General features: G+C 72.8%; 51 protein-coding genes (1 of these 51 only partly in view). 27 read left to right on the top strand and 24 right to left on the bottom strand.

Annotation, left to right across the window (positions count from 1 at the left end; translation table 11 throughout):
- The first annotated feature begins 151 nt into the window (after positions 1-151).
- Positions 152-1,072, top strand: a complete 921-nt coding sequence (locus ACIGDI_RS25260; RefSeq protein ID WP_399900619.1) for an alpha/beta fold hydrolase — start codon at positions 152-154, stop codon at positions 1,070-1,072.
- Positions 1,073-1,111: 39 nt separating this feature from the next.
- Here ACIGDI_RS25260 and ACIGDI_RS25255 read toward each other — a convergent pair whose 3' ends face one another.
- The 3 genes from ACIGDI_RS25255 to ACIGDI_RS25245 form a co-directional block, all read right to left on the bottom strand.
- Entirely contained in the window at positions 1,112-2,707 is a 1,596-nt protein-coding gene (locus ACIGDI_RS25255; protein WP_399900616.1) for a transporter, read from the bottom strand.
- Positions 2,704-3,477 (bottom strand): ABC transporter ATP-binding protein, encoded by a 774-nt coding sequence (locus ACIGDI_RS25250; protein ID WP_200702245.1) that lies wholly within the window; start codon positions 3,475-3,477, stop codon positions 2,704-2,706. Before ACIGDI_RS25250 ends, ACIGDI_RS25255 begins: the two co-directional genes overlap by 4 nt.
- 79 nt (positions 3,478-3,556) lie before the next feature.
- Complete coding sequence (locus ACIGDI_RS25245; protein WP_200702244.1) at positions 3,557-4,219, bottom strand: bifunctional DNA primase/polymerase; 663 nt, start codon at positions 4,217-4,219, stop codon at positions 3,557-3,559.
- A 329-nt stretch (positions 4,220-4,548) separates the two neighbouring features.
- On the opposite strand from ACIGDI_RS25245, the gene ACIGDI_RS25240 reads away from it, so the two are divergent.
- Both ACIGDI_RS25240 and ACIGDI_RS25235 read left to right on the top strand, forming a co-directional pair.
- Positions 4,549-5,934, top strand: coding sequence for a transcriptional regulator (locus ACIGDI_RS25240; RefSeq protein ID WP_399900612.1), 1,386 nt, complete (start codon positions 4,549-4,551; stop codon positions 5,932-5,934).
- A 189-nt stretch (positions 5,935-6,123) separates the two neighbouring features.
- Positions 6,124-7,899, top strand: a complete 1,776-nt coding sequence (locus tag ACIGDI_RS25235) for a hypothetical protein (RefSeq protein ID WP_399900609.1) — start codon at positions 6,124-6,126, stop codon at positions 7,897-7,899.
- Between the two features lie 25 nt (positions 7,900-7,924).
- Here ACIGDI_RS25235 and ACIGDI_RS25230 read toward each other — a convergent pair whose 3' ends face one another.
- Positions 7,925-9,232, bottom strand: a complete 1,308-nt coding sequence (locus ACIGDI_RS25230) for an ABC transporter substrate-binding protein (protein ID WP_399900606.1) — start codon at positions 9,230-9,232, stop codon at positions 7,925-7,927.
- A gap of 117 nt (positions 9,233-9,349) precedes the next feature.
- Between ACIGDI_RS25230 and ACIGDI_RS25225 the strand changes: the two genes are divergently transcribed.
- Both ACIGDI_RS25225 and purU read left to right on the top strand, forming a co-directional pair.
- Positions 9,350-9,850 carry a hypothetical protein gene (locus ACIGDI_RS25225; RefSeq protein ID WP_142152877.1) on the top strand — a complete coding sequence of 167 codons (501 nt, stop codon included), beginning with the start codon at positions 9,350-9,352 and terminating at the stop codon, positions 9,848-9,850.
- 46 nt (positions 9,851-9,896) lie between these two features.
- A complete protein-coding gene (purU, locus tag ACIGDI_RS25220) occupies positions 9,897-10,781 on the top strand; it encodes a formyltetrahydrofolate deformylase (protein WP_399900602.1) in 885 nt (294 codons plus the stop codon).
- A 174-nt stretch (positions 10,782-10,955) separates the two neighbouring features.
- On the opposite strand, the gene ACIGDI_RS25215 is transcribed toward purU, so the two are convergent.
- Complete coding sequence (locus ACIGDI_RS25215) at positions 10,956-12,140, bottom strand: zf-HC2 domain-containing protein (protein ID WP_399901183.1); 1,185 nt, start codon at positions 12,138-12,140, stop codon at positions 10,956-10,958.
- A gap of 56 nt (positions 12,141-12,196) precedes the next feature.
- Positions 12,197-12,775, bottom strand: coding sequence for a sigma-70 family RNA polymerase sigma factor (locus tag ACIGDI_RS25210; protein ID WP_200702238.1), 579 nt, complete (start codon positions 12,773-12,775; stop codon positions 12,197-12,199).
- 344 nt (positions 12,776-13,119) lie between these two features.
- Between ACIGDI_RS25210 and ACIGDI_RS25205 the strand changes: the two genes are divergently transcribed.
- Positions 13,120-13,500 carry an STAS domain-containing protein gene (locus ACIGDI_RS25205; RefSeq protein WP_399901180.1) on the top strand — a complete coding sequence of 127 codons (381 nt, stop codon included), beginning with the start codon at positions 13,120-13,122 and terminating at the stop codon, positions 13,498-13,500.
- Between the two features lie 157 nt (positions 13,501-13,657).
- Entirely contained in the window at positions 13,658-14,170 is a 513-nt protein-coding gene (locus ACIGDI_RS25200) for an EF-hand domain-containing protein (protein WP_390629152.1), read from the top strand.
- On the opposite strand, the gene ACIGDI_RS25195 is transcribed toward ACIGDI_RS25200, so the two are convergent.
- Entirely contained in the window at positions 14,154-15,671 is a 1,518-nt protein-coding gene (locus tag ACIGDI_RS25195) for a class I adenylate-forming enzyme family protein (protein WP_399900599.1), read from the bottom strand. The genes ACIGDI_RS25200 and ACIGDI_RS25195 overlap by 17 nt on opposite strands.
- 99 nt (positions 15,672-15,770) lie before the next feature.
- Here ACIGDI_RS25195 and ACIGDI_RS25190 point away from each other — a divergent pair, with 99 nt between their 5' ends.
- The 4 genes from ACIGDI_RS25190 to ACIGDI_RS25175 all read left to right on the top strand — a co-directional run bounded on the left by ACIGDI_RS25190 (position 15,771) and on the right by ACIGDI_RS25175 (position 19,976).
- Complete coding sequence (locus ACIGDI_RS25190; protein WP_399900596.1) at positions 15,771-16,967, top strand: amidohydrolase family protein; 1,197 nt, start codon at positions 15,771-15,773, stop codon at positions 16,965-16,967.
- 8 nt (positions 16,968-16,975) lie between these two features.
- Complete coding sequence (locus ACIGDI_RS25185) at positions 16,976-18,109, top strand: acyl-CoA dehydrogenase (protein ID WP_399900594.1); 1,134 nt, start codon at positions 16,976-16,978, stop codon at positions 18,107-18,109.
- A 2-nt stretch (positions 18,110-18,111) separates the two neighbouring features.
- The gene (locus tag ACIGDI_RS25180) at positions 18,112-19,017 is read left to right on the top strand and encodes an acyl-CoA dehydrogenase family protein (RefSeq protein WP_399900591.1); all 906 of its coding nucleotides are present in this window, start codon (positions 18,112-18,114) and stop codon (positions 19,015-19,017) included.
- Between the two features lie 500 nt (positions 19,018-19,517).
- The gene (locus ACIGDI_RS25175; RefSeq protein ID WP_399901177.1) at positions 19,518-19,976 is read left to right on the top strand and encodes an ATP-binding protein; all 459 of its coding nucleotides are present in this window, start codon (positions 19,518-19,520) and stop codon (positions 19,974-19,976) included.
- A 486-nt stretch (positions 19,977-20,462) separates the two neighbouring features.
- Here ACIGDI_RS25175 and ACIGDI_RS25170 read toward each other — a convergent pair whose 3' ends face one another.
- Complete coding sequence (locus ACIGDI_RS25170; protein ID WP_399900588.1) at positions 20,463-21,389, bottom strand: cyclase family protein; 927 nt, start codon at positions 21,387-21,389, stop codon at positions 20,463-20,465.
- An 84-nt stretch (positions 21,390-21,473) separates the two neighbouring features.
- Here ACIGDI_RS25170 and ACIGDI_RS25165 point away from each other — a divergent pair, with 84 nt between their 5' ends.
- The 3 genes from ACIGDI_RS25165 to ACIGDI_RS25155 all read left to right on the top strand — a co-directional run bounded on the left by ACIGDI_RS25165 (position 21,474) and on the right by ACIGDI_RS25155 (position 24,688).
- Positions 21,474-22,385 (top strand): SDR family oxidoreductase, encoded by a 912-nt coding sequence (locus ACIGDI_RS25165; protein WP_399900585.1) that lies wholly within the window; start codon positions 21,474-21,476, stop codon positions 22,383-22,385.
- Between the two features lie 105 nt (positions 22,386-22,490).
- Positions 22,491-23,639, top strand: a complete 1,149-nt coding sequence (locus tag ACIGDI_RS25160; RefSeq protein ID WP_399900582.1) for an acyl-CoA dehydrogenase family protein — start codon at positions 22,491-22,493, stop codon at positions 23,637-23,639.
- Entirely contained in the window at positions 23,639-24,688 is a 1,050-nt protein-coding gene (locus ACIGDI_RS25155; RefSeq protein ID WP_200702230.1) for a Zn-dependent alcohol dehydrogenase, read from the top strand. Before ACIGDI_RS25160 ends, ACIGDI_RS25155 begins: the two co-directional genes overlap by 1 nt.
- A gap of 5 nt (positions 24,689-24,693) precedes the next feature.
- Here the strand turns inward: ACIGDI_RS25155 and ACIGDI_RS25150 are convergent, their stop codons facing one another.
- Positions 24,694-25,752 carry a GlxA family transcriptional regulator gene (locus ACIGDI_RS25150; RefSeq protein ID WP_399900579.1) on the bottom strand — a complete coding sequence of 353 codons (1,059 nt, stop codon included), beginning with the start codon at positions 25,750-25,752 and terminating at the stop codon, positions 24,694-24,696.
- A 71-nt stretch (positions 25,753-25,823) separates the two neighbouring features.
- Here ACIGDI_RS25150 and ACIGDI_RS25145 point away from each other — a divergent pair, with 71 nt between their 5' ends.
- Positions 25,824-27,131: an MFS transporter gene (locus ACIGDI_RS25145; protein WP_399900576.1), complete on the top strand. Its 1,308-nt coding sequence runs from the start codon at positions 25,824-25,826 to the stop codon at positions 27,129-27,131.
- Positions 27,132-27,148: 17 nt separating this feature from the next.
- On the opposite strand, the gene ACIGDI_RS25140 is transcribed toward ACIGDI_RS25145, so the two are convergent.
- The 6 genes from ACIGDI_RS25140 to ACIGDI_RS25115 all read right to left on the bottom strand — a co-directional run bounded on the left by ACIGDI_RS25140 (position 27,149) and on the right by ACIGDI_RS25115 (position 35,564).
- Entirely contained in the window at positions 27,149-27,781 is a 633-nt protein-coding gene (locus ACIGDI_RS25140; protein WP_399900573.1) for a flavin reductase family protein, read from the bottom strand.
- Positions 27,782-27,821: 40 nt separating this feature from the next.
- Positions 27,822-28,613, bottom strand: a complete 792-nt coding sequence (locus tag ACIGDI_RS25135) for an enoyl-CoA hydratase/isomerase family protein (RefSeq protein ID WP_399900570.1) — start codon at positions 28,611-28,613, stop codon at positions 27,822-27,824.
- Positions 28,604-30,829 carry an acetate--CoA ligase family protein gene (locus ACIGDI_RS25130; RefSeq protein WP_399900567.1) on the bottom strand — a complete coding sequence of 742 codons (2,226 nt, stop codon included), beginning with the start codon at positions 30,827-30,829 and terminating at the stop codon, positions 28,604-28,606. The genes ACIGDI_RS25135 and ACIGDI_RS25130 overlap by 10 nt, the downstream gene beginning before the upstream one ends.
- 132 nt (positions 30,830-30,961) lie before the next feature.
- Complete coding sequence (locus ACIGDI_RS25125) at positions 30,962-32,452, bottom strand: flavin monoamine oxidase family protein (protein WP_399900565.1); 1,491 nt, start codon at positions 32,450-32,452, stop codon at positions 30,962-30,964.
- 171 nt (positions 32,453-32,623) lie between these two features.
- A complete protein-coding gene (locus tag ACIGDI_RS25120; RefSeq protein ID WP_399900563.1) occupies positions 32,624-33,811 on the bottom strand; it encodes a flavin-containing monooxygenase in 1,188 nt (395 codons plus the stop codon).
- Positions 33,812-33,971: 160 nt separating this feature from the next.
- Positions 33,972-35,564 carry a subtype B tannase gene (locus ACIGDI_RS25115; RefSeq protein WP_399901174.1) on the bottom strand — a complete coding sequence of 531 codons (1,593 nt, stop codon included), beginning with the start codon at positions 35,562-35,564 and terminating at the stop codon, positions 33,972-33,974.
- A gap of 195 nt (positions 35,565-35,759) precedes the next feature.
- Between ACIGDI_RS25115 and ACIGDI_RS25110 the strand changes: the two genes are divergently transcribed.
- The 4 genes from ACIGDI_RS25110 to ACIGDI_RS25095 are packed head-to-tail and all read left to right on the top strand — an operon-like array spanning position 35,760 to position 38,172.
- Positions 35,760-36,209 carry a DoxX family protein gene (locus ACIGDI_RS25110; protein ID WP_200705120.1) on the top strand — a complete coding sequence of 150 codons (450 nt, stop codon included), beginning with the start codon at positions 35,760-35,762 and terminating at the stop codon, positions 36,207-36,209.
- Positions 36,209-36,613, top strand: coding sequence for a Zn-ribbon domain-containing OB-fold protein (locus ACIGDI_RS25105; protein WP_399900558.1), 405 nt, complete (start codon positions 36,209-36,211; stop codon positions 36,611-36,613). The genes ACIGDI_RS25110 and ACIGDI_RS25105 overlap by 1 nt, the downstream gene beginning before the upstream one ends.
- Positions 36,614-36,621: 8 nt before the next feature.
- Positions 36,622-37,224 carry a GNAT family N-acetyltransferase gene (locus ACIGDI_RS25100; RefSeq protein ID WP_399900556.1) on the top strand — a complete coding sequence of 201 codons (603 nt, stop codon included), beginning with the start codon at positions 36,622-36,624 and terminating at the stop codon, positions 37,222-37,224.
- A 57-nt stretch (positions 37,225-37,281) separates the two neighbouring features.
- Positions 37,282-38,172: a GNAT family N-acetyltransferase gene (locus ACIGDI_RS25095; protein WP_399900553.1), complete on the top strand. Its 891-nt coding sequence runs from the start codon at positions 37,282-37,284 to the stop codon at positions 38,170-38,172.
- Here ACIGDI_RS25095 and ACIGDI_RS25090 read toward each other — a convergent pair.
- Positions 38,150-38,815 carry a pyridoxal 5'-phosphate synthase gene (locus tag ACIGDI_RS25090; RefSeq protein ID WP_399900550.1) on the bottom strand — a complete coding sequence of 222 codons (666 nt, stop codon included), beginning with the start codon at positions 38,813-38,815 and terminating at the stop codon, positions 38,150-38,152. The genes ACIGDI_RS25095 and ACIGDI_RS25090 overlap by 23 nt on opposite strands.
- Before the next feature lie 63 nt (positions 38,816-38,878).
- Here ACIGDI_RS25090 and ACIGDI_RS25085 point away from each other — a divergent pair, with 63 nt between their 5' ends.
- Both ACIGDI_RS25085 and ACIGDI_RS25080 read left to right on the top strand, forming a co-directional pair.
- Positions 38,879-39,355 carry a hypothetical protein gene (locus ACIGDI_RS25085; RefSeq protein WP_399900547.1) on the top strand — a complete coding sequence of 159 codons (477 nt, stop codon included), beginning with the start codon at positions 38,879-38,881 and terminating at the stop codon, positions 39,353-39,355.
- A gap of 35 nt (positions 39,356-39,390) precedes the next feature.
- Positions 39,391-40,719, top strand: a complete 1,329-nt coding sequence (locus tag ACIGDI_RS25080) for a hypothetical protein (protein WP_399900544.1) — start codon at positions 39,391-39,393, stop codon at positions 40,717-40,719.
- Between the two features lie 11 nt (positions 40,720-40,730).
- On the opposite strand, the gene ACIGDI_RS25075 is transcribed toward ACIGDI_RS25080, so the two are convergent.
- On the bottom strand, positions 40,731-41,903 hold the full coding sequence (locus ACIGDI_RS25075; protein WP_384812340.1) for a thiolase C-terminal domain-containing protein: 1,173 nt from the start codon (positions 41,901-41,903) through the stop codon (positions 40,731-40,733).
- Between the two features lie 76 nt (positions 41,904-41,979).
- On the opposite strand from ACIGDI_RS25075, the gene ACIGDI_RS25070 reads away from it, so the two are divergent.
- Together ACIGDI_RS25070 and ACIGDI_RS25065 are read left to right on the top strand one after the other, a co-directional pair.
- The gene (locus ACIGDI_RS25070; RefSeq protein WP_399900541.1) at positions 41,980-43,164 is read left to right on the top strand and encodes an acyl-CoA dehydrogenase family protein; all 1,185 of its coding nucleotides are present in this window, start codon (positions 41,980-41,982) and stop codon (positions 43,162-43,164) included.
- A complete protein-coding gene (locus tag ACIGDI_RS25065; protein ID WP_399900538.1) occupies positions 43,161-43,637 on the top strand; it encodes a nitroreductase family deazaflavin-dependent oxidoreductase in 477 nt (158 codons plus the stop codon). The genes ACIGDI_RS25070 and ACIGDI_RS25065 overlap by 4 nt, the downstream gene beginning before the upstream one ends.
- Here ACIGDI_RS25065 and ACIGDI_RS25060 read toward each other — a convergent pair.
- A complete protein-coding gene (locus ACIGDI_RS25060; protein WP_399900535.1) occupies positions 43,631-43,927 on the bottom strand; it encodes a hypothetical protein in 297 nt (98 codons plus the stop codon). The genes ACIGDI_RS25065 and ACIGDI_RS25060 overlap by 7 nt on opposite strands.
- 177 nt (positions 43,928-44,104) lie before the next feature.
- Positions 44,105-44,740 (bottom strand): TetR family transcriptional regulator, encoded by a 636-nt coding sequence (locus ACIGDI_RS25055; protein WP_142154570.1) that lies wholly within the window; start codon positions 44,738-44,740, stop codon positions 44,105-44,107.
- A 135-nt stretch (positions 44,741-44,875) separates the two neighbouring features.
- Here ACIGDI_RS25055 and ACIGDI_RS25050 point away from each other — a divergent pair, with 135 nt between their 5' ends.
- The 3 genes from ACIGDI_RS25050 to ACIGDI_RS25040 all read left to right on the top strand — a co-directional run bounded on the left by ACIGDI_RS25050 (position 44,876) and on the right by ACIGDI_RS25040 (position 48,758).
- Positions 44,876-45,610, top strand: a complete 735-nt coding sequence (locus ACIGDI_RS25050) for a VOC family protein (protein ID WP_200704785.1) — start codon at positions 44,876-44,878, stop codon at positions 45,608-45,610.
- A 183-nt stretch (positions 45,611-45,793) separates the two neighbouring features.
- Positions 45,794-48,133: a PQQ-binding-like beta-propeller repeat protein gene (locus tag ACIGDI_RS25045; RefSeq protein WP_399900532.1), complete on the top strand. Its 2,340-nt coding sequence runs from the start codon at positions 45,794-45,796 to the stop codon at positions 48,131-48,133.
- A 133-nt stretch (positions 48,134-48,266) separates the two neighbouring features.
- Positions 48,267-48,758 carry a hypothetical protein gene (locus ACIGDI_RS25040; protein ID WP_399900529.1) on the top strand — a complete coding sequence of 164 codons (492 nt, stop codon included), beginning with the start codon at positions 48,267-48,269 and terminating at the stop codon, positions 48,756-48,758.
- A 3-nt stretch (positions 48,759-48,761) separates the two neighbouring features.
- Here ACIGDI_RS25040 and ACIGDI_RS25035 read toward each other — a convergent pair whose 3' ends face one another.
- From ACIGDI_RS25035 to ACIGDI_RS25025, 3 genes are read right to left on the bottom strand one after another with little or no spacing between them, the layout of a single operon-like run.
- Entirely contained in the window at positions 48,762-49,538 is a 777-nt protein-coding gene (locus ACIGDI_RS25035; protein WP_399900526.1) for an enoyl-CoA hydratase/isomerase family protein, read from the bottom strand.
- Positions 49,535-49,951, bottom strand: a complete 417-nt coding sequence (locus ACIGDI_RS25030; RefSeq protein ID WP_399901171.1) for a Zn-ribbon domain-containing OB-fold protein — start codon at positions 49,949-49,951, stop codon at positions 49,535-49,537. Before ACIGDI_RS25030 ends, ACIGDI_RS25035 begins: the two co-directional genes overlap by 4 nt.
- 23 nt (positions 49,952-49,974) lie before the next feature.
- A complete protein-coding gene (locus ACIGDI_RS25025; RefSeq protein ID WP_399900523.1) occupies positions 49,975-51,123 on the bottom strand; it encodes a lipid-transfer protein in 1,149 nt (382 codons plus the stop codon).
- A gap of 93 nt (positions 51,124-51,216) precedes the next feature.
- On the opposite strand from ACIGDI_RS25025, the gene ACIGDI_RS25020 reads away from it, so the two are divergent.
- Positions 51,217-52,785 (top strand): FadD3 family acyl-CoA ligase, encoded by a 1,569-nt coding sequence (locus ACIGDI_RS25020; RefSeq protein ID WP_399900520.1) that lies wholly within the window; start codon positions 51,217-51,219, stop codon positions 52,783-52,785.
- Positions 52,786-52,863: 78 nt separating this feature from the next.
- Here ACIGDI_RS25020 and ACIGDI_RS25015 read toward each other — a convergent pair whose 3' ends face one another.
- Together ACIGDI_RS25015 and ACIGDI_RS25010 are read right to left on the bottom strand one after the other, a co-directional pair.
- On the bottom strand, positions 52,864-53,037 hold the full coding sequence (locus ACIGDI_RS25015; RefSeq protein WP_272178112.1) for a hypothetical protein: 174 nt from the start codon (positions 53,035-53,037) through the stop codon (positions 52,864-52,866).
- A 219-nt stretch (positions 53,038-53,256) separates the two neighbouring features.
- Positions 53,257-55,519 carry the 3' portion of a BTAD domain-containing putative transcriptional regulator gene (locus ACIGDI_RS25010; protein ID WP_399900517.1) on the bottom strand. Its footprint extends 695 nt past the window's final position, so the window shows 2,263 of its 2,958 coding nt (coding positions 696-2,958); the start codon falls outside the window, past its right edge; it ends in the stop codon at positions 53,257-53,259.

Here is a 55,519-nt window from a genome sequence, read left to right as displayed (position 1 = left end):
GCACCGCACGAAGCACGGGCACAAGTACCGGAAGAAGCACCGGGCAAGCACCAGACAGACAGCTGCACGGCACGGCAGGACACGGTTCACAGGACCGGCCGGCTCGAGCGGGAGCGAGCGGTCCGAGCGGAGCTAGGGGGGTGCCAGAACGATGGCGCGACGCATCGACGTGACCGGGGCGGGTGGCGTACGCCTCGCGGCCTGGGAGTTCGGGGACCCTCCCAAGGCGGACCCCGCCGGGCTCGTACCGGAACAGCCCGGCCCCCCGGACCGGGCCGCCCCGCCGGTCCAGCAGGAGTACGGGCCCGGGGTCCTGTTACTGCACGGCCTGATGGGCCGCGCCTCGCACTGGGCCTCCACCGCCCGATGGCTCTCCGGGCGGCACCGCGCCGTCGCACTCGACCAGCGCGGCCACGGCCAGAGCGACAAGCCCCCACAGGCCGCCTTCACCCGTGAGGCATACGTCGAGGACGCGGAGGCCGCGCTGGAACAGCTCGGTCTCGCCCCGGCCGTCCTCATCGGGCACGCCATGGGCGCGCTGACCGCCTGGCAGCTCGCCGCCAAACGCCCCGACCTGGTACGGGGCGTGATCATCTGCGACATGCGGGCCTCAGCCCTCGGCGCCGCCTCGCAGCGCGAGTGGGCCGACTGGTTCCGGTCCTGGCCCGTCCCCTTCGCCACCCTGGCCGACGTGCGCAAGTGGTTCGGCGAGGACGATCCGTGGGTCGAGCGGCCCAATCCCGCGCGCGGGGAGTTCTACGCCGAGGTCATGCACGAGGGCGCCGACGGCTGGCGGCCCGTCTTCGACCCCGACCAGATGCTGAAGTCCCGGGAGACCTGGGTCTTCGACGCGCACTGGGAGGAGCTGGCGCAGGTGCGGTGCCCGGCGCTGGTGGTCCGGGGGCTCGACGGGGAGCTGGGCCGGGCCGAGGCCCAGGAGATGGTCCGGGTGCTGCCCCGCGGGGAGTACGCGGAGGTCGCCGACGCCGGCCACCTCGTGCACTACGACCAGCCGGAGGGCTGGCGAACGGCGATCGAGCCGTTCCTGGACGCCGTACTCACCAGCCCCTAGGTCTCACCAGCCCCAGATACCTCACCAGCCCCTGAGTCCTCACCCCTTGCTCACCGCGGTCAGGATCTCCGGGAGTCGGGCCGCCGTGCGCGGGGCGGCCAGGCGCAGGCCCGCCCAGGTGATCGCCGCGCCGTAGGCGGCCCCGGCCGGCAGCAGCAGCCAGCCCCAGGAGTCGCCTCCCTGCGCCACGTTCGCCCAGATCGCGGCGGCGATGACCGGCGAGGTCAGCAGGGCCGCCGAGACCATGCCGCCGAAGATCGAGATCCAGGCGAGGCCGGTCTGGCCGGGGGCCACGTTCTTGTAGCCCTCCTGCGGGATCGAGTACGGGAAACGGGCGGACGTCCAGGCGCCGGTGGCCAGCATCGCGCCGAGCAGCGCGAAGGAGAGGCCGAGGACCTCGGGCAGCCGGGCCCAGTCGCCGAGCATCGCGGTCGTCACGACCGTGACGAGGGTGGCGTACGGCAGGGTGATCACGAGCAGGGCGAGCGCCCGTCCGCGCAGCTCCACGTAGGCGTCCCGGGCGGAGGAGATGGTCAGCGCGACGATCCAGAACGCGGAGGTGTCCTGCCCGAACTGGTTGTACATCTGGATGCCGAGCATGCCGGCGGCGAAGCACGCGAAGTAGACGGAGCCGGTGCCCTGCAGGGCGTTGAAGACGGGCACGATCAGGCCGATGGCCAGCGAGGTCACCCAGGCCGCCTTGGTCTTGGGGTCGCGCCACACGTACCGCAGGCTGCGCTCCATGACCGTGCCGGTGCGGCCGGCCGGCAGCAGCCGCGAGAGGCCGGAGCCGGAGCGGCCACGGGCCGCGGGCTCGGCCGACACCTGGAGCGTCGAGCCGTCGGGCGAGGTCATCAGCCGGGTCAGGTGGCGCGACCACACCGCGATGAGGGCGGCCAACGCGCCCGCGCTGAGCGCCAGTTGCAGGGCCGCGGTCCCGTAGGAGCCGGAGCTCACCGAGTCCACCGCGCCGATCGCCGAGGCGGGCGGCACCCACCTCACGACGTCGCCCGCCGGCGCGAGCTGCGCGAGCCCGCTCGACCCCAGCCGCTGCGCGCCGAAGTTGACCAGCTGCGCCCCGATCGCGATGACGAGCCCGCTGAGCACCGCCAGATCACGGCCCTTGCGGCTGGTCAGCAGCCGGATGTTGGCGGCGGCGACGGCCCGCGCGAGGGCCACGCACACCAGCAGCGCCAGTACGACGGCGACGACACCGACGGCGTACGCCGCTCCGCCGTGCGCGACGGTGATCACCGAGCCGGTCAGCAGGAGCAGGGTGAACAGCGGCCCGATGCCGACGAGGGAGGCCGCCAGCAGGGCCCGTACCAGAGGCCGCGGGCGCAGCGGCAGCATCACCAGGCGGGTCGGGTCCAGGGTCTCGTCCCCGCCCGGGAAGAACAGTGGCATCACCGCCCACCCCAGCGCCAGGACGGCCGTCAGCAGGACGACCACGGACTCGGCGTGCGCGTGCCCGCGCAGCGCGACCAGGCCCAGCAGCTGCAGCGCCCCGAAGAGCAGCACGAGGACCGCGGAGACGACGTAGGCGGCCCGCCGGCCGCCCGACTGCCGTAGCCCGTTGCGCAGCAGCGACAGCTTCAGCCGTACGACGACGGAGGTGACGTCGGCGGTCGTCATCGCGCGCCGCCGCCCAGCCAGTCGAGATCGGAACCGTGGTCGCGGCCGCCCGCGCCGACGAGTTCCAGGAACGCCTTCTGCAGCGAGGGGGCCTCGCCGCGGACCTCGGCGAGGGTGCCCTGGGCGCGGATGCGGCCGGCGGCCATCACGGCGACCCAGTCGCACAGGGACTCGACGAGCTCCATGACATGGGAGGAGAAGACGACGGTGGCGCCCGACGCGGTGTAGCGCTCCAGCACGCCCCGGATGGTCTGCGCGGACACCGGGTCGACGCCCTCGAACGGCTCGTCCAGGAAGAGCACTTCGGGATTGTGCAGCAGGGCGGCCGCGAGCCCGATCTTCTTGCGCATGCCGGTCGAGTAGTCGACGACGAGCTTGTGCTGGGCACCGGCCAGGTCCAGCACGTCGAGCAGCTGCGTGGCCCGCTTGTCGACCTCGGCGCCGGGCAGCCCGCGCAACCGGCCGCTGTAGACGAGCAGTTCGCGTCCCGACAGCCGCTCGAACAGCCGCAGTCCCTCCGGCAGCACCCCGATCCGCGCCTTCACCGCCACCGGATCCCGCCACACGTCGTGCCCCACGACCTCGACGGTGCCCTGGTCCGGCCGCAGCAGCCCGGTCACCATGGAGAGGGTGGTGGTCTTCCCGGCCCCGTTGGGCCCGACGAGCCCGATGAACTTCCCGGCGGGCAGCTCGAGATCGATCCCGGCGACCGCGATCTGCTGCCCGAACCGTTTCCAGAGGCCTTGAACGCGTACGGCGGCTGAGGTCATGAGTGAACCCTACGGGCAGGTGGCGCGCCTCAGGGGCGCGGGCCGCACCCGATGTGCGGCTCTGCCTGGCGGGCGCACGTCACCTGTCCCGGCCGCATGCGTAGGCCAGCGGCGACGTCAGCTCCTCCGCGTCCGGGAGCCAGCGGTTGGCGGGCGTGGGCCGGCAGGCCCACTGGACGGCGCCGCGCGAGCCGAACCGGGTGGGAGGGGCGGCCACGTACGCGCCCTCCCCGAGCACCGCCAGATCGAGGGACGTGGGAGCCCAGCCGAGCTTGCGCAGCAGCTCAGGCACCTTCACCGACGCGCCCGGCAGCACGAAGAAGTGCATCCGCCGGTCCGGCGTCAGCGTCACGGGCCCCAGCGTCAACTCCATGCGCTCCATGCGGGCCAGCGCCAGGAACCCGGCCGTCTCCGGGACCGAGATCGCGTCGAAGGTACGCCCCGTGGGCAGCAGGATCGAGGCCGTCGGCTGCTTCTGCCACATCCGGCGCGCGACGGTCGCACTGCCGGTGGCCTGCGTCGCCCAGTCGTCCCGCGCGGGATGTGCGCCCGGCGCGGCGCACGCCGCGTCACCGCAGGAACAGTGCTGCACCCCGTCGACGGCCTCCAGCCAGGTGCCGGGAAAGACGTCCCAGTGGCGCTCCTCGGCGTAGCGTACGGCTGTCTCCAGCAGCGATTCGCCGCGCTGCTTCGGGATCTGAGCGGCTTCGGTGCCCGCGATCGTCTCTTCCACGATGAACACAACTCCCGCACCCACCTGGAGTTACGGGCGTAACGCGCGCGGGGGAGGGGCATCGATCCCTCGTCTGGGGCGCATGGATGCACGTGTGGGGGCGCGCGGGAGGAACCACCGCGTGAGCTGGGTAGCCACGAAAGGGGGCGGCTTCCCTTCAAGAGGCCCTTACCCCGGCAATCCTCGGAATTCCTCGCATGACGCGCATTTTGCGCATGTCGGCGGGGCATTGATCTTCAAGGCCGGATCTTTTCGCCCTCCACGGCGTGGGGTTCGGCCTTGGAAGACACGCCAACTCGGTGCGTGGGCAGGCACCGCAGCCACAGGGGGTAGTGCCAATGGCCGCAAGGCCTCTCGTCGCGCGGCAGCCGAACGAACGGCTGCAGGCGCTCATCCAGGAGGCGGGGTGCTCGAACGCCGGGCTCGCCCGCCGGGTCAACATGTGCGGTGCCGAGCACGGCCTCGACCTGCGCTACGACAAGACGTCCGTGGCCCGCTGGCTGCGCGGACAGCAGCCGCGGGGCCGGGCGCCCGCGATCATCGCCGAGGCGCTGGGCCGCAAGCTGGGCCGTACGGTCACGATCGACGAGATCGGCATGGCCAACGGCAAGAACCTCGCCTCCGGCGTCGGCCTGCAGTTCTCGCCGACGGTCCTGGGGGCCATCGAGCAGGTCTGCGAGCTGTGGCGCAGCGACGTCGGCCGGCGGGACTTCCTGTCCGGCTCGTCCGTCGCCGCCTCCGCGCTCGTCGAGCCCAGCCGCGACTGGCTGATCTCCTCGCCCGACTCGCAGGTGGCGCGCTCGGCGGGGCCGCGGGTCGGCCAGTCCGACGTGGCCGCCGTGCAGGCGATGACGCAGGCGCTCGTGGACCTCGACCACCAGTACGGCAGCGGGCATGTGCGCCCGGTCGTCGTGCACTACCTCAACAGCGTCGTCTCCGGTCTGCTGGCGGGCTCCTACCGGGAGGCGGTGGGGCGCGACCTGTTCGCCGCGGTCGCCCGACTCACCGAACTCGCCGGGTACATGGCCGTCGACACCGGCCAACCCGGCCTGGCCCAGCGGTACTACATCCAGGCGCTGCGGCTCGCCCAGGCGGCCGGCGACCGCGGCTACGGCGGCTACGTGCTGGCCGCCTCCATGAGCCACCTTGCCGCACAGCTCGGAAACCCGCGCGAGATCGCCCAGTTGGCACGGGCGGCGCAGGAGGGGGCGCGCGGGCGCGTCACCCCGCGCGCGGAGGCCATGTTCTACGCGGCGGAGGCGCGCGGGCACGCCCTGATGGGCGATGCGCGGGCGGCCCAGACGGCGTCCGGGCGGGCGGTGAGCGCCCTGGAGTCGGCCGACTCCGCCTCCGGCGACGACCCGGTGTGGATCGCGCACTTCGACGAGGCCTATCTGGCCGACGAGTTGGCGCACTGCCACCGCGACCTCGGACAGGCCGAGGCGGCGGCGCGGTGCGCGGAGGAGTCGCTGGCCGGGCTGCCGGAGACGAAGGCGCGCAGGCGGGCCATCGGCTATGTGCTGCTGGCCACAGCGCAGGTGCAGCAGCGCGAGATCGAGCAGGCCTGCAACACCGGTCTGAAAGCCGTGGAGTTGCTGGAGAGCGTGCGCTCCAACCGGGGCGCCGAATACCTGGAGGACTTCCAGCAGCGGCTCGAGCCCTACCAGGAGGAGCCGGTGGTAAGGGAGTTCGGGGCCCGGATGGAGCTGCAGGCGGCGGCGTGAACGGGCGGGAAACAGCTGGTTGACGCTCGGGTGCGATCGGAGGTGGACATATACGACGAGGCGCAGAGCTCCCCTGTTACCGCCGTCACAGGGGAGGAGGTTGCGCCCTGAGCTGCGTGGCACCCGGCTCGGGGGACCCGGTAGCGTGAGCCGACGGTTTCACAAGGTCCCCCATTAGTAGGAGTCCCGGTGACGCAGAGTGGACAGAGCGAGGAGCCCTCGCAGCGCCAGGCGCGCGAAGGCATCGTGCTGCCCTCCGACGGCGGCGAACCGTTGCTGCCGGGCATGCTGGGCAACCAGGCCGGCCCGCAGAACGGATCGCCGCAGGGCCGGCAGGGCGGATCGCACACCGCACAGGGCGGCCCCCACGCCGGACAGCAGCCCGGGCCGCAGACGCCGGCCTCGGCGCCGCCCGGCGGCCAGTCCTGGGGCACGCCCTGGGGCCCCGACCGGCAGGAGACCGCGCCCCCGGCGCCGGGCCAGGGCTGGGACAGCCCGCCGGCCCAGTCCTGGGGCACCCCCGGCCCGTACCAGCAGCCGGCCACGGACCCGTGGGGCGCCGGGTCCCAGCCGCTGCCGCAGGAGGGCGCGCCGTCCGCGTCCTACGGCGGCCCGGCGCAGCCCATGCCGGGCGCCTCGCCGCACGACGGCTACGCGCCCGCCGGTCACCAGCCGACGTCCGGCTCCCCGCTGCCGCCGGCGAACCCCTACCCGGGCACGGCAGGCGGCTCCGACGCCTACGGAGCGGCGGGCTCGGGCGCGGCCATGCCGTCCGCCCAGCCCATGGGCCAGGGCGCGCAGCCGTCCGCCGGCTACGGCGCTCCCGCCGCCTTCGGCGCCCCGCTGCCGCCCGCGGACGAGGGCGCCACCCAGCTCATACCCCCGGTCACCGGCGGAGTGCCCGGGAGCGAGGGCGCGACGCAGTATCTGCCGCCCGTGCCCGCGGCACCCGCGGACGAGGGGGCCACCCAGTTCCTGCCGCCCGTGGCGCCCGGGGCGCTGCCGCCCCAGGCAGGCGGTCACCCCTCCGGCGAGGCGACCCAGTTCCTGGGCCGGCCCGACCGGGGCGGTGCCGGGCCGCTGCCGCCCGCCGCGGACCCGGACGCGCAGGCCACGCAGTACATCCCGCCGGTGGGCGACCACCGGCAGCCGCCCGCCGAGTTCGACAACCTCTTCCGCGGCGGACCGGGCGGAGAGGCCCCGGCGGGTTCCACGCAGCAGCTGCCGCGCTTCGAGCAGCCGCCGCAGCAGCAGCCCGCCTACGGCGGCCCCCAGTCCTCGTACTTCCCGCCGGGCCGCGACGACGACGGCGGCGGCCGGGGCGGACACGGCGGCCGTACGAAGTCGCGCGTGCCGCTGATCGCGGCCGTCGGCATCGGCATCGTCGTGCTCGGCGTCGGCGCGGGCGCGCTGCTGGGCGGTGGCGGCGGAGGCGACGGCAAGGACAACAACCAGCCGGTCTCCGCCACGGCCCCGGCCGGCGACGGCTCCGCCTCACCGTCCGCGGACCCTGCCAAGCAGCAGGCCGTCGCGCTGGACAAGCTCCTGGCCGACAGCGGCAACAGCCGGGCGTCGGTGATCAACGCGGTGGCCGACGTGAAGTCCTGCCGGAACCTGGGCGGTGCGGCCTCGGACCTGCGGGCCGCCGCCAAGCAGCGCGGCGAGCTGGTCACCCGGCTGGCCGGCCTGTCCGTCGACCGGCTCCCGGACCACGCCGACCTGACCACCGCCCTCACCAAGGCCTGGCAGGCCTCCGCGTCCGCCGACAACCACTACGCGGCCTGGGCCGACCAGGTCGGCGGCAGGAAGGGCTGCCACAAGGGCCAGGCCCGTTCCACCGGGCAGACCGCGGCGGGCAACGTCGCGAGCGGCACCGCCAGCCAGCAGAAGCTCAGGGCCTCGCGGCTGTGGAACGCGATCGCGAAGTCGTACGGCCTGACCCAGCGCGGACCGACCCAGCTCTGAGCCGGTCCCGGCGCGGCGCGGACGGTCAGTCGACGTCCGCGCCCTGCAGGGTCTTCGCCACGTCGAGGAAGCCCGGCTTCGCCGCCACCAGCTGCCCCTGCCGTACGACCTGCAGCGTCACGTCCGTGTTGACGATCCGGGAGAAGCCGATGGTGGCCACCGGACCCTGGTCGCTCCACTTCAGGGGCGGCGTCAGCCCGCCGGTGGTGACCTTCAGGCCGTCGTCGAGGGCGCGGCGCACGGAGTCCGAGGTGACGTTCCCGCCGCCCAGGGAGTCGACGACCTTCTTGAACACTGTGTAGGCGATCCAGGTGGTCTGCACGCCGACGTCGCCGGCGTCGATCCGGTTGTCGCCGAAGGCCTGCTCGCTGATCACCTTCTTCATCGGCGCCCAGCGCGCGTCGCTCGACACCGGGTACCAGCCGGTGACGTACGAGCCCTCGTACGGTCCCGACGGCCCGCCGGACTCGTTGATCACCGTCTGGTCGACGCTGTCGAGGGTGGCCGCGGTCCGCACCGCCGGATGCTCCTCGCGCTCGCGCCGGAAGGAGTCCATGAAGGTGCTGGTGCGGTCCCCCAGCGCGGGGATCGCGCACCCCTTCTTCCCCGAGCCGGCGGCGGTGGCGGCCAGGGCCTTCTCGGCCGGCCCCGCGTACTCGGTGGTGTCGTCCGCGGCCCGCTGGTCGATCGAGGGCTGGTGCCCGCCGGCCTTCAGGCCGGAGTCGAGCATGGGGGGAAGCTCGTCGCCCGCGATGGTGTCGGGCCGGACGAGCGCGACGGGGCCGCAGCCGGCGGCGAGCTCCTTGCCGAGGCCGGCCAGCAGCGTCGGCTGGCCGCCGTTGACCGGGTAGGACAGCGGACTGGTGAACTCGGAGGTGGTGGCGCCGTAGCCGCCTATGAAGGGGATGCCGGCACCCTCCAGGTCGGGGAGGTAGGACTCGCCGTACTGGCTGTAGGAGCCGACGACCGCGACGACGTTCTGCTTGACGGCCGTCCGGGCGCACTTGGCGGCGGCCACGCTGTCGTTGTGGTCGTTGCAGGTCAGGACCTTGAGCTTGCGGCCGCCCAGGCCGCCGTGCGCATTGACGTACCGGGCGTAGGCCTGGGCGAAGGCCGGCATGCCGGGCTTGTTGGTGGCGGCCGTGCCCTGCGGTGCCCAGGTCATCACGGTGATCGGGCCGTCCCCGGCACCCCCCGTGGTACCGGGGATGACCCCGCAACCGGTGGCGAGGGACGCACACACCACCAGGGCCCCCGCCGCGAGGGCGGTCGCTCTGCCGGGCCGGGTGCGTATGGGGAGGAAGGTGCTGCGGAAGCGTCGCCTGCCGGTCATGGGCACACACGATTCCGTCACATCGCCAACCCCGAGGTGACCTACGGTTAGTGATCGGTGACGTGCAGGTGAATTACGGGGGCCGGTGAGGCGCGGGTGCGAAAGAACGTACGATCGGTGACCGTGCAAGGTTCGGACAACTCTTCCCGTCGCGGTCGTCGCTCCTCCACCATGGGCGGTATGCCACTGAACGACATGCCGTGGTGGCGCTGGCGCAGCAATGTGCGCTCCGCGCTGCACATGCTCTCCGACCCGGGGTTCCAGCAGAACGTCTGGCTGGCCGGCGTCGACGGGTACGGGGACGTCACCGACGCCGTGTACCGCCTGGTCGAGGACACCTGGCTGGACAACTGGTCCGCCGAGAAGTACGTCGGCACGATCTTCCGGGACTCCCAGGAGGCGGCCCTCGTCGACACCGCCGTGCTGCGGGTGCTGCGGATCATGCACCAGGTCGGGCCGGACGCGCCGGTCTCCGCCTACCTGGAGCACCAGGGATGGCCGGAGGCGGTACGGGCGGCGCGGGACGCGCACGTCCGCATGGCCGTGTCCGACGGCGAGGACCCGGACGCGCCGCCGCGCACCCTCGAGGTGCTGCGGATCATGACCCGTTCCGCTTAGCGGACGCCGGTTCGGACCCGAGTTCACGTATGGGACCCTGTCCTGCATGAGCGAGCAGTCCACCCGAGCCGCGGCGAACCCCGCCGACCAGTACGTCCTCACTCTTTCGTGCCCGGACAAGCAGGGCATCGTGCACGCCGTGTCGAGCTACCTGTTCATGACCGGCTGCAACATCGAGGACAGTCAGCAGTTCGGCGACCACGACACGGGTCTGTTCTTCATGCGCGTCCACTTCTCGGCGGACGAGTCGGTGACGGTGGACAAGCTGCGCGCCAGCTTCGCGGCGATCGGCGACGCCTTCCACATGGACTGGCAGATCAACCGGGCCGACGAGAGGATGCGGATCGTCCTGATGGTCAGCAGGTTCGGGCACTGCCTGAACGACCTGCTCTTCCGGACCCGGATCGGCGCGCTGCCCGTGGAGATCGCGGCCGTGGTGTCCAACCACACGGACTTCGCCGAGCTGGTGGCCTCGTACAACGTTCCCTTCCACCACATTCCGGTCACGAAGGACACCAAGGCGGCAGCCGAGGCGCGGCTGCTCCAGGTCGTCCGGGAGAACGACGTCGAACTGGTCGTGCTGGCCCGGTACATGCAGGTGCTCTCCGACGACCTGTGCAAGCAGCTGAGCGGGCGGATCATCAACATCCACCACTCGTTCCTGCCGAGCTTCAAGGGTGCGAAGCCGTATCACCAGGCTCACGCCCGGGGGGTCAAGCTCATCGGGGCGACCGCGCACTACGTGACCGCGGATCTCGACGAGGGGCCGATCATCGAGCAGGAGGTCGAGCGGGTCGGGCATGACGTCACGCCGGACCAGCTGGTGGCGGTCGGGCGGGACGTCGAGTGCCAGGCGCTGGCGCGGGCGGTCAAGTGGCATGCCGAGCGGAGGATTCTGCTCAACGGGCGGCGGACAGTTGTGTTCGCCTAGGCGCCCAGGAGCTCGGGGGGTTCGGTTCGGGGGCGGCTGCGGGTGGTTCGTGGCCGGTCGCGCAGTTCTCCGCGCCCCTTAGGTGCGTCCACTGCACGTAGTCAGGGGCGCGGGGAACTGCGCGACCGGCCCCCACGCACCCGCACCCGCCGACGGGCCCGGAACAGCCCCGCCCTACATCCTGCTCAGCGCCGCCGCAGCGAACAGCACGTCCCTGATCGCCTCGCGGTCCCCCACCTGCCCCGCCGCCGCCTCCTCCGGCGGCACATGGCCCGCCGCCAGCCTGCAGAACTCCACGCCGTCCAGGGCGACGTGGGCCACCTCGTGCTCGGGCGACGCCTCCGCCGCCGGTGAGTCCAGCGGGATCAGCCACTCGCCCCCGCCGAGGCCCTCGATCTCCAGTCGCAGGCTCCGCCCGGGGTCGCCGGCCACGCCGAGGTGCCGTCCGCGGGCAGGTGACGCGAGACCCTCCTGCCGCCGCCCCGCCAGCACGACGGGCAGCATGCGCGCGGCCAGATCGATCATGCGGTGCAGATGCCGGGGCGCGGGCGGCTCGTACGGATAGTCGACCGCCTCGGCGATGTCCTCCGCGTGCACCCAGCACTCGAAGGCGCGGTCCAGCATCGCGTCGTGCAGGGGCAGCGTGAAGTCGCCGTAGGAGACCGCCAGCCGTCCCGAACCGGAGCCGCCGGTGAAGGAGACCGTGCGCACCAGGTCGTGGCTCTGCTCGCGCCAGGGCCCCCGGACCGCCCGCGTGGGCGGGGAGGGGGCGCTGCGCCAGAGCGTCTCGGTGCGGGACGCCGGGCCCGGGCCGTCCGCGGCACTGTCGCCCAGCGGGTCGTCGAGGCCGAGGGCGACCGCGACCAGGCCGTCGACGCACAGGAGGTGGGCGATGACACCGGCGACGGTCGTACGGCGGCTGGCCGGACCCGCGCCGTCGAACCAGCGCAGCCGCACGGGCGCGTGCCACTCGGCGTCGCCTATGTCCTGCAGCAGGGCGTCGAGCCGGGCCGTCTCCGCGTCGTACGGGGTCGCCCAGTCCGGCACCGGGATGCGCGGCGGGCGCCGGTCGAGGCAGCGCTGCAGGACGCGGGTGCGCAGGGCCGGGTCCAGGTCGAGGCTCTCCGGCGGGTGCAGCAGGCCCACCGCGTCGCGCAGCCGCAGCGCCTCCTCCGCACAGGGGCCGCAGCCGCCCAGGTGCTCCTCGACGGCCGCCGTCTCCTCCGCCGAGCAGGCGGCCAGGGCCCAGGCCCCGAGCAGGGACTTCAGGACGTGGTGCTCCAGGACCAGCGGGCCCGGCGCCTGCTCCGGCGGGGCGGGCAGCGGCCGGTCGCCGTCCTCGACGGAGGCCCGGGGCATGGGGATGCGCAACGGGTTCTCGGGTTCGCGCCGTTCGTCGAACGCCTCGAAGCCGCTCACACCGCACCCCCGTATCCGGGTGGTGCCCCGGGGGCGCCGGCGTCGTGGGCGGTGGACAGCAGCTGGAGGCCGAGGCGCAGGCGGCGGCGCGCCTCGTCCTCGGTGACGCCGAGGTCGGCGGCGGTCTGGCGATAGTCACGGCGCTGGAAGTAGGCCAGGTCCAGCGCGGCGCGCAGCGGCGAGGGCATGGAGGTGACGATGTAGTCGGCGCGGGCGGCGACCGAGGCGCGGCGGACCTTGCGCTCCAGTTCCTCCGCGGAGCCGCCGCCCCGGGCGAGCGCGGCGGTCTCGGTGGCGCGCAGCCGCTGCACGGCCAGGCGGTGGGTCAGCGTGGCGACCCAGGAGCGCAGCGGGCCCTGCTTGGGGTCGTAGGTCTCGGGGTGCTCCCAGACGTGGGCGAAGACGTCCCGGGTGATGTGGTCGGCAGCCCGCTCGTCGCCGAGCACGCGGTGGGCCAGACCGTGCACGAGCGAGGCGAAGCGGTCGTAGAGCTCGCCGAGGGCGGCCGCCTCACCGCGTGCCAGTCGCTGCTGCATCTTGCGGTCCCAGCGAGGCGGTGCGTCCTTCTTCGCCATGCGTCCCCCTCACCCTGTCCGTCGGCCTGCCCGCGCTCTCGTCCAGCCTGCGTCCACCGTCACCTCGAATGTAGTCGGCACCTCTGACAGCGCACGCCCCTTTGTGGCAATGCGCGCCCCCATGGAACCGCCAGGTGATAGTGGACCTTCGTCCACCCCTCACCATCCTTCGACCAGATCTGTCCCGACCTGATCGAACAGGATCGAAGCAGACAAAAACAAGCCTCTTTCGATCGGTTTCCGTTTCTCCTGATGTGTTTCAGGGAACGGCCGCTGGGCAGCCACGCTGCGAGGAAGCGTAGGAACGGCTTCCGTTTTGGCGGGGGTTCCGGCGAACGAAGGGCCTGGTGGTGGCGTTCTATGTGACCGGCGGCGAGCAGGGCGAATGGACCGTGCTCAGTGTGTCGGGCGAGCTGGACCTGGTGACATCTCCGGCACTGCGTCAGCGGGTGCACGACGCGGTGGCCGAGGGCCGCCACAGTCTCGTCCTCGACCTCTCGGAGGTCTTCTTCTGCGACTCCAGCGGCGTCGGCGTGCTCATAGCCGCCCGCCGGCTGATCCGCTCCTGCCAGGGCAGCCTGCGGCTGATCCTCCCCGCGCGGGGCGCGGTCGAAGGCTCGCACGTCAACCGGGTCCTCGGCGCGCTGGGCGTGGGCAGACTGTTCGACGTGTACCCCGACCTGGACGAGGCCGTCGCCGAGGAGGCCGGACCGCTGTCGGCGTAGCGACGCGTATAGGGGCTGCCCCGCCCTTCTGCCACACAGTTGTCCCAGAATTCCCCCGGTCTTGGCACAAGCGTCGCTTCGGCGCGCCCGGACGCGCCGACGCGTCGTACGCTCCGGTCCAGGAACACCCCGACGTGACGTGAGGCGGCTCGAGAACATGGTCAGCAGCGAGTACGAGCGCAGGATCGCCGCCCGGTTCGCCACCTTCGACCAGGACGGCAACGGCTACATCGACCGCGAGGACTTCAACGTGGCGGCCAAGGCGCTGCTCACCGAGTTCGCTGTCGCGGCCCGCTCCGACAAGGGACAGGCGCTCTACGCGGGCGCCGAGGCCTTCTGGCAGGGCATGGCCGGGATCGCGGACCGGGACGGCGACCAGCGCATCACCCGGGAGGAGTTCGTCACGGGCGCGGTCAAGCGCCTGCGCGACAACCCCGAGCGGTTCGCCGAGATCGCCCGCCCCTTCCTGCACGCGGCCCTCGACCTCGCCGACTCCGACGGCGACCGGGCGGCCACCCTGGCGGACACCATCCGCGTGCTGCGCGTCCTGGGAGCGGACGAGGAGGTCGCCCGGGCGGCCGCCGCCACGCTCGACACCGACGGCGACGGCAGGATCGGGGAGGCGGAGATCGTGTCCGCGTTCGCCCGCTACTTCACCGTTCCCGAGTAGTACCGCCCGCGTAGCGCTCGCGCAGTTTGTACTTGAGTACCTTGCGCAGCGTGTCGTTGCGCGGAAGGGCGTCCACGACCTCCAGCTGTTCCGGCAGCTTGTGCACCGACAGGCCTTCCGCGCGCAGGTACGACGTCACGGCCTCCAGCGTCAACTCCGGCGCCCCCGGCCGCTGCTCGACCACCGCGCACACCCGCTCCCCGCGCTCGGCGTCCGGCAGCCCGATCACCGCGACGTCCCCGACGGCCGGGTGCGCGGCCAGCAGGTCCTCGATCTCCTTGGCCGAGATGTTCTCGCCCTTGCGGATGATGACGTCCTTGAGCCGGCCGGTGAGCACCAGATGGCCGCTGTCCGTCACGAACCCCAGGTCCCCGGTGCGCAGGAACCCCTCGTCGTCGAAGGCCTCGGCGGTCTGCGCCGGATCCAGATAGCCCTGGCAGACGGCCTCCCCGCGCAGCCGCACCTCCCCGTCGACGATCCGTATCTCCATGCCCTCCGGCGGCCGCCCCTCGGTCGTCGCCAGGTTCTCCACGCTGTCCTCCGGGTCGCCCATGGTGATCATCGGCACCTCGGTCATGCCGTACCCGTGGGTGAGCTGCACGCCCATCTCCCGTACGACGGCGTGGTACACCTCCGGCGGCTTCGGGGCGCCGCCGCCCGCGAGCAGCCGCAGCGAGGGGATGACGGGCACGCCCGGCCGCTTGCGCTGTTCGGCGAGGAACATCGAGTAGAACGCCGTGGACCCGCCGGCCACCGTCACCTTGTGCCCGCGGTACTGCTCCAGCGCGCCCGGCAGGGCGAACTGCTCGAACATCACCGCGGGGAAGCCGTACAGCAGCAGCATCACCGTGTAGTCGGGCCCGGCTATGTGGGCGTACGGGAAGGCCATCGAGCCCACGTCGTCGGCCGACAGGCGCAGCGCGTGGGCGAGGCAGGAGCCGCCCGCGATCAGTGAACGGTCCGTGTGCAGCACGCCCTTGGGGTCCGACGTCGTTCCCGAGGTCCAGTAGATCCAGCGGACCGAGGTGCCCTCGGCAGGCGGCGGGGGCAGTACGGCCGGGTCGCCCTCCGGGAGGTCGTCGTACGCCTCGAAGACGCCCTTCGCGCCCAAACGACGTGCCATCTCCGTGTGGTCGAAGCCCCGCCAGGTCCCCGGCACGGCGAAGAACTCCGCCTTCGACTCCCGCAGCGCGAAGCCGACCTCGCGGTCCCGGTAGAAGGGGATGACCGGCGTCTGTACGGCGCCCAGGCGGGCCAGTGCGAAGGAGAGCAGGGCCGTCTCGATGCGGGTGGGAAGCTGCCAGGCGACCACCGTGCCGGGGCGCACGCCCATGTCGTACAGGCCGGCCGCCACGCGCTCGGCACGCGTGCGCAGTTCCCCGAAGGTCAGGCGGCGGTCGTCCTGGAGGAGGACCGGGCGGTCGGGGGTGAGGCCGGCGCGGCGGACGACCAGGTCCCACAGGGTCGGGGCGGAGCTCAGGGAGTGCGGGGTCTCGTTCACGGGTGCCCCCTGCTTGGCTGACGACTCGTCAGGTGACATGCTATCTGACGACCCATCAGATGGCGTCTGTCAGGGAAACACCGTCCGGCGGAGGGGACCATGGACACCGAACTGCCCCGCATCATCAGCGTCGACGACCACGTGATCGAGCCCGCGCACCTCTTCGACACCTGGCTGCCGGAGAAGTACCGCGACCGCGGCCCGCAGGCCCTGACCGCCGGCATCGGCGAACTCGCCTACGTCGGCGGCAAGTACCAGATCACGATGGACCCGGACGGCCCGCCGACCGACTGGTGGATCTACGAGGACCTGAAGTTCCCGTACAAACGCAACATCGCCGCCGTCGGCTTCGACCGCGACGAGATGACCCTGGAGGGCATCACCCGGGAGGAGATGCGGCGCGGCTGCTGGGACCCCAAGGCCCGCCTGGAGGACATGGACCTCAATCACGTCGAGGCCTCCCTGTGCTTCCCGTCCTTCCCCCGCTTCTGCGGGCAGACCTTCGCCGAGGCGCACGACAAGGAGGTCGCCCTGGCCTGTGTGCGCGCCTACAACGACTGGATGGTCGAGGAGTGGTGCGGGGACAGCGGCGGGCGGCTCATCCCGCTGTGCCTGATCCCGCTGTGGGACGTGGAGCTCGCGGTCGCGGAGATCCGGCGCAACGCCGCGCGCGGGGTGAAGGCGGTGACGTTCTCCGAGATCCCCACCTATCTCGGCCTGCCGTCCATCCACTCCGGCTACTGGGACCCGTTCTTCGCCGTGTGCCAGGAGACCGGCACGGTCGTCAACATGCACATCGGGTCGTCGTCCCAGATGCCGGCCGCGTCCCCGGACGCCCCGCCGGCCGTCCAGGCCTCCCTCAGCTTCAACAACGCCATGGCCTCGATGATGGACTTCCTCTTCAGCGGGGTCCTGGTGCGCTTCCCCAGCCTCAAACTCGCCTACTCCGAAGGGCAGATGGGCTGGATCCCGTACGCCCTGGAACGGGCCGACGACGTCTGGGAGGAACACCGCGCCTGGGGCGGCGTGCGCGACCTGGTCCCGGAGCCGCCGTCCACGTACTACTACCGGCAGATGTTCTGCTGCTTCTTCCGCGACAAGCACGGGGTGGCGTCCCTGGACGCGGTCGGCCGGGACAACGCCACCTTCGAGACCGACTACCCGCACGTCGACTCGACCTTCCCGCACACCAAGGAGATCGCCCTCGACCATGTGAAGGGACTCGACGACGAGGCGGTCTACAAGCTGATGCGGGGCAACGCCATCCGCATGCTCGACCTGGACCTCGACAAGTAGCCCCGCCCATGGACCTGTCGTACACCCCGGAAGAGGAGGAGTTCCGGGCGCGGTTGCGGGAGTGGCTCGGCAAAGTGCTGCCGACGCTGCCGCCGAAGCCGTCCCCGGACGACTGGCCCGGGCGCAGGGCCTACGACCTCGGCTGGCAGCGGATGCTCCACGACGCCGGGTACGCCGACGTCCACTGGGAGGGCACACCCAGCGTCCGGCTGATCTTCCTGGAGGAGACAGAGAAGGCGGGCGCGCCCTACGTCGGCGCGAACTTCGTGGGGCTGCTGCACGCCGGACCCACCATCGCGGCCGAGGGTACGCCGGAGCAGCGGGCGCGCTGGCTGCCGCCGGTCCTGCGCGGCGAGGAGGTCTGGTGCCAGGGCTTCAGCGAACCGGACGCCGGCTCCGACCTCGCGGCACTGCGCACCCGCGCGCGCAGGGACGGCGACGACTACGTGGTCAGCGGGTCCAAGATCTGGACCTCCCACGCCGAGGTGGCCGACTGGTGCGAACTGCTGGTGCGCACCGACCCGGACGCCCCCAAGCACAAGGGCATCAGCTGGCTGGCCATGCCCATGGACACCCCCGGCATCACCGTACGGCCGCTGCGCACCCTCGCCGGGTCGGCCGAGTTCGCCGAGATGTTCCTCGACGACGTACGGGTGCCCGTCGCCAACCGGGTCGGGGACGAGAACGACGGCTGGCGCGTGACGATGGTGACGCTCTCCTTCGAGCGCGGCACGGCGTTCGTCGGGGAGGTGGTCGCCTGCCGGCGGGTGCTGGGCGAACTGGCCGTCGCCGCGCGGCGGAACGGGCGCTGGGACGATCCCGTGCTCCGACGGCGGCTCGGCCGGCTGAACGCCGAGTTCCGGGCGCTGTGGCGGCTGACGCAGTGGAACGTGAGCGAGGCGGAGGCCTCCGGCGGTGTGCCGGGGGTCGGGGGCTCGGTCTTCAAGCTGAGGTATTCGCACGCCCGGCAGGAGCTGTACGACGCGGCGGCGGAGGTGCTGGGGCCGGACTCGCTGGATCTGGAGCGGCCGTGGATGCTCGACCGGCTGTCGTCGCTGTCGTACACCATCGCGGCCGGGACCTCGCAGATCCAGCGGAACATCGTGGCCGAGCGGATTCTCGGACTGCCTAAGGGGAGGTGACGGTGCGGTTCCAACTGACGGCGGAGCATCGGGCGTTGCGGGACGCCGTGCGGGACGTGGTCGGTCGTCGGCCGTCTGCGGGCCCGTGGGGGCTTGTCGCGCAGTTCCCCGCGCCCCTTGACGGCGTTGCCGAGCCCTGCGACGGTCTGCCCCGTCTTGATCGGGGTCTGTGGCGTGCCTTGGGAGAGCTCGGATTCTTCTCCCTGCGGCTGTCCGAAGCCGACGGAGGGGCCGGACTGGGGCTGCCGGAGGCGGTATTGGCCTTCGAGGAGGCGGGGCGGGCGCTGGTGCCCGGGCCGCTCGTCGCCACGCATCTCGCCGCCAGGGAGGTGCCCGGTGCGGCCGAAGGCGAGGTCGTCGTGGCCGCCGCCTACGGCCGGCTCGTGGAGTGGCTGGAGGAGGCGGACGTCGTGCGGCCGGGCGCGGAGGGTGCCGTACCGATGAAGTCGGTGGATCCGCTCACGCCGCTGCACCGGGTGCCCGCACCGGCCCGTACCGATCCCGTCGCCGTGCTCCTCACCGCCGCCGAGCAACTCGGTACCGCCACCCGCGCGGGCGAGCTGGCGGTGCAACACGCCCGGGCGCGTGAGCAGTTCGGGCAGCCGATCGGGGCCTTCCAGGCGGTCAAGCACCTGTGCGCCGAGATGCTGGTGCGCGTCGAGGTGGCCCGCGCCGCGGTCTACGCGGCCGCCGTCAGCGCCGAGCGGGCCGACATCGCCGCGGCCCGGCTGCTGGCCGACGAGGCCGCCGTGCGCGGCGCCCGCGACTGTCTCCAGGTGCACGGTGGCATGGGCTTCACCTGGGAGTGCGAGGTGCATCTGCTGCTGAAGCGGGCGTGGGTGCGCTCGGAACGTGGCGGCGGCGGTACGGAGAGTGAGGAGCTGCTCGCGGCCGACCTCGTGGCATGAACAGGGCGGGCCTGCGGCTTTTCGTCGGGCGGCCGCTCGGATGTCGCGGATCGTGGCACGCCCTAAATCACGGAGCGTTGATACCGGGTTGTGTCCTACGTGTGACCCGTCACGGCCCGGAGTCGGCGACCCGCTCCGGTACCTTCTGTGGGATGCGAGTGGTTCCGGGCGCGATCCGTACCGGTGTCGCCCCCGGGGCGGCTCCTGATGCGGCCTGTTCGACTCCTCGCAGGGAGCGTCGCACAGTATGCCGCACGGGTACTCCTTCGCGCTGGAATATGCCCGAAGCGCTTGTTGAGGTGACTGTACGTCAACCATGCTGTCGTGCAAGGGATTCACGTTCCGTGACCCCTGCCCTGGGCTCTGCGTCGGCTGTTGTTCTGGCCATGCAGAAAATGGCTACGATCGTGGCCCTCGCCGCGGTGCCTCTGGCAAGGCTCGCGTGGCATGAGGTCATGTGTCCGCCGGTTCGGATGGTGTGAACGGTGCAGGTGCTTCAAGTGCAGCTGGAGATCCGGCCCGACCCCACTGAGGTGGGGCGAGCCCGGAGGTGGACCCGTTCACGCCTCGCCGTGTCCGGGATAGCGGCCGACGAGCCGCTCGCCGAGACGCTGATCCTGCTCGTCTCCGAACTGGTCACCAACGCCGTGGTGCACACCGGCTGTCCGGCCGTGCTGCGGCTGAGCCTGCCCGAGGAGGCGGCAGAGCCGTCCACCGTCCGCCTGGAGGTCGCCGACGCCAGCGACCGGGCCCCGGTGCCCCGGTGTGCGGACGGCGACGCGACCGGCGGGCGCGGGCTCGCCCTCGTCGACGGCCTCGCCGACCGCTGGGGCTGGAGCCCCGAGGGGGCCGGCAAGCGCATCTGGTGCGAACTCGACCGCTGCGACCGGTCGCGGGACGCGGCGAGCTGCCTGGGCGGTGTCCCGGCCTACGAGGGGCTGGCGTTCGAGGCGGTGTGACCGATTGAGACGGTGTGACCGATTGAGACGGCGTGACCGTTCGAGGCGTTGTCGTCGTTCGAGACGATGGGGCCGTTCGGGACGGTGTGAGCGTTCGAGACGGTGTGGCCGGTTGTCGTCATGTCCGATGCACGGTGGCAGAAATCGCGCCGTCCCCGCCTCCGCGCGGTGCGATGCGCCGGGGTCGTGCACCCGTGCGCGGCCGCTGCAAATGGGGCGTAAGTAATAAATCTCCGTATGGGTGTTGACGCGCCGTGACCGGGTGAACACGCTGGTGGTCAGCGATTCGCCGCGAGGGGACGGCGAGGGTTTCGGTGACGGAGGTCCTCGTCGAGTGCGGGTCGTGAGTCGGCGTCAGCTCTTGAGGGTTCAGGGCCGAAGGGCTGGGGCGGGTACGCCGGGGTCGGATGGCGGCGCGTATGCCGTGCTCGGGGCGGCTGGGGAAGCCGCGCCGCCAGACGACGCTCCCCGCCGGACGATGCTCTCCTACAGCACGGCCGCGGGGGCCACCGGAGTCCCCGTCGCGCCGACGAAGGGCTCGGGCATCGCCGACAGCAGAAACGCGTACCGGCCGCTCTCTCCACAGGCTGTGGACAGTTCTTCGAGATTCCAGTTCTGACCCTGCAGCATCCCCATCTCCACCAGGTCGAGCGCGTGCACCGGCAGCCACAGGTCCTCGATCTCGGGCGGGAAGATCTCGAACGTCAGGGTGTCATTCGCGACGGCGGCCACATCGCGCGCGTGGAACCACTCCGGAGTGCGGACGGACAGCCCTGGTGACGGATAGCCGTAGCCCTCCCGGTCCCCGGCCAGATACACCTGGATCTGCCCGGTCCGTACGAGCACGACGTCGCCGGCGCGCACGCGCGTACCCGCGAGGTCCTCGGCGGCCTCCAGGTCCTCCGGCGTGACCGCGTGCGAGCCGTCGAGCCGGTCCTTGCCGAGCGCCCGGGCCACGTCCAGCAGCACCCCGCGCGAGACCACGTGCCGCGCCTTGTCGATGCCGCCGAACTCCGCACCGGCGTGCGCGGTGACGGTGTCCGCCGGGCGGCCGTTGTAGAGCCTGCCCGAGTGCGAGACATGGGTCAGGGCGTCCCAGTGGGTGGCCGCCTGCAGGCCCATGGTCACGACGTCGTCGCTGCACGCCACCGTCCCCGGGCCGAAGAGCTCCTGGTTGATCTGCACCATGGCGTGCAGCGGGTTGATCCGCCCGGGGATCATCCCGCTCTGCACGCCGTCCTGCCTGAGGGGCAGGGCGAGAGGCACGCGACGGCCGGAGCGGACGGTCGCGGCCGCCTCGCGGACCACCTCGTCGGTGATCAGGTTGAGCGTGCCGATCTCGTCGTCGGCTCCCCAACGCCCCCAGTTGTTCACGCGCTTGGCGATCTCGTGGAACTCGGCCGGCAAAGACATCGGCTCTCCCCGGGGCTTGTCTCCAGGTATCTGACGGGTCATAAAATCTAACGGTCCGTCAGAAATCGCGGGAAGGGGCCGGGCGTGGGGAACTTCTTGGCAGGCAAGGTGATCGCCGTGACCGGGGCCGGACGGGGTATCGGGCGGGCTGTCGCGCTGGCCGCCGCCGCCGAGGGCGCGCGGGTGGTCGTCAACGACTACGGCGTCTCGATCGCGGGCGAGTCCCCCACCAGCGAGGTCGCCGAGGGAGTGGTCAAGGAGATCGAGGCCGCGGGCGGGGAAGCGGTCGCGGTCGCCGACGACGTGTCCACGATGGCCGGCGGACAGCGGATCGTCGACCTCGCGCTGTCCTCGTACGGGCGGCTCGACGGGGTCGTGTGCGTCGCCGGGATCCTGCGGGAGCGGATGCTGTTCAACATGTCCGAGGACGAGTGGGACCCGGTCCTCGCCACGCATCTGAAAGGCACGTTCACGGTCTTCCGGGCGGCATCCGCGGTGATGCGCAAGCAGCGGGCGGGGACGCTGATCGGGTTCACCAGCGGCAACCACCAGGGCTCGGTGTCGCAGGCCAACTACAGCGCCGCCAAGGGCGGGATCATCTCGCTCGTCCGCAGCGCGGCGCTGGGCCTGCACAAGTACGGGGTGACCGCCAACGCGGTCGCGCCGGTCGCCCGTACCCGGATGTCGGCCAACGTGCCCATGGAGCTCGCCGAGATCGGGGAGCCGGAGGACGTGGCGGCCCTCGTGGTCTATCTGCTGTCGGACCGCGCGCAGGAGATCACCGGGCAGGTGTACACGATCGCCGGGCCGAAGCTGGCAGTGTGGGCGCAGCCGAGGGAGTTGCGCGCGGCGTACGCCGAGGGTTCCCCCTGGACGCCGGAGCGGATCGCGGAGTTCCTGCCGGGGTCGGTGGGGGTGGATCCGATGCCGATGCTCCTGCAGTTGGAGGCGATGGAGAGGGCGGCGCGGGACGGGGCTCGGCCGAACGCCCAGTAGCCCGGGTGGTGCGGTCGTACGGCGGGTGCGGGGCGTCCGTGGCTGGTCGCGCAGTTCCCCGCGCCCCTTGGTAGGTTCCGCCCCCGAGGCCAGGAGGAGACGTCAGTGGATTTCTCATTCACCTCCGATGACGAGGTGTTCCGGGCCGAGGCCCGGGCGTGGCTGCGCGAGCACGTCGGCCCCGATCCGGACCGCCGGGCCTGGGAGCGCACGCTCGGCAAGGCCGGGTGGATCGGGCTCGGCTGGGGTGAGGGCGGGTACGGCAACCGGACCGCCACCCTCACCCAACAGGTCGCCTGGGCCGAGGAGTACGCGCGGTCGGGGGCGCCGCCCCGCTCCGGGCACATCGGGGAGAACCTGCTCGCCCCCACCCTCGTCGCGCACGGCACCGACGAGCAGAAGGCGCGGTTCCTGCCGCCGGTCGCCGCCGGGGACGAGCTGTGGTGCCAGGGGTACAGCGAGCCGGACGCGGGGTCCGACCTCGCCGGGGTGCGGACCGCCGCCGTGCGCGAGCGGGAGGGCTACCGGATCTCCGGGCAGAAGATCTGGACGTCGCTGGCGCACGAGGCCGACTGGTGCTTCGTCCTGGCGCGCACCGAGGCCGGCTCGCGCCGCCATCACGGGCTGACCTTCCTGCTCGTGCCGATGGACCAGCCGGGGCGGATCGAGGTGCGGCCCATCCGGCAGATGACCGGCACGAGCGAGTTCAACGAGGTCTTCTTCGACGGGGCCCGCGCGCGTGCGGAGCACGTCGTCGGCGCGGAGGGGCAGGGCTGGCGGGTCGCGATGAGCCTGCTCGGGTTCGAGCGGGGGGTGTCCACCCTGGCCCAGCAGATCGGTTTCGCCCAGGAGTTGACGCGGGTGGTGCGGACGGCCGTGCGCACCGGCGCGGCCGACGATCCCGTCGTACGGGCCGCGCTCGTGCGGCAGTGGGCCGAGCTGCGCGCCATGCGCTGGAACGCCCTGCGCACCCTGGGCGGTTCCGGCGACGCCGGTGCGGCGAGCGTGTCCAAGCTGCTGTGGGCGAACTGGCACCAGCGGCTGGGGGAGTTGGCGGTGCTGGTGCGCGGGGCGGAGGCGTCCGCCGGGCCGCGGGACTGGGCGCCCGAGGCGCCGTACGAGATCGACCGCGACCAGCAGCTGTTCCTGTTCTCCCGGGCCGACACCATCTACGGCGGCTCCGACCAGATCCAGCGCACGATCATCGCCGAGCGCGTGCTCGGCCTGCCGAGGGAGCCCAAGGGGGTCGTCTGATGCGCGCAGTGGTGTTCGACGGGAAGCGGGTCGAGGTCGTGGACGACCTCGAGGTGCGGGACCCGGGACCGGGAGAGGTGCGGGTCGCGCTGTCGGCGGCCGGGTTGTGCCACAGCGACCTCTCCGTGGTGGACGGGACCATCCCTTTCCCCGTCCCGGTGGTCCTGGGGCACGAGGGGGCGGGTGTGGTGGAGGCCGTCGGCGCCGGGGTCACCCATGTCGCGGCCGGGGACCACGTGGCACTGTCCACGCTCGCCAACTGCGGCACGTGCGCGGACTGCGACCGGGGGCGGCCGACGATGTGCCGGCAGGCGATCGGGCGGCCGGGGCGGCCCTTCGCGCGGGGCGGGAAGGCGGTGTACCAGTTCGCCTCCAACTCCGCCTTCGCGGAGGCCACAGTGGTCAGGGCCGTGCAGGCGGTACGCATCCCGAAGGACATCCCGATGCCGTCCGCCGCGCTCATCGGCTGCGGGGTGCTGACCGGGGTGGGCGCCGTCCTCAACCGGGCGCGCGTGGACCGCGGGGAGTCCGTCCTCGTCATCGGCACCGGCGGGATCGGGCTGAACGTCCTGCAGGGGGCGCGGATCGCGGGGGCGTCGCGGATCGTCGCGGTCGACGCGAACCCGGCGAAGGAGGCCGTGGCGCGGCAGTTCGGCGCGACCGACTTCCTGACCTCAACGGACGGGGTGCGGGACGTGCTGCCCCACGGGGTCGACCACGCCTTCGAGTGCGTCGGACGCGTCGAACTGGTCCGGCAGGCCGTCGACCTCCTCGACCGCCACGGCCAGGCCGTCCTGCTCGGCACGGCGCCCGCGAAGGCGGAGGCGTCCTTCCTCGTCTCCTCGATGTTCCTGGACAAGTCGATCCTCGGCTGCCGGTACGGCTCCTCCCGGCCGCAGCGCGACATCCCGCTGTACGCCGAGCTCTACCGGCAGGGCCGCCTGATGCTCGACGAGCTGGTGACCGCCACCTATCCCCTGGAGGACTTCGAGAAGGCGGCGAGCGACGCCGAGGCGGGCCGGGTGGCGAGGGCGGTACTGACCTTCTGACCTCGTCAGGCCGATTCCAGGGCGACCGCGGACTCGGGCTCGTGGTCGCCTGCCGTGTTCGTGGCGCGGAAGGTGCGGCGGTAGGCGGTCGGGGTGACGCCGAGCGCCGTCTGCAGGTGCTGGCGCATCGACTGGGCCGTGCCGAAGCCGGCGTCGTGGGCGATCCGGTCCATGGACAGGCCGGTGGTCTCCAGGAGCTGGCGGGCGCGTTCCACGCGCTGCTGGGTCAGCCACTGGCCGGGGCTGACGCCGACCTCCTCGCGGAAGCGGCGCGTGAAGGTCCGTACCGACATGGACTCCTGCGCGGCCATGTCCCGGAGCTGGATCGGCTCGTGGAGGCGGCCCAGGGCCCAGGCGCGGGCGCCTCGCGTGGTGGCGAGCCGGGGCTCGGGGACGGGCCGCTGGATGTACTGCGCCTGGCCGCCGTCGCGGTGCGGCGGTACGACGGTGCGGCGGGCCACCTCGTTGGCGACGGCCGTGCCGTGGTCGCGGCGCACCATGTGCAGGCACAGGTCGATGCCGGCCGCGACCCCGGCCGAGGTCAGGACGTCGCCGTCGTCGATGAACAGGACGTTCGGGTCGACGTCGACCTTCGGGAAGAGGCGCTGCAGCTGGTCGGTCTCCGCCCAGTGCGTGGTCGCCGGCCGCCCGTCGAGATAGCCGGCGGCGGCGAGGACGAAGACGCCGGTGCAGATGGAGGCGAGCCGGGTGCCGGGGCGGATGTGGGCGAGGGCGGCGGCCAGTTCGTCGGTCAGGACGCCCTCCTCGAAGACCGGACCGAGTTCGTACGACGCCGGGACGACGACCGTGTCGGCGGTGGCCAGCAGCTCCGGGCCGTGCTCGACCGCGATCGCGAAGTCGGCGTCGGTGCGCACCGGGCCGGGCGGCCGGACCGAGCAGGTCAGGACCTCGTACAGGTGGCGCCCCTGGGCGTCCCTGGGGCGCCCGAAGATGCGGTGCGGGATGCCCAGCTCGAAGGGGAGCAGCCCGTCCATGGCGAGGACCACCACGCGGTGCGGGCGGAACTCCGGTTCGACGGGCTCACTGCTGATGGCCGTGTCCATGGCCCGATCCTAACGAATGCTGTCCTTCGGGCCAGTGGTCGCGCAGGACCGCGGATCGGATGCTCTATGGCGTGACCCAGACAACCGAACCCGCAGTCGTCGAGGCGGCTCCCGAGCCCCGCAGATCCCGTCGCGTCCACCGCGCCTGGTTCGTCGCCGCCGTCACCTTCGTGACGATCATCGGCGCCGCCGCCTTCCGCTCGCTCCCCGGACTGCTCATCGACCCGCTGCACCAGGACTTCGGCTGGTCGCGCGGCACGATCGGCGCCGCCGTCTCCGTCAACCTCGCGCTGTACGGTCTGACCGCCCCGTTCGCGGCGGCGCTGATGGACCGCTTCGGCATCCGCAAGGTCGTCGCCGTGGCCCTGACCGTGATCGCGCTCGGCTCCGGGCTGACGGTGTGGATGACGGCGGCGTGGCAGCTGATGCTCTGCTGGGGCCTGCTGGTCGGCCTCGGCTCGGGCTCGATGGCCCTCGCCTTCGCGGCGACGGTCACCAACCGCTGGTTCACCGAGCGCCGGGGTCTGGTGACGGGCATCCTCACCGCAGCCTCCGCCTCCGGCCAGCTGATCTTCCTCCCCCTGCTGTCCTGGATCGTGGAGAAGCACGACTGGCGTCCGGCGGCCGTCACGGTGTCCCTGGCCGCCCTCGCGGTCGTCCCCTTCGTCTGGCTGCTGCTGCGCGACCACCCGGCGGACGTGGGCCTGAAGCCGTACGGCGCCGTGGAGTTCGTACCGAAGCCCGAGCCCGCGGTCGGAGCCGCCCGCCGCGCGGTCACCGTCCTGCTGAAGGCCTCCCGCACCGGCACCTTCTGGCTGCTGGCCGGCACCTTCGCGATCTGCGGCGCCTCCACCAACGGCCTGGTCCAGACCCACTTCGTGCCCGCCGCCCACGACCACGGCATGCCCGTCCAGGCGGCGGCCTCGCTGCTGGCGGTGATCGGCGTCTTCGACGTGGTCGGCACGATCGCCTCCGGCTGGTTCACCGACCGCTTCGAACCGCGCCGGCTGCTCGCCGTCTACTACGCCCTGCGCGGCGTCTCCCTGCTGTTCCTGCCGATGCTGCTGGCGCCGAGCGTCCATCCGCCCATGCTGTTCTTCATCGTCTTCTACGGCCTGGACTGGGTCGCCACGGTCCCGCCGACCGTCGCCCTGTGCCGCGAGCAGTACGGCGACGACAGCGCGATCGTCTTCGGCTGGGTCCTCGCCTCCCACCAGGTCGGCGCGGCGCTGATCGCCTTCCTCGGGGGCGTGGCGCGTGACGTGTTCGGCTCCTACGACATGGTCTGGTACGCGTCCGGTGCGTTGTGCGCGGCGGCGGCGCTGATGGCGCTGGTGATCCGCCGCCGGCCGCCGGTGGCCGTGCTCGCCGTCTCCTGACCTCGTCCGCGGACGGCTCAGCGCGGCGGTCCGCCGTCGCCCGGTGAGCCGTGCAGCCGGTCGAAGCGCCCCCGATGGAAGAGCAGGGGTCCGTCGGGGGCCTCGGCCGCTCCCAGTGCCTCCACCCGGCCCACCACGATCAGATGGTCGCCGCCGGTGTGCACCGCGTGGATCGCGCAGTCGATCCAGGCGACGGCGCCGGTCAGCCGCGGGGCGCCGGAGACCGGCGCCGCGTCGTACGCGACCCCCGTGAACTTGTCCGCGCCGCTGACCGCGAAGGCACGGCACAGCTCGCCCTGGTGGGCGCCGAGGACGTTGACGCAGAAGGCGCCCGCGCGGGCGATGCGGGGCCAGGTCGTCGAGGCACGGCCCACCATGAAGGCGATCAGCGGCGGGTCGAGGGAGAGGGAGGAGAAGGACTGGCAGGCGAAGCCGGCGGGGGTGTCCTCGCCGGGTCCGGCGTGCGCGGTGACGATGGTGACGCCCGTCGCGAAGTTCCCGAGCACGCGCCGGAACTCGCCCGGGTCGACCGGCGCCCGCTCGTCCTCGCCGACGCAGCGCAGCTCCGGGCGCGGCAGCGCTTCCACGGGGGCCGGGGGCCCCGACCTCAGGTACCGGACGGCGGCCGCGGCCGCTCCTGCGTGTCCCATCACCCCTCCATTGAAGCTGACGGTTCGTCAGATGGGAAGGTCAGCGGCCCCGGTACTCCGGGCTTCTGCGCTCCACGAAGCTCCGTACGCCTTCCTGGGCGTCCGCCGTCGTCATGTTGATCTCCTGGGCGGCGGCCTCGGCGGCGAAGGCGGCCGCCCGGTCGGCGTCGAGGGAGGCGTTGACGAGCTGCTTGGTGAGGGCGAGGGCCCGGGTGGGGCCGACGGCCAGCCGGGCCGCCCAGTCACGGGCCGTCTTGTCCAACTCGGCGTCGGGGACGACCCGGTTGACCAGCCCGATGCGCTCGGCGTCGGCCGCGGAGAGCGCGTCGCCGAAGAACATCAGCTCCTTCGCGCGATGCGGGCCGATCAGGCGGGGGAGGAGATAGGCGCCCCCGCCGTCCGGCACGAGCCCGCGGCGCACGAACACCTCGATGAACTTCGCCGACTCCGCGGCCAGTACGAGATCGCAGGCGAGGGCGAGATGCGCGCCGAGGCCCGCCGCCGTGCCGTTCACCGCCGCGATCACCGGCTTCTCGCAGTCCAGCACGGCGGCGATCAGACGCTGCGCGCCGGTGCGGATCATGCGCGCCACATCGCCGGCGACCCGCTCCCCGCCCGCCGCCCCGCCCCGCAGGTCGGCCCCCGCGCAGAAGCCGCGTCCGGTCCCGGTGACGACGACGGCCCGCACGCCCGGGTCCGCCGAGGCGTCCGCCAACAACTCGATGAGCAGCTCGCGTTGGCCGGGGGTGAGCGCGTTGAGGGCCTCGGGCCGGTCGAGGGTGAGGTGGGCGACCCCGGCGTCGACGGTGTGCAGCACCCCGGTCACCGGCACACCGCCAGCGCGTCCAGCGCCACCGCGCCCTGCCCCCTGGGCAGCACCATCAGGGGGTTGATGTCGAGCTCCGCCAGTTCGTCCCCGAGCTCCAGCGCCATGCGCTGCACCCGCAGGACGACCTCGACGAGCGCGTCCAGGTCGGCCGGCGGCCGCCCCCGCACCCCGTCGAGCAGGGCCCGCCCGCGCAGGTCGCCGAGCATGTGCCGGGCCTGATCCTCCCCGAAGGGCGGCACGCGCACGGCCACGTCGTGCAGCACCTCGACCAGCACCCCGCCCAGGCCCACGGTCACGGTCGGCCCGAAGAGCTCGTCGTGGGTGACGCCGACGACCATCTCCACGCCCTGCTCGACCATCTGGCAGACCAGCACGCCGTCGAGCGTGACGCCCTCGTGGCGGGCGATGTCGGTCAACTCCCGGTAGGCGTCCCGGACCTGGCTCGCGGAGGTGAGCCCGACCTTGACCAGCCCCAGCTCGGTCTTGTGGGCGATCTGCGCGCCGGAGGCCTTCATCACCACCGGGTAGCCCACCAGGCCGGCCGCGCGTACGGCGGCCGCCGCGCTGGTCACCAGCTGCTCGCGCGGCACCCGGATCCCGTACGCCCGCAGCAGCTGCTTGGCGGCGTGCTCGCTCAGCTGCTGGCCCGGGCGCATCAGCGCCTGCGCCTTGCGGAAGGACGGCGAGGGGGTGCGCGGGGCCTCGTCGAAGGGGGAGCGGTAGCGGGCGACGAAACGATGGTGGTCGAGGTGGGCGCGGACGGCGGTCACACAGTTCGCCGCGGTGCGGAAGGTGGCCACCCGGGAGGAGCCGAGCAGCACCTCCCGGTAGGCGGGCTCGGTGCCCACCGGAGAGCCCCACACCACGCAGACCAGCTTGTCCGTCCGCTCGGCCGCGTCCACCAGGTCCTGGACGAGCCTGTCGCTCAGGGGCGGGAACGGGCCGGTGATCGGGCAGATGAGCACGCCCACCGCCGGGTCGTCGAGGATCGCGTCGATGATCTTCCGGCCGCGCTCGTCGCCGACCGGATGGCCGCCGTTGTCCACCGGGTTGGCCACGCTCAGGTACTCGGGTATCCACTGGTGCAGCTCGGCCTGCTTCGCCTCGGACAGCACCGGCAGCCGCAGCCCCGCCTCGGTCGCGAGGTCGGCGAAGTGCGCGCCCGTCCCGCCCGAGATGGAGTAGACGACGACCCCGTCGGCCACCGGCGGCCTGGCGCGGGCCAGCAGGGCGGCGGTGTCCTGGAGTTCGTCGAGGCCGTCCACGCGGATCACGCCGAACTGCCGCAGCGCCGCGTCCACCACGGTGTCCGCGCCGGTCAGCTTTCCGGTGTGGGAGGCGGCCGTGCGCGCGCCGGTCTCGGTGCGCCCGACCTTCACGGCGACGACCGGCACCTTGCGGCGGGCGGCCCGGTCGGCGGCGAGCAGGAAGGACCGGCCGTCCTTGAGGCCCTCGATGTAGCAGGCGATGGCGCCGACCTCGGGCCGCTCGGCGAAGTAGGAGAGGAAGTCGGCCGTCTCCAGGTCCGCCTCGTTGCCGGTGGGCGCCCAGTGGGAGAGGCGGATGCCGAGCTCCTGGAGGGCGAAGACGGGGCGGCCCTGGTGACCGGACTGGGTGATCAGGGCGATGGCCGGACCGTCGAGGTCGTCGCGGAACCGCTCGAAGGCGTTGAGGTTGGTGTTGGGGCCCAGCAGGCGCATGCCGGAGCGGGCCACGGTGGCGGCGAGACGCTCCTGCGCGGCCGCGCCCGCCGCGCCGGTCTCGGCGAACCCGGAGGCGAAGACGACCGCGAACTTGGCCTTGGCCTCCGCCAGTTCGTCGAGCACCGGCAGGGGGTCGGCGACCAGCAGGACGGCCAGGTCGACCTGTTCGGGCAGGTCGGCGACGGAGGGGGAGCAGGGGATGCCGAAGACGGACGGCCGGCTGGGGTGGACGGGGTGCAGCCGCGCCCCGACGCGCTCGGCCCAGGCGACCAGCTGCCGGGTGATGCCGGTGTTGGGCCGCCCCTCGGCGTCCGAGGCGCCGACCACGGCGACGGACTCGGGCCGGAAGAACCGGTCCAGATCGGGGACGTCGGCATAGAGGGGACGGCCGCTGACGTCGAGGTCGTCGACGTCGGCCGGCCGGCCGTGGACGGCGGGTCCGGGTTGCTCGCCGCAGGCGATGACCCGGGCCCGGCGGGAGTCGGTGGTGAGGGTGCCGTGGGTTGATCCAAGCATCGGTCCGCCCGCTCCTGTGTGACAGCCAATAACTGACGTAGTGTCAGATTAGGTGAACTGACGCAGTGTCAGGAACTGCTGTGCACACAAAGTTGGTGAACCCGAAACCGGATCAACCCCCGGACCGGTGGATCACAGCGCGGCGAGCACCTCCTTCGCCGCCCGCTCGCCCGACCGCACCGCACCGTCCATGAAGCCGGTCCAGTACGTGGAGGTCTCCGTGCCCGCCCAGTGGATGCCGCCGGCCGGCTTGCGCAGGGCCGCGCCGTACTCGGTGAGGACGCCGGGAGGGGCGTAGGCGACCGGGCCGCCGCGCGAGAAGCCCTCGTTGTCCCAGCGCTGCAGGACGAAGGAGGTCGGCGACTTGGCCTTGTCGCCGAAGTAGGTGACGTAGTCCTTCAGGACGGCCGCCTTCACCTCGTCGACGGAGGAGGCGTCGTAGGCGCGCATCTCGTCGGCCTCGATGAAGCCCATCAGGGCGCCGTAGGAGGCGTCGGGCGGGGAGTTGTCGAAGGTGGAGCGGACCACGCCGGAGTCGCTGACGACCTGGCCGTTGAGGCCGTCGGCCCGCCAGAACGGGGTGTCGTAGACGGCGATCGCCTTGCCGATCGAGCCCATCGGCATCCGCTGGCTCAGCTGGTCGCGGGCGGCCGGCAGCAGCGGGTCGAAGACGATCCGGCCGGTCAGCGGCAGCGGCACGGCGACGACGACCTTCTTCGCGGTCACGGTGATGCCGTCCGCGGTCACCACGTACCTGCCGCCGGACTGCACCACCGACCGCACCGGTGCGCTGAGCACCACCCGGTCGCCGAGTGTGGCGGCCAGCTTGATCGGCACCTGCTGGGAGCCGCCCACGAAGCGGGACTCCTGGGCGCCGTTGGCGGTGTCGGTGAGGCGTTCCAGGGTGCCGGCGTTGGACTCGTTGCCGGCGGCCGCTATGTAGAACAGGACGTAGAGCAGCGAGAGTTCACGCGGCTGGGCCGAGAAGATCGAGGTGCAGGCCACGTCGAGGAGGAACTTCGCCGACGGCACGATCGCGTTGGCGTTCAGCCAGCTCTCGAAGGTCTGCTTGTCCCACTCGGCGGCCTTGGCCGCCGTCCACGGCGCGTCGACCGGCACCGTCTTGGCCATGTCGTCCAGCTTGGCCTGCACGATGGCGGCGTTGGCGAGGCCGGCCGCGTCGACCGGCGGGACCGAGCCGAGGAGGCCGTCGGTGGCGTACGGGGTGCGGGTGCCGTCCTTGTAGAGCAGGTTCTTGCCGGTGTTGTACGTCGTGAAGGTGGCCACGCCCAGCGAGTCGGCGAGTGCCTTGATGCGGTCCTGGGTGGGGCCGATGAACTCGCCGCCGCCCTCGGTGACTCCACCGTTGGCGAGGGAGAGGTTGACGACCCGGCCGCCGACGCGGTCCCGGGCCTCCAGGACGGCCACCGTCCTTCCGCCGGCCACCAGGTCGCGGGCCGCGGTCAGGCCGGCGATGCCGCCGCCGATGACGGCGACGTCGACGTCCCTGGCGGATGCCGCGGTGGCCGTTCCGGCGGCGGTGCTGGTGAGGGCCACGGCGCCCGCCGCCGCGGCGGCGCCGCCGAGCAGGGAACGCCGGGAGAACTGTCTTTCGCGTGCCACGTGCGTCCTCCGAGTGGAGAGAGTGTGGAGCCAGAAAGTGAGCAGTGTTCACATTCTGGCCCGGCAAGGCGGCACACTTCAACGCTCCCGTCACATCCGGCACGCGAGTAACGGGAGTATTGGGGAACGGAGTTGAGGGGTTCCGGCGCCTGTGGAGCTGCGGGCCGCCGGTCAGCCCGGCAGCCGGGAGAGGGTGTCCCGGCCGTTCTTCACCACGGCCTTCGCGATCTTCTCGGCGTCCTTCGCCACCTCGCGGAGCGTGCCGCTGAGGGGAGTGGTGAAGCCGGTGAAGTGCAGGCCGGGCGCGTTCTGCGGGGCGCGGGCGCCGTGCGCGAGGGGTCTGCCCCGGTCGTCCAGCACGCCGAGGTGGCCGACGAGGTCCTCCAGCGCGCGGACGTATCCGGTGGCGGCGACGACCGCCTCCGGGGAGATGCGGGTGCCGTCGGCGAGGACGACCTTGCCGGACTCGAAGCCCTCGACGGCGGCCACCACCTCGACGCGGCCCTTGCGGACGGCGTCGATGAGACCGACGTCCTGGACCGGGATGGCGCCCTGCTTGGCGCGGCTGTAGAGGCCGGTGTCCGGGCGGGGCAGCCCCTGCGCGGACAGGTCCGGCACGCTGAGCTTCGCCAGTGGCCGGGCCAGCCGGTCGACGAGCCCGACCGGCAGCCGCCGTACGAGCACCCCGGTGTACTGGGCGGCCCAGCCGGCCGTCGAGCGCCGGACGATGTGCGGGGCCGTGCGCACCGACAGACGTACCCGCGAGGCGCCGCCCTCCACCAGGTCCACGGCGATCTCGGCGCCGGTGTTGCCGACGCCGACGACGAGGACGTCACGGCCGGCGTAGGGCTCGGGGTTGCGGTAGGCGGAGGCGTGCGCGAGGTCGCCGGTGTAGTCGTCGAGGCCGGCCCAGTCGGGGACGTACGGCGTGTGGTTGTAGCCGGTGGCGACGACCACGGCCGCCCCGGTCAGCTCCCGTCCGCCGGTGGCGTGCAGCAGCCAGCTGGTGCCGTCGGCGGAGCACTCGACGCTCGAGACCTCGACGCCGGTGACGATCTCCAGCTCGTGCACCTCGGCGTACTTCTCCAGGTAGCGCACCACGTCGTCCCGGGCGGGCCAGCGCCCGAACCGGCGCGGTATCGGCAGTCCCGGCAGGGCCGACAGCCGCCGGGTGGTGTGCAGGTGCAGCCGGTCGTAGTGCCGCCGCCAGGAGTCGCCCACCCGGTCCGACTTCTCCAGCACGACGGCGCGTATGCCCCGGGCCCGCAGCGCGTACGCGACGGAGAGCCCCGCCGGTCCGCCGCCGACGATGTAGACGGGGTGGTCCGAGGGGCTCGGGGACGGTGTGGAGTCGACCATGAGCGCGAGCGTAATCACGCACCAGCTTGATGGGTCTCGGTCAAGACCGGAATTGGTTGCGGATTGATCACGCCTGTAGGAGGAGTGGGTGGGGCTTGTGACGTAGGACACCTGGTTGTGGCCGTACGGGGAAGCCCCGCCCCGGATGCTCCGCGCCGGGCTACTTCTTCGGGCCCTTGAAGCCCGTCACCTTGGCGATCCAGGTGATGAAGTCGCCCGGGTCGGTGTTCGCGCCGTGGCCCTGGTCCCAGTAGTAGAGGTGGTTGACCTCGTCGCCCAGGCCGGCCGCGGCGGCGGCGAGGTTGGCGGAGACGACGTGCGAGGTGTCGGTGTCGTCGGTGCCGAGGCGGATCCACCAGTGCTTGGAGCGGCGGCCGTTGACCTTGTCCACCAGGTGGTACATCGGGTTCATCAGGTGCAGCTTCTCGGGGAGGTCGGCGGCGACCCGCTTGGTGCTGAGCCCGGTGGTGTCGTTCTTCGCGCCGTAGGCGGTGAAGTGGCGGTTCTCCGTGGTGCCCGCGCCGAACTCGTTGTTCTCGCCGGCCGACAGGTCGAAGGCGTCGAAGGCTGGCGCCGTCTTCTTCCGGGCGCCGACGTGGGTGAGGTAGTCGTCCCAGGTGAAGGTGGCCTTGCCGGCGGACCAGGTGATGAAGGTGTTCTTCGCCAGGTATGTCTCGCGCTCGGAGTCCGACAGGCCGGCGAGGTATGTGGTCGCCGACGGCCGCAGGTACTGCTGGAGCAGGTACTCGTCGTAGTTGCGGGCGGTCAGCGCGCCGAAGCGGTTCAGGCCGCGCAGCTTCAGCGACGCCTGGTACTCGGCGAACTGTGCCGAGAGCTCCTTCGACACGTTCTGGTCGACGACCTTGCCGGTGGACTGGGCGGCGTTGGCGCCCCAGTTCCACTCGTAGGCGCCGTCGGCGTGCTCCAGGTCGGTGATGGGGCACCAGGCGCCGGTCGCGAAGATCGCGTCGGAGGCGTCGGCCGCGCCGAGCTCCTTCAGGTACTTGTCGTAGATCGGGCTGTCGCCGGAGGCGCCGAGCAGCGCCGACAGCGCGCCGCCCGCACTCGTGCCGGCCGACACGATCCGGTCCACGTCGCCCGGGATGCGGCCCCTGTTGGACCTGACGTACCGCACGGCCGCCTTCAGGTCGACGATCGCGGCGGGGGCGGTGCCGTAGTACTCGCCGGCGGAGTTCTTGAGGGTGCGGCCGCGCGCGCCGGGCTCCACGACGACGTAGCCGGCGGCCAGCGCCAGCAGCTGGTTGGAGGCGGTGGCGCCGCCGGTGGCGTTGGTGTTGCCGTTCGCGCCCGGGGCCGAGGCGCTGGGCGAGGCGCTGCCGCTGGGGGCGCCGCCGCCGGGAGCGCCGCCGCCGCTCATGCCGCCGGCGCCGACGCCCGTCGCGTCCGCGACGGAGGACGGCATGTAACCGCCGACGGAGTTCGCGAACAGGATCGGCGCGTCGGACGGGTCGACCGCCTTGCCGTCGATCTCGACCGGCGCGCTGACGACGAGCGACTGGTACGTGGCGTCCACGGGCTTGGCGACATAGGTGATCGCCTTCCAGAAGTGGTACGTCACCGAGTGCTCGTCGCCGTCGGTGTCGGTGACCGTCGTCGTCAGCTTCTCGTAGCCGTCCGGGTCGAAGACCAGCGAGCCGGTGGAGGACGCGGACGACGAGGACCCGGTGGAGGCCTGGGCGCCGAGGGCGATGCCGCCGACCGCGGCGACGCCCGCCGTGGCGCCGATGCCCATCACGACGGTCCTGCGCTTGACTGCCCTGTGCTTCACGGTTTCGTCTCCCTCGGTATGCGGGTTGCGTCTGTGAAGCTAGCGAGAGTGCAGACAAAATTGCCAACAATCAACGGGTATTCATGGCGACCCCACAGCTTCACGGGCAACGCACAGGCGGCTTCCGGGATCGATGTATCTGACGTACCGTCAGATGTCATGGACTCGATCTGGCTCACGGGCGCGCAGTGGCTGGCCGTGCTGCGCATAGGACTCGGGCTGTGGTGGCTGGAGAGCTGGCGGCACAAGGACCGCAAGGCCTGGTTCGAGCGCGGGACCGGGATCAAGTGGGCGGCCGACATCGCGGCGAAGCACCGCTGGAACGCCGTACGGTCCGGCTTCGAGGTCATGGTGGCGCCCCGGCCGCGCACGATGGCGTACGTCGTCGTCTACGCGGAGCTGGCGATCGGCCTCGGCCTGGTCGCCGGATTCCTGACGCCGATCGCCCTGGTCGGAGGCCTGCTGCTGAACGTCCTCTACTTCACCCTCATGATCCACGAGGTCGCCGAGCAGGGGCAGAACTCGATGATGGCGCTGATGTCACTGGTCGGCCTGTTCGGGATGTCCTGGCAGACCTGGTCGCTCGACAGCGCGCTCGGACTGTTCTGATGGGCGCCGCCCGACACGACGTCCCCGAGGCCGACGCCTTCACCCGCGCCTACTGGGACGCGGCCGCCGACGGCAGGCTGCTGATCCGCCGGTGCGGGGCCTGCGGGCGGGCGCACCACTACCCGCGGGAGTTCTGCCCCTGCTGCTGGAGCGAGGACGTGGCCTGGGAGCGGGCGAGCGGACGGGCCGCGCTCTACACCTGGTCGGTCGTCCACCGCAATGACCTGCCGCCCTTCGGGGAGCGGACGCCGTACGTCGCCGCCGTGGTCGACCTCGCGGAGGGGCCGCGGATGATGACCGAGCTCGTGGGGTGTGCGGAGCCGGCCGCCGGCCTGGAGCTGGAGGTGACGTTCCGGGAGGGAGTGCCGGTGTTCCGGCCGCGCGGACCCGGCGCAGCGGCTTGAATGGGGCGATGGCCCCCGTCGACGAACAGCACACCCTCTCGCCCTTCCCCGTCCTGCACGGGCACGGCCTGCGCCTGCGGCCGTGGGACGCCCGCAGCGACACCGACGTCGCGAACTGGCTGCGCGGCCTGACCGACCCGGACTTCCGGCGCTGGAACACCCCGCTCAGGCCGGTCACCGACCTGGAGTCGGCCCATGAGTCACTGAGCGCGAAGACGCTGAGCGCTGCGGAGGGCACCGGGGTCTCCTACTGCGTGACCGACGCCGGGACCGGCACGGTCCTGGGCCACATGGGCCTGAACCTCATCAACCACGCGCTGAGCAACGCCCGGGTCGGCTACTGGGTGCTGCCCGAGGCGCGCGGGCGCGGGGTCGCCACCCGCGCCCTGGCGGTGACCTCCCGCTGGGCGCTCACCGAACTGGGCCTGCACCGGCTGGAACTCGACCACGCCCTCGGGCACGAGGCCTCCTGCCGGATAGCGGAGCGGTGCGGCTTCCGGTACGAGGGGACACTGCGCGGAGCGATGTTCGAGGCGGGCCGGCACGACGCGTTCCGGGACATGCATCTGCACGGCCGCCTGGCGACGGACGCGGAGCCGGAAGGGCTGTAGGCCGGCCCCGGCCGTAATTCGGAGGCGGCGGGCGCCGGGTCCGGGTGACCATGGGGCATGCGGCCCGATGACTGGTACTCCCTCGCCGACCTGGACGCCTTCCTCACGCGCGCCGGGGCCTTCCTCCGCTCCCGCCCCGCCCTGCACACCGTTCCTCTGACGGTGACCGAAGGTCTGCGCACCCGTGGAGCGGGCCACTACGGCGGCGAGGCCCCTTACTTCGGTGTACTGGAGAGGGACGGCGCCGTGCGCGCCGCCTACTTCTGCACCCCTCCCTTCGAGCTGTACGTCACCGCCCTCGCCCCCGAGGAGGCGGACGCCCTGGCGGTCCATCTGGCCGATCTCGGACGACCGTTGACCGGGATCAACGGCGAGGCCGCCACTGCCGCCGCGGTCGCCGAGGCCTGGCAGCGGCACACGGGCGGGACCGCGGCGGAGCACGAACGCCACCGGCTGTACCGGCTGGGCACGCTGACGGAACCGGGACCCGTGCCGAAGGGCAGGCCACGGGTGGCGGAGGAGGCCGACCGGCGGCAACTGGAGCGCTGGCACGACGAGTTCACGCAGGCCGTCGGCGCCGGAGCCGCGGTGCCCGCGGACCAGTGGGCCGACGCCCGCCTTACCTACGGCGGGGTCACCTTCTGGGAGGACACCGACGGCACCCCCCTGTCCATGGCCGGTGTGACGCCGATGGTCGCCGGCCAGATCCGCGTGGCACCCGTCTACACCCCGGCCCACCTGCGCGGCCGCGGATACGCGGGGGCGGTCACGGCCGAGGTCAGCCGGGCCGCGCTGGCGGCGGGCGCGCAGGAGGTGCTGCTGTTCACGGACCTCGCCAACCCGACCAGCAACGCCCTCTACCAGCGCATCGGCTACCGCCCGGTGGCCGACTTCACGGTCTACGGCTTCACCGGCGCCCGAGCGGTCACGGCCACAACAGCTCCTTGACCCAACCGCCTTCCTGGAGGCGGTAGTCGAGCCGCACGTGCCGGCGCCGTTCGTCGCCCTGGAAGAACTCCACCTCCTGCGGACGCAGCCGGTAGAGGGTCCAGGACGGCACGGGCGCGCCCGGCTCCCGCCGGGCCCGCTCCCAGGCCGCCTCGGAGGCCCGCGCCAACTCCTCCACCGACCCCAGGACCTCGCTCTGGCGGCCGGTGAGGGCCGCGGCCAGGGCGCCGGTGGAGCGGGCGTGCAGATCGCCCTGGGACTCGGCCGAGGGCGCGGCGGTCACCGGCCCGCGCAGCCGGACCTGGCGGCCCAGGCGCGGCCAGTAGAAGCCGAGGGCGGCGTACGGCCGCGCCCGGAGCTGCCTGCCCTTGCGGCTGCCCGCGTGCGTCGCGAACGACCAGCCGTCCGCGTCCGCGCCGTGCAGCATCACGATCCGCACGTCCGCCTCGCCGTCCTCGCCGGAGGTGGCCAGCGACATTGTGTGCGGCTCCGGCTGACCGGCCGCCACCGCCTCGGCGAACCACTCGGTGAACAGGGGCAGGGGCTCGGCGGGCGCACCGGCCGGGTCGAACGGGCGGAGGTCGGTGACCTCCGGGTCCCACACCCGTAGCGACCGCAGCAGTTCGTGGAGATCCTCACTCATGCGCCGAGTATCACCTCACCGGCCCCCGCCGAACGATTCACCCGCCGCCCGCGTCCCCGGTACATGAACCCCACAGGGAACCGGAGCAGGGCGGCGGGGGCGTGCCTGCTCGCCGTCGGACTGGCCCTCACCGCCGGGAGCTGCGCGCGGCCCGACGTCCGCAGCGGCGGCGGTCCGCTCCGGCTGTGCGGGGTCGACTTCCCGCGCGGCGCCGCCGCGATCGGCACCACACCGCTGAGCCCCTCCACCCGGGGCATGCCGCCCGCACCGGACGCCGGCTCCCGCCTCCCGGCCACGGTTGGAGCCCCGCTCGGGGTGATCCGTGTCGTCGCCGTCTCAAACGACTGCCACCACGGCCGCACGGTCGTCGTCACCCCCGCGTCCGCCGTGCGCGTCGACGCCGTCGCCAGGGACCGGGCCGGCCGTGTCGTCGCGCTCGAACTGGTCACGGCGAAGGCGGGCACCGTGAGCCGGGTGCACGTCTACGCCTACGACGACGACGGCCGCCCCGTCGGCCAACTCGGCACGACGGTAGGTTGATCGGGCGGACACGGACGGAGGAAGGCGGGACGAGGGTGAGGACTCGCGGGGGCGGCGTGCTCGCCGCCGGTGTGCTCCTGGCGTCCCTGACCTCCTGCGCCTCCGGCCCCGCCGCCCACCCCGGCCCCTCCCTCACCGCTCCCGCGACCTTCTACCTGCGCCCCGTCGGCGACACCTCGGGCCCACACGACAAGGTCCCCTTCCACCTCGCCGCCACCGACGGCACCGGCAGCCGGGCGCGTGACGGCGCCACCCTCACCGCCGACGTGCTGCCCGGCTCGGAGAAGGCCGTCACCCTGCGCAGGAGCGGCAACTGCCAGGGCGGACCCACCCACGTGACCTGCGAGGTCGGCGCCCAGTACGACAACTGGAGCGACAGCCCCCGCGTCTCCCCGGTGGCCGCCGAGGGCGGCAGGGCGGGAGACACCGGAGTCGTCCGGTTCACGTACACCACCGCCACGGGCGGGAAGTTCACCGCCCGCACCCGTGCCGTCGTCGGCGAACCGGTCCTCGAAGCCCTCACCCGCGACTCCCTCACCGACGTCCGCCCGGGCGCCGAACTGACCGAGCCGATCGTGGTCCGCAACACGGGCGAGGTACCCGTGGAAGGCGTGGGCCTCGAACTCGGCTCCGGCGAGATGGAGTTCACGCGGACGTACGCCAACTGCCGCTACCCGTCGCCGTCTCGGGGCCACATCGCGATCTGCGAGTTCCCTGACCTGCGCATCGAGCCCGGCCGGACCGTCGTCCTGCGCCCCGCCGTGCGGCTGCGCGCCTCGAAGACCGACATGTACACCTCTTACGGCCACGACGTGTGGGCCCTGGCCCTGGGCCGCCACTACGGCACCACCCCCAGGGGCGGCGCCCGCGGCGACGGCCCCGCCCTGACGGCCGAGCCGGGGAAGGCCCCGACCGGCCCCTACGCCAAGGGCGGCGGCCACACCGCCGTCGTGCTGGACACCCACGCCGACTACGCGGTCGAGGCCGTCCACCTGCACGGCGCCCCCGGCACGAAACGCACCTTCCGGCTGACCGTCCGCAACCAGGGCCCCGCGGACGCCGGTTCCGCCGCCCGGCTGTTCTTCGAGCCGCCGCCCGGAACGACCATGGTGAAACAGCCCATGGAGGAGTACGACGACGGCGTCCACCAGCCCTACTGCGGCTCCAAGGACTTCACCTACACCTGCGACGTCGGCCCCCTGAAACCCGGCGGGACGCGCACCTTCGAGTTCACCGCGCTCCTGGGGGAGCCGGGCACGGGCCGCCTGATCCTGAAGGACGAAGCCCCCTCCAGCGCCTGGGACCGGGGCAGGCGGGACGACGATCCGTCCGACGACCGGGCCGTGATCACCGTCGGCGAGTGATCCTGCCGGCCTCAGTCCCGCCCCAGCACCACCGTCCCCGACGAACAGAACCAGCCGCCCGTCCCCGAGGCCACCCCAAGCCGCGGCAACCGCCCGTCCCGCCCCCGTACTTGACGGGCCCCGGCCTCCCCGCGCAGTTGCCGTACCGCCTCCACGAGCAGGAACAGGCCCCGCATCCCGGGATGCTGCGCCGACAGCCCGCCCCCGTCCGTGTTCACCGGCAGCTCCCCGCCCTCCACCCGGAGCCGGCCTTTCTCCACGAACGCCCCGCCCTCGCCCTTCCCGCAGAACCCGAGGTCCTCCAGGGTCACCAGGGTCATGTAGGTGAAGGCGTCGTAGATCTGCGCGAAGTCCATCTCGTCGGGCCGCACGCCCGCCCGCTCGAACGCCAGGCGCCCGCTCACCGCCGCCGGTGACACCGTGAAGTCCGACCACTCCGACATCGCCGCGTGGCTGACGTGCTCCCCGGTGCCGAGCACCCGGACCGGGGCGGTACGGCAGTCCCGTGCGTACTCCTCGGCCGCCAGCAGCACCGCCGCGCCGCCGTCGGAGCGGATGCAGCAGTGCAGCTTGGTGAAGGGGTCGGCGATCATCGGGCCGGACAGGACCTCGTCCACCGTGACGGGCTCGCGGAACATGGCGTCGGGATTCAGGGCCGCGTTCGCTCTGGCCTGCACGGCCACCTCCGCCAACTGCTCGATCGTCGTGCCGTGTTCGATCATGTGGCGGCGGGCGGCCATGGCGTACTTGGCGATGAGCGTGTGGCCGTAGGGGACCTCGAACTGCAGCGGGCCGCGCGCGCCGAAGGAGAGGTTCCCGGTGCGCCGGCCCGCCCTGATGTCCGCGCGGGCCGTGGAGCCGTACACGAGCAGCACGGCGTTCGCGTGCCCGGCCGCGATCGCGTCCGCCGCGTGCGCCGCCATCACCTCCCACGTCGAACCGCCGACCGCCGTGGAGTCGACCCAGGTGGGGCGCAGGCCCAGGTACTCGGCCACCTCGACCGGCGGCAGCGTGCCGAGGCCGGCCGACGCGAAGCCGTCGACGTGCCGGCGCTCCAGTCCCGCGTCCGCGAGGGCGCGGCGGGCCGCCTGGGCGTGCAGGGCGTACGGCGTCGCGTCGTCCACGCGCCCGCAGTCGGACAGGGCGACGCCGACCACGGCCACCCCGCGGCTCCCGCGTGTCATGAGAGGTCTCCTCCCCCTGGGCATCTCGTTCCCACCCCCCTAATATGACGGGCCGTCAGATCCGGAGGGAAGAGCCATGGACGCGAGCTTCACCGCCGAACAGGACGAGATCCGCCGCACCCTGCGCGAACTGCTCCGCAAACGCTGCGGCCCCGAGGCGCTGCGCGCCGCCCTGGACACCCCGGACGGCCACGACCCGGCCCTGTGGCCCCTCCTCGCCGGCCGGCTCGGCCTGCCCGGCCTGGCCCTCCCGGAGGCCTACGACGGGGTCGGCTGCTCGACGGCCGAGCTCGCCCTGGCCGCCGAGGAGACCGGCCGGGTCCTCGCGCCCACCCCGCTCCTGGCGACCTGCGCCCTGGCCGCGCCCCTGGTCCTCGCCCTCGGCACCGAGGCCCAGCGCGCCGCCCTGCTGCCCCGCCTCGCCTCCGGCGCCCTGACCGCCGCCCTCGCCGTCCCCGGCGCCGCCCTCGCCACCGCCCTGGCGCTGACCGGCGACAACGGCGGCGAGTGGGCCGGCGGCGGGCGGGCCGGGGGAGTGCAGGCCAGGCGGGCGGGGGAGCGGTGGCTGCTGTACGGGCAGGTCGAGCAGGTGCTGGACGGGCACAGCGCGGGGCTGCTGCTGGTCGCCGCCCACACCGGCGGCTTCGCCCGTTCACGGACCCTCCTCTTCCTCGTACGGGGGAACGTGGACGGGCTCGTGCGCGTACGGCGGACCGCCCTCGACGCCACCCGCCCGCAGGCCCGCCTGCAGCTGCGTGACGTGGAGGGAGAGCTGCTCGGCGAGGACGGCGCGGACGTCCTGGGCGCCCTCGCGACCGTGGGGGACGCCGCCGCCGCCGTGCTGGCCTGCGAGGCCGTCGGGGCCGCGGACCGGGCGCTGGAGAGGACCGTCGAGTACGTCGGGCAGCGGGAGCAGTTCGGGCGGGCGATCGGCTCCTTCCAGGCGGTCAAGCACCGGCTGGCCGACGTCTACGTCGGGGTGCAGGCGGCGAGGTCGGCGGCCTACTACGCGGCCTGGGCCACCGCCGGCCGCGAGCTCGTGGGCGGGCTCGCGCTCGCGCAGGCGCTGGAGGCCCTGCGCCGGGCCGCCGCGGAAGGCATCCAGCTGCACGGCGGGATCGGTTTCACCTGGGAGCACGAGGCGCACCTGTACTTCAAGCGGGCCGCCGGCGACGAACTGCTGTTCGGGCCGGTGCACCGACTGCGGGCGCACGCGGCCGACGCGGCGCGACTCTTCGAGGACCGGGAGGTGGCGGTGTGATCGGTGAACGTGTGGTGCAGCGGGTGTCGTCGACGCGGGGCTTCGCGAAGGTGGCACCCCATGTGATTCCGGCGCTGGACCGCGCCGTCCACCGCCTCACCCGCGGAAAGGTGCTGCTCAGCGCGCAGATGCTGCCGGGGGTGATCCTGACGTCCACGGGGGCGCGGAGCGGGCAGCCCCGCCGTACGCCGCTCGCGTGCATGCCGCAGGAGGCCGGCCGCAGCTGGCTTCTGGTCGGCTCGAACTTCGGCCGTACGGATCACCCGGCCTGGACCCACAACCTCCTCGCCCACCCGGACGCCGAGGTCAGCTGGAAGGGTGCGGACATCCCCGTCCGGGCCCGGTTGCTCCAGGGCGAGGAGCGGACGGCGGCCTGGAAGGAACTGCTGGCCTTCTGGCCGCCGTACGCCACCTATCAGGCGCGGGTGGAAAGGGAGATCCGGATCTTTCGGATCACCCGTCGCGATCAGTGAGCCGAGACCTGGGTGCAGGCCACGTCGTACTGGGACACCGCGTTGCCGCTCCCCGCGTTCTGGACGGAATGGGGACCGGAACCGGCGTAGTTGGCGCCGGCGACGCCGACCGGGGCCTCGTTGAACGCGGACCCGGGGGCGCTCGAGGCGTGGCCCGGGCTCGCGGGCTCGGCCTGGCAGGACTGGTTGGGCTGGCCCGTCGCGAAGGCGGGCCCGGCGGCGATCCCCGCGGCGCCGGTGACCAGGGCGGCCGAGGCCATGGCGACGGCCGCTCGCTTCAGGAGTTTCATGAGGACGTCTCCTTTCGCGGAATATCTCCGCTTAGATACGCAAACCGGGTGGAAACGTCTCATCGCGATCGCGGCGTCACCGGATCCTCCGTACAGCACAGCAGGCGGTGGTCCGGGGGGTGATCACCCGGGCCACCGCCTGCGAGACAGGACTGGGGGCTGGAAAGGGAGGGCGGGCTACTTCGTCGGCTTCTTGCCCGTCACGCCCAGGTACACCAAGAGCGCCAGATTCGGCTTCAGTTCGGCCTGCTTCACACCCCAGGTCTGGAAGCCCTTCTGGTGCGAGGCGACGGCCGCGAGCATCGCGACCAGCGAACCGGCGACCGCGGCCGGGTTCACGTCCTTGTCGACCTTGCCCTTGGACTGCAGCTCGGCGACCGAGTCCGCGAGGGAGTTGTTCACCGAGTTCAGGATCTTCATGCGGATCTTGTAGAACCGCTTGTCGCCCTCGGCCGCGCCGAGGTCGACGACGCGCAGGATCGCGTCGTTCTTGCGCCAGAACTCCAGGAATCCGTCCACGAGTTCCTGCGCGGTCTGCCAGCCGGCCTTGCCGACCCACGAGCGTCCCTCGAGCAGGGCCGTCAACTGGCCGCCCTCGGTGGCCATTTGCTCGGCGATCTCCAGGACGGCGCCCTCGACGTCCGGGAAGTACTGGTAGAAGGTCGCGGGCGAAGTCCCCGCCTTCCGGGCGACATCGATGACTTTGACGTCCCGGTAGGGGGAGGAGCTGAGCATCTCGCTGAGGCAGTCGAGCAGCTTCTGCCGGGTCGCCTGCCCACGCCGGCCGGCCACACGGCCGTCGACGGTACGCACTTGTCCTGTCATGCCGTCAGCTTACCGAGGGGTGATCGGAGCGCGATTCGGCCGACTGCAAATGGGGTGCACGGGGGTGTGGAGGCAGGTGTGCCAGGTCCTGCGTGGTGCGTGAGTCGCCGTTAGTTTGGCGGTATGGCCGAAAACAGGGCATCCGCGTACGGAGAGGGCGTCCCCTGCTGGGTGGACGCGCAGCTTCCCGACGTCGAGGCGGGCAAGCGGTTCTACGGTGAGCTCTTCGGGTGGACCTTCGAGGAGCAGCGCTACGGCGGCTCCGTGTGGGCGCACCAGCGGGGCGAGCCGGTGGCCGCGCTCGCCCGCAAGGCGGACGGGCGGCTGCCCACCGTCTGGACGGTGTACTTCTGCACGCCGGACGTGGAGGCGCTGGCCGACCGGGTCTGGGCGGCCGGCGGCCAGGTCGTGACCGCGCCCGTCCCGGTGGGCGACCTGGGCACGACCGCACTGGTCACCGACCCCGAGGGCGCCGTCTTCGGCCTCTGGGAGCCGGGCGGCCACCCCGGCTTCGGCAGGCGGCACGAGCCGGGCACCTTCGCCTGGGCCGAGCTGTACGCCCGCGACACCGAGGCCGCCAACACCTTCTACGGCGAGCTCTTCCACGACGCCCTGTTCGGGCCGGACGCCCAGCCGGACTTCGGCCGGGCTGCCGTCTCCGAGGTCTTCCCGGCCGAGATGCCGCCGCACTTCCTCGTCCATTTCGCGGTCGAGGACTGCGAGGAGGTCCTCGGCACGGTCGTCCGGCTCGACGGCCGCGTCCAGGCACCACCATTCGAGACGTCGTACGGAAGGGTGGCGGTCGTCACCGACAATCAAGGGGCCTCGTTCGCCGTACTGGAGCGGCCCGAGCGCTGAGCCGATCCCGGAATCGTGCCGTTTTGGGGTGAGACACCCCGATTCGCGCCCGGGTTCGCCACAGGTGCCCGGGCCAGGAAGAATCGGGGTGCGTGCCGCCATGGCGGTGCGGTGGTGAGACGCTGCACTTCGGTCGCGTAATCATGTGACTGGCGCGGCTCGTACGGGGAGGTGGCAGGCAGAGTGGTGGATCAGCTGACGCAGCACGATCCGCGGCGGATCGGGCCGTTCGAGGTGCTGGGACGGCTGGGAGCCGGCGGCATGGGGCTGGTCTATCTCGCGCGCTCGGCGTCGGGCCGGCGCGTGGCGATCAAGACGGTCCGGACCGAGCTCGCCGAGGACCAGCTCTTCCGCGTGCGCTTCACGCGCGAGGTCGAGGCGGCCCGGGCGGTCTCCGGCTTCTACACGGCCGCGGTCGTCGACGCCGACCCGCGCGCCGCCGTGCCCTGGCTGGCCACCGCGTACGTCCCCGCGCCCTCCCTCGAGGAGATAGTGAACGAGTGCGGGCCGCTCCCGGCCCAGGCGGTGCGCTGGCTCGCCGCCGGCGTGGCCGAGGCGCTGCAGTCCATCCACGGCGCCGGGCTGGTCCACCGCGACCTCAAGCCCTCGAACGTGCTGGTGGTCGAGGACGGCCCCCGGGTGATCGACTTCGGCATCGCCTCCGGCGTCTCCAACACCCGTCTGACCATGACGAACGTCGCCGTCGGCACCCCCGCCTACATGTCCCCGGAGCAGGCCAAGGACTCCCGCAGCGTGACCGGCGCGAGCGACGTCTTCTCGCTCGGCTCGATGCTGGTCTTCGCCGCCACCGGCCACCCGCCCTTCCACGGCGCCAACCCGGTCGAGACGGTCTTCATGCTGCTGCGCGAGGGCCCGGACCTGGAGGGCCTGCCGGACGAGCTGCGCCCGCTGATCGAGTCCTGCATGCAGATGGAGGCCACGGCCCGCCCCAACCCGGCCGACCTCCAGGCCCAGCTCGCCCCGCACCTGTTCGGCTCCGGCTCCGACGACAGCGGTACGGCCTCGGCCTGGCTGCCCGACAAGGCCGTCAACCTGATCGAGGCGCGGGGCCGCGGCGGCCGCCCGGCGCCGCAGGGCCCCGGCCGCGGCACCGGCGGCCGCCAGGCCCCCGCCCCCATCCCGCCGCCGCCCGCGCACGACCCGGCGCCGGTCCCCGTCGGCGCCCCCGACACCGGCCCCGTCCGGCTGGCCGGCGCCCAGGTGCCCATCGGCCCCGGCCCGCGCGTCGCCGACGTCCGCGCCGCCGCCGTCAAGGCGCCCCCGCCGGAGGCCGCCCTGGCCGCCTCCTGGTCCAAGGCCCGCCCCGGCGTCAACGGCACCGACCCCGCCGTGGGCCCCGCCGTGCCGGCGCCCTCGCTCCCGGAGACCGCGGCCGGCTGGCGCCCCTGGCGGTTCCGCATGTCCAACGACGTCTGGGGCACCCCGGCGGTCTCCGGCGACCTCGTCTACGTCACCTCCTTCGAGGTGCACGCCCTGGACGTGGCCACCGGGCGGCGCCGCTTCAAGACCCGGGACGTCGCCTGGTCGATGGCGGTCGCGGACGGCCGTATCCACGCCTCCGACGGACCCACGCTGTTCGCCCTGGACTGCCGGGAGGGCGCCGACCTGTGGCGGCTGTCCACGGACGCCTGGGTGTACTCCCTGAACGCCGACCGCGGCACGGTCGTCACCGGCACGCGCGGCGGCGGCGTCCAGGCCTGGGAGGCCTCGAACGGGCAGAAGCTGTGGGAGCTCACCGGCGCCCAGACCGACTTCGAGTCGCCGGAGGCCGGGCCCGCCGTCCACGAGGGCACGGTCTACGTCTGGCAGGACGCCCGGCTGCGCGCCCTGGACGCCCGTACGGGTGACGAGCGCTGGTCCTACCCGATCGGCGACGCGGCCTCCTGCGGCGGCGTCCCGGTCCGGGTGACGTACGCGCCGGACGGCTACGTGTACGTCTCCGCCGGCACCCGCGTGTTGGCCCTCGACATCGCGAACGGCCACGTCAAGTGGCACTTCGAGGCCCCCGCGGTCTTCCTCTCCCCGCCCGCCTTCGCGCCCGGCCCGGCGGTCACCGGCGGGGGCATCTACCTCGCCGACTACCTTGGCACGGTCTACGCCCTCGACGCCGCCGACGGCCGCGACCGCTGGCGCATCGCCACCGAGTCCCGCTCCTCGATCGACCCGGTCCTGGTGGCGGCGGGCCATGTCCACGTCGGCAGCGGCAAGGGCCTCTACACCCTGGACGCGGTCACGGGCACGCCCAAGTGGCGCTTCCAGGCGGGCGGCGACATCGTCGGCGCCCCGGCCGTCGCGGAGGGCCGTATCCACTTCGGCTCCACCGACCACCTGCTGTACACGCTGAAGGCCGACGACGGGCGGCTGCGCTGGAAGCTGGCGACCGGCGGCGAGATCACCGGGTCGCCGGTGGTCCGCGACGGGGTCGTGTACGCGTGCAGCAAGGACAGGTGCGTGTACGCGCTGGACGCGGAGAAGGGCACGGGAACCGCGCGCACCGCGTGAGTAGCCGGTGACGGCCGTCGTACCGGCTGACGGAAGGGTGTGGACGGCGGCCGTCCCCACCGACGCTACGCCCGGTGCGCGACGGCCGCCATGCGGTGACGCCCCCGTGACGGACCGTCGCTAGGGTGGCCGTATGAACACACGGGGGCGGGGTCTCAGGTTCGCGGCTGTCATCGGGTTCGTCGTTCTGTCGCTGACGGGCTTCTCGACGGGACGGCACCACGGCATCGGCAAGCACCACAGCAGCGGTGGCGGGTGCAGCAGTTCCTCGCAGGACCACGACACGTCACGGCACACGACCACCACGACCGGCGGCAGCGGCTCGTACTCGTCGTCCGCCGCGGCCTCGCCGTCGCCCGCGATGGCGGTCCTGGTGAGCTGCGCGAGCGTGCAGCAGCCGTACGCGACGGTCCAGGTCAGCAACCCCAACACCACCGCGGGCACCTTCGACGTCACCGTCACCTTCCTCGACGCCAAGGGCGGCATCGTCTCCACCCAGGTCGACCGGGCACGGGTGCCGGCGAGCGGGACGGTGACCGTGCGCGAGTACGTGGGCGGCGGCGACGCCCGCGTCTCCCGCGTCGACCACTGCGAAGTACGGGACCTGGCACCGGCGTCGAGCTGACGCCTAACGCGTCCGGAACCCCTTGTGCCGTCCGGCGAACAGTTCCGCCTGCCGTTCGCCCGGGAGGTTGCCGAGCGCGACCAGATGCGGCGCCTGCGCGAACCCGGCGGCGACCGCGCCCTCCCTGGCCGCCCACAGCGCCCGCACGGTTCCCTGGACGCCCTCGGCCGGATACCCGGCGAGCACGGCGGCGCACTCCGTCGCCGCCGCCAACGCCTCGCCGGGAGCGGTGAGTTCGGAGACCAGGCCGATGGCGTGGGCGCGCTCGGCGGAGATCCGTTCCGCCGTCCCCATGAGCATCATCCGGGCGACCTCCCCGTACGGCATCCGCTGGGCCAGGAGCACCGACTCGTAGGCGCTGACCATGCCGTACGTCGTGTGCGGGTCGAAGAAGGCGGCGGTGGGGTCGGCGACGAGGAAGTCCGACTCCCCGAGGAGGTAGAAGGCGCCCCCGCAGGCCATGCCGGTCACCGCGGCGATCACCGGCTTCCACAGGTCGTTGGACTTGGGTCCGACGCGCAGCAGCGGATCGTCGGCCATGTAGGGGGAGGAGGGCTGGGGGACCACGGCGTCCCGGTCGAGGCCGGTGCAGAAGGCCCGCTCCCCGGCGCCGGTCAGGACGACCGCCCGTACGGAGTCGTCGAACCGCAACTCCCGCCACACCTGCTGGAGTTCGTCGCGCATCGTGAGGTCGATGGCGTTGAGGCGGTCGGGCCGGTCGAGGGTGACGACGGCGACGCCGGTGTCCTTGTCGGCGGCCAGGCGCACGGTCGTCGTCATGGGCGCTCCAGGACCCACTGGGGCAGTCCGTCCTCGGTGAAGACGACCTGCACCTTCGCGCCGATCCGGATGCGCCCGGGCGGCACCGAGTCCAGCCGCGCCCCGGCCTCGGCGACGAGGTTGCCGACGAGCCGGACGCGCGGGGCGTCGGCGAGTTCGACGACGATCACGTTGTACGGGGCCTGCTCGGCGTAGGCGGGCAGCAGCGGCGGGTGGGGCAGGACGTAGGACCAGATGCGCCCGTGGCCCTCCGTGCGGTGCCACTCGGTGGCGAAGGACTGGCAGTGCGGGCAGCAGGGGCGGGGCGGGAAGCGCGGCTCGCCGCAGTCCGCGCAGGCCTGCACGCGCAGTTCGCCCTGGCGGGCGTAGCCCCAGAAGGGGGCGCCGTCGGTGTCGGTCACGGGGGTCAGCATCGCGGGCTCGGAGGGCATCTGCCTCAACTCCTCAGCAGCAGGGCGGAGGTGGGGACCCCCTCACCGGCGGTGACGAGGCAGGTGGCGGCGTCCGGGACCTGGGCGGTGCTGGTGCCGCGCAGCTGCCGTACGCCTTCGTTGATCAGGTTGAAGCCGTGCACATAGGCCTCGCTGAGTCCGCCGCCGCCGGTGTTGAGGGGCAGCCGTCCGCCGATCTCCAGTGCGCCCTGTTCGGTGAAGGCCCCGCCCTCGCCGCGCGCGCAGAAGCCGTAGCCCTCCAGGGAGAGGGGGATCAGCGCGGTGAACGCGTCGTAGATCTGGGCGACGTCGACGTCCTGGGGGGTGAAGTCGGCGTGCTTCCACAGGTGCCGGGCGGCGGTCCAGGCGGGGCCGGTGAGCGGGTCGTCGTTCCAGTAGTTGACCATGCCGTGGTGCTGGGCGGGCAGGCCCTGGGCGGCGGAGTGGACGTAGACGGGCTGCCGCCGGCAGTCCCGGGCGCGCTCGGCGCTGACCACCACACAGGCCAACGCGCCGTCCGTCTCCAGGCAGTTGTCGAACAGGCACAGGGGCTCGCTGATCCAGCGGGAGGTCATGTACATCTCGCGGGTCAGCGGGCGGTCGTACATGACGGCGGCCGGGTTCTGGTTGGCGCGGTTGCGGCAGGCGAGGGCGACGTTGAAGAGGTGGTCGCGGGTCGCGCCGTACTCGTGCATGTAGCGGCGCGTCAGCATGGCGATCTCGTCCGCCGGGCGGAGCAGGCCGAAGGGGCGGGTCCACTGGGCGGGGGTGGGGAGTTGGACCGTGGTGTTGGTCCAGGGGCGCGCGCCGGAGCCTCTCTTGCGCGAGCGCCAGGCGACGCCGACGCTCGCCTGTCCGGTGGCGATGGCGGCGGCGAGGTGGGCGACCGTGGCGCACGAACCGCCGCCGCCGTAGCCGACTTTGCTGAAGAAGGTCAGGTCCCCGAAGCCGACGGCCTTCGCCAGCTCCACCTCGTCGGTCTCCTCCATCGTGTAGGAGGCCAGGGCGTCGACCTCGCCGGGGGCGATGCCGGCGTCGTCGAGTGCGGCGAGCACGGCACGGCAGGCCAGCGTGCGCTCGTCCTCCGGCAGCCGCTTGGCGAAGGCCGTCTGCCCTATGCCGACGATCGCGGTGGCGTCCTTGAGTCCGGGCATGTCGGAGCACCTCCGCGTGGGGACAGGGCGGCTGACAGTGCGTCAGGTTACAGCTAATCTGACGGGTAGTCAGCTACGAGGTTGGGGGCTGTTGTGCGCGGTGACGTGGAGTGGGGCAGCATTCCGGGACTCGTCCGCTCGGCGGCCGAGCGGTACGCCGAGGCCGAGGCGGTGGTGGAGGGCCGCACCCGGATCACGTACGCCGAACTGGGCGCCCGCGTCGAACGGTCGGCGGCGGCCTGCCTCGCCGCGGGCGTCGAGCCGGGCGACCGGGTGGGGATCTGGGCCCCGAACTCGCTGGACTGGATCGTCGCGGCGCTGGGCGCGGTGTCGGCCGGGGCGGTGCTCGTGCCGGTCAACACGCGCTTCAAGGGCACGGAGGCCGTCGAGGTGCTGCGCGGCAGCGGGGCCCGGCTGCTCTTCGTCACCGGGACGTTCCTGGGGACCTCGTACGTGGCCTCGCTGCGGCGGGCGATCGCGGAAGGGCCGGGACTGCCGGGCCTGGAGCAGGTGGTGGTGCTGTCGGACGACGCGCCCGCCGACTTCCGGACCTGGAAGGACTTCCTCGCGGGCGGCGACGGGGTCGCGGCCGGCCGGGTGCGGGCGCGCGCGGCGGCGGTGGAGGGCTCGTGGCCGTCGGACATCGTCTTCACGTCCGGCACGACGGGCCGCCCCAAGGGCGCGGTGATCACGCACGCGCAGTCGCTGCGGGCCTACGAGATCTGGTGCGACCTCGCCGGACTGCGGCGGGGCGACCGCTACCTCGTCGTCAACCCCTTCTTCCACACCTTCGGTTACAAGGCCGGCGTCCTGGCCTGTCTGATGCGGGGCGCGACGATGATCCCCCAGCCGGTGTTCAACGTGGACACGGTCCTGGCCAACATCGCGGCGGAGCGCGTCTCGGTGCTGCCCGGCCCGCCCACCCTGCACCAGTCGCTGCTGGACCACCCGGCGCGGGACGCGCACGACCTGTCCGCGCTGCGGCTGGTGGTGACGGGCGCCGCGGTGGTGCCGCTGCGGCTGGTGGAGCGGCTGCGCGGGGAACTGGGCGTGGAGACGGTCCTGACGGCGTACGGCCTCTCGGAGGCCTCCGGCATCGTCACGATGTGCCGCCGCGGCGACGACCCGACGGTGATCGCCTCGACGTCCGGCCGCGCGATCCCCGGCACCGAGGTCCGCGTCGAGGCGCCGGCCGGCGAACCCGGCGAGGTCCTGGTCCGCGGCTTCAACGTCATGCGCGGCTACTACGAGGACGAGGCGGCGACGGCGGAGGTGCTGGGCGAGGACGGCTGGCTGCGCACGGGCGACGTGGGCGTCCTGGACTCCGCCGGGAACCTGCGGATCACCGACCGGATCAAGGACATGTTCATCGTCGGCGGCTTCAACGCCTATCCGGCGGAGATAGAGCAACTCCTCGGCCTGCACCCGGACGTGGCGGACGTCGCGGTGATCGGCGTGCCGGACCCGCACCTGGGCGAGGTCGGCAAGGCCTACGTGGTGCGCCGGCCGGGTGCCGTGCTGACGGCCGACGACCTGATGGCCTGGTCCCGGCGGGAGATGGCGAACTACAAGGTCCCCAGAGCGGTGGAGTTCGTCCCGCAACTGCCCCGCAACGCGAGCGGGAAGGTGGTCAAGGGAGAGCTGCGGGGGCGGCGGCCCTGAGCCCGCCGACGACGGGCGCACGTCGAGCGCGACGGCTCCCCTCCGGGCCGTCGCGCTCGATCCCCCGTACGTGCGGGCTTACTTCGTCGGCGTGAAGGGCTCCGACGTGGCGTGCATGTCCTTGGTCTCCAGCGGCTCGTCGGTGGCGTGCATGTCGTCAGTGGTCACCGGCTCGTCCGTGGCGTGCATGTCCTGGGCGGTCGCCTTGGCGTCCGTGGCGTGCATGTCGGCCGGCTTGAGCTCGTCGCTCATCTTCGTCAACTCCCCTTGGGTCTGTTCGGCTGCGTGGATCGCAAGGCCCGCCCGGTCACTCCCCCGAGGATGGCCGGGCGGGCCTGTTCGGGCCGTTCACCCTAGTCAGTGGGTGAGGGACCCTCCGCAGCGACCCGTCTGCCCCCCGACGCGACGGATCGACTGAGTCGAGGATGGCGCACGGCGATAAACGAATGATGAACGGCCCGACGAGGCCGTTCAGGCCGCTCGTACGGGAGTCAGCAGCGCGCGTACCTCCGCGGCCTCGGGCGAGTCGAGGTCCTCGAAGATGCCGATCGCCTCCTGCCAGCAGACGTGTGCCCGGCCCATCTGCCCGATGCCGTCGAGGGCGCGGCCGAGGACGGTCAGGACGTTGCCCCGGCGCCACTCGCCGCCGATGCCACGCAGCACGGTCAGCGCCATCTCGGCGTTGGCCGCGGCCTGCGCGGGCCGTCGGGCGGCGAGGTCGACCTCGGCCAGCCGGAACAGGCTCATGCCCTCCCACAGGCGCTGTCGGCTCTCCCGGAACACCTCCAGGGCCTCGTGCAGACGATGGCTCGCGGAGTCCAGCTCGCCGCTCTGGGTGAGCGCCAGACCGAGCGCGTACCGGGCGTTCGCGCCCCGCATGGAGTTGCCCATGGCGTCGTAGAGTTCGATGCCCTGCTGCGCCAGCTCGACCGCGCTCGCCGTGCGGCCGGTGGCGAGGTGGATGCGGGACAGGTTGCACAGGGCACTGGCCTCGCCCGCGCTGTCGTTCAGGGTGCGGAAGTGCTGGATGGCCTGCGAGAGGTGCTCCTCGCCGTCCTCGTGGCGGTTCTGGTAGAGCGCCATGATTCCGCGGGCGTTCCGGGCCCAGCAGACGGGCAGGAGGTCGTCCGACCGCTGCGCCAGGAGCGTGACCCGCTCCGCCTCCTGGTCCGCCTGCTCGAAGCGGCCGCTGACGTGGTGGACGTTCACCTGGGTCATCAGGGCGCGCGCCTCGGCCCGGTCGGCGCCGAACCTGCGGGCCGCCTCCAGCAGGCCCTCCGCGGTCGTCTCGTACTCCCGGGAGTTGGCCCCCGACTCGGACAGGTCGTGCGCGACCCAGAGCAGGTCGACGGCGCGGCTGAGCGTCTCGGGCCTGCCCGCGGCCTGCCGCACACAGGCGAGCAGGCAGATCGCCTCCGCGTAGAGCCAGTCCTGCGCCGCCCTCAGGTCCGTGAACCGCAACCCGGGATACGCCGTCCCCTCCAGGTGATCCACCAGCCGGTCCCCTGGCCGTTCGAGGGCGTAGACGCCGGCCGCCGTCGCCAGGTAGAAGTCCAGCAGGCGGGAGAGGGCCGCCTCCCGCTCGCTCGGCGGCCACTCGTCGCGTTCCGCGCACGCACGCGCGTAGAGCCGTACGAGGTCGTGGTAGCGGTAGCGGCCGGGCGCCGCCGACTCCAGCAGCGAGGTGTCCACGAGGGACTCCAGCAGGTCCTCCGTCTCCTCCGCCGGGAGGTCGAGGACGGCCGCGGCGGCCGACAGCGAGATGTCCGGGCCGTCCGCGAGACCGAGCAGGCGGAAGGCGCGGGCCTGGGCCGGCTCCAGCTGGCCGTAGCCGAGTTCGAAGGTGGCCTTGACCGCCAGGTCGCCGGCCTGGAGCTCGTCCAGGCGGCGCCGCTCGTCCGCCAGTTTCGCCGCGAGGACGGAGACCGTCCACGTTCTGCGGGCCGCCAGCCGGGACGCGGCGATGCGGATCGCGAGGGGCAGGAAGCCGCAGGCCCCGACCACGTCCAGGGCGGCCTCCCGCTCCGACGCCACCCGCTCCTCGCCGACGATCCTCGTGAACAGCTGCAGCGCCTCGTCCGGGGACATCACGTCCAGGTCCACCAGATGGGCCCCCGCGAGGTCCACCATCCGCACCCGCGAGGTCACCAGGGCCGCGCAGCCCTCCGTCCCGGGCAGCAGCGGACGTATCTGGGCGGCGTCCCGGGCGTTGTCCAGCAGGACCAGGACCCGGCGGCCGTCGAGGACCGAGCGGTACAGGGCGGCCCGTTCCTCCAGGGAGTCCGGTATCGCCGTGTCGGGCGTCCCCAGGGCCCGCAGGAAGGAGCCCAGCACCGTCTCCGGCTCGGCGGCCCGCGCCCCGGCACCCATCAGGTCGACGTACAACTGGCCGTCGGGGAAGGAGGACCGCGCCTGGTGGGCGACGTGCACCGCGAGGGTCGTCTTGCCGACGCCGCCGATGCCGGCCAGCGCCGAGACCGCCATCACCCGGCCCTCGGCCGAGGACAGGACCTCGCCGAGCTCGCGCACGAAGGCCGCGCGGCCCGTGAAGTCCGGGACGGTGGCCGGGAGCTGGGCCGGACGCACGGGGGCGGCGGCCGGTTCGGCGGGCGGGGCGGAGGGTTCCGCCAGGCCGGGGTCGGCCTCCAGGATGCGCTGCTGGAGCTCGCGCAGGGCCGGACGGGGGTCGACCCCCAACTCGTCGGCCAGCAGGCGGCGGGTGTCCGCGTACACC

The sequence above is a fragment of the Streptomyces sp. NPDC085900 genome (assembly GCF_044540925.1).
Lineage (GTDB): Bacteria > Actinomycetota > Actinomycetes > Streptomycetales > Streptomycetaceae > Streptomyces > Streptomyces gilvifuscus.
Note: the sequence above shows the minus strand (reverse complement) of the source record. Positions and strands in the feature narration are given on the sequence as shown.

What these genes read in the sequence shown, in the direction of transcription:
- ACIGDI_RS25260 (WP_399900619.1), top strand. Translation starts at nt 152, where the DNA reads ATGGCGCGACGCATCGACGTGACCGGGGCGGGTGGCGTACGCCTCGCG.
- ACIGDI_RS25255 (WP_399900616.1), bottom strand. Translation starts at nt 2,707, where the DNA reads ATGACGACCGCCGACGTCACCTCCGTCGTCGTACGGCTGAAGCTGTCG.
- ACIGDI_RS25250 (WP_200702245.1), bottom strand. Translation starts at nt 3,477, where the DNA reads ATGACCTCAGCCGCCGTACGCGTTCAAGGCCTCTGGAAACGGTTCGGG.
- ACIGDI_RS25240 (WP_399900612.1), top strand. Translation starts at nt 4,549, where the DNA reads ATGGCCGCAAGGCCTCTCGTCGCGCGGCAGCCGAACGAACGGCTGCAG.
- ACIGDI_RS25230 (WP_399900606.1), bottom strand. Translation starts at nt 9,232, where the DNA reads ATGACCGGCAGGCGACGCTTCCGCAGCACCTTCCTCCCCATACGCACC.
- purU (WP_399900602.1), top strand. Translation starts at nt 9,897, where the DNA reads ATGAGCGAGCAGTCCACCCGAGCCGCGGCGAACCCCGCCGACCAGTAC.
- ACIGDI_RS25215 (WP_399901183.1), bottom strand. Translation starts at nt 12,140, where the DNA reads ATGCCCCGGGCCTCCGTCGAGGACGGCGACCGGCCGCTGCCCGCCCCG.
- ACIGDI_RS25210 (WP_200702238.1), bottom strand. Translation starts at nt 12,775, where the DNA reads ATGGCGAAGAAGGACGCACCGCCTCGCTGGGACCGCAAGATGCAGCAG.
- ACIGDI_RS25200 (WP_390629152.1), top strand. Translation starts at nt 13,658, where the DNA reads ATGGTCAGCAGCGAGTACGAGCGCAGGATCGCCGCCCGGTTCGCCACC.
- ACIGDI_RS25190 (WP_399900596.1), top strand. Translation starts at nt 15,771, where the DNA reads ATGGACACCGAACTGCCCCGCATCATCAGCGTCGACGACCACGTGATC.
- ACIGDI_RS25185 (WP_399900594.1), top strand. Translation starts at nt 16,976, where the DNA reads ATGGACCTGTCGTACACCCCGGAAGAGGAGGAGTTCCGGGCGCGGTTG.
- ACIGDI_RS25170 (WP_399900588.1), bottom strand. Translation starts at nt 21,389, where the DNA reads ATGTCTTTGCCGGCCGAGTTCCACGAGATCGCCAAGCGCGTGAACAAC.
- ACIGDI_RS25155 (WP_200702230.1), top strand. Translation starts at nt 23,639, where the DNA reads ATGCGCGCAGTGGTGTTCGACGGGAAGCGGGTCGAGGTCGTGGACGAC.
- ACIGDI_RS25150 (WP_399900579.1), bottom strand. Translation starts at nt 25,752, where the DNA reads ATGGACACGGCCATCAGCAGTGAGCCCGTCGAACCGGAGTTCCGCCCG.
- ACIGDI_RS25140 (WP_399900573.1), bottom strand. Translation starts at nt 27,781, where the DNA reads ATGGGACACGCAGGAGCGGCCGCGGCCGCCGTCCGGTACCTGAGGTCG.
- ACIGDI_RS25130 (WP_399900567.1), bottom strand. Translation starts at nt 30,829, where the DNA reads ATGCTTGGATCAACCCACGGCACCCTCACCACCGACTCCCGCCGGGCC.
- ACIGDI_RS25120 (WP_399900563.1), bottom strand. Translation starts at nt 33,811, where the DNA reads ATGGTCGACTCCACACCGTCCCCGAGCCCCTCGGACCACCCCGTCTAC.
- ACIGDI_RS25115 (WP_399901174.1), bottom strand. Translation starts at nt 35,564, where the DNA reads ATGGGCATCGGCGCCACGGCGGGCGTCGCCGCGGTCGGCGGCATCGCC.
- ACIGDI_RS25110 (WP_200705120.1), top strand. Translation starts at nt 35,760, where the DNA reads ATGGACTCGATCTGGCTCACGGGCGCGCAGTGGCTGGCCGTGCTGCGC.
- ACIGDI_RS25105 (WP_399900558.1), top strand. Translation starts at nt 36,209, where the DNA reads ATGGGCGCCGCCCGACACGACGTCCCCGAGGCCGACGCCTTCACCCGC.
- ACIGDI_RS25100 (WP_399900556.1), top strand. Translation starts at nt 36,622, where the DNA reads ATGGCCCCCGTCGACGAACAGCACACCCTCTCGCCCTTCCCCGTCCTG.
- ACIGDI_RS25095 (WP_399900553.1), top strand. Translation starts at nt 37,282, where the DNA reads ATGCGGCCCGATGACTGGTACTCCCTCGCCGACCTGGACGCCTTCCTC.
- ACIGDI_RS25090 (WP_399900550.1), bottom strand. Translation starts at nt 38,815, where the DNA reads ATGAGTGAGGATCTCCACGAACTGCTGCGGTCGCTACGGGTGTGGGAC.
- ACIGDI_RS25085 (WP_399900547.1), top strand. Translation starts at nt 38,879, where the DNA reads ATGAACCCCACAGGGAACCGGAGCAGGGCGGCGGGGGCGTGCCTGCTC.
- ACIGDI_RS25075 (WP_384812340.1), bottom strand. Translation starts at nt 41,903, where the DNA reads ATGACACGCGGGAGCCGCGGGGTGGCCGTGGTCGGCGTCGCCCTGTCC.
- ACIGDI_RS25070 (WP_399900541.1), top strand. Translation starts at nt 41,980, where the DNA reads ATGGACGCGAGCTTCACCGCCGAACAGGACGAGATCCGCCGCACCCTG.
- ACIGDI_RS25060 (WP_399900535.1), bottom strand. Translation starts at nt 43,927, where the DNA reads ATGAAACTCCTGAAGCGAGCGGCCGTCGCCATGGCCTCGGCCGCCCTG.
- ACIGDI_RS25050 (WP_200704785.1), top strand. Translation starts at nt 44,876, where the DNA reads ATGGCCGAAAACAGGGCATCCGCGTACGGAGAGGGCGTCCCCTGCTGG.
- ACIGDI_RS25040 (WP_399900529.1), top strand. Translation starts at nt 48,267, where the DNA reads ATGAACACACGGGGGCGGGGTCTCAGGTTCGCGGCTGTCATCGGGTTC.
- ACIGDI_RS25035 (WP_399900526.1), bottom strand. Translation starts at nt 49,538, where the DNA reads ATGACGACGACCGTGCGCCTGGCCGCCGACAAGGACACCGGCGTCGCC.
- ACIGDI_RS25030 (WP_399901171.1), bottom strand. Translation starts at nt 49,951, where the DNA reads ATGCTGACCCCCGTGACCGACACCGACGGCGCCCCCTTCTGGGGCTAC.
- ACIGDI_RS25025 (WP_399900523.1), bottom strand. Translation starts at nt 51,123, where the DNA reads ATGCCCGGACTCAAGGACGCCACCGCGATCGTCGGCATAGGGCAGACG.
- ACIGDI_RS25015 (WP_272178112.1), bottom strand. Translation starts at nt 53,037, where the DNA reads ATGAGCGACGAGCTCAAGCCGGCCGACATGCACGCCACGGACGCCAAG.